Origin of the sequence: Synechococcus sp. CCY9202, assembly GCF_034931685.1 — a bacterium.
Classification (GTDB): domain Bacteria; phylum Cyanobacteriota; class Cyanobacteriia; order PCC-6307; family Cyanobiaceae; genus CBW1002.
Map to the genome: position 1 here is coordinate 1 of NZ_JAYGID010000094.1, position 55535 is coordinate 55535.

Annotated in this window: 55 protein-coding genes (1 of these 55 running past the window's edge); 23 read left to right on the forward strand and 32 right to left on the reverse strand. The window is 66.0% G+C overall.

The annotated features are described in order from the left end of the window. Positions 1-195: 195 nt before the first annotated feature. The 10 genes from VB777_RS17460 to lysA all read right to left on the reverse strand — a co-directional run bounded on the left by VB777_RS17460 (position 196) and on the right by lysA (position 9383). Entirely contained in the window at positions 196-558 is a 363-nt protein-coding gene (locus VB777_RS17460) for a DUF2887 domain-containing protein (protein ID WP_416238350.1), read from the reverse strand. A gap of 134 nt (positions 559-692) precedes the next feature. Next, positions 693-932: a DUF4351 domain-containing protein gene (locus VB777_RS12115; RefSeq protein WP_323249235.1), complete on the reverse strand. Its 240-nt coding sequence runs from the start codon at positions 930-932 to the stop codon at positions 693-695. A gap of 498 nt (positions 933-1430) precedes the next feature. Further along, a complete protein-coding gene (locus tag VB777_RS12120; RefSeq protein WP_323249237.1) occupies positions 1431-1685 on the reverse strand; it encodes a FitA-like ribbon-helix-helix domain-containing protein in 255 nt (84 codons plus the stop codon). A gap of 115 nt (positions 1686-1800) precedes the next feature. Then, positions 1801-2823: a DUF952 domain-containing protein gene (locus VB777_RS12125; RefSeq protein ID WP_323249239.1), complete on the reverse strand. Its 1023-nt coding sequence runs from the start codon at positions 2821-2823 to the stop codon at positions 1801-1803. Positions 2824-2885: 62 nt separating this feature from the next. Next, positions 2886-4259 (reverse strand): DUF6880 family protein, encoded by a 1374-nt coding sequence (locus VB777_RS12130; protein WP_323249241.1) that lies wholly within the window; start codon positions 4257-4259, stop codon positions 2886-2888. A gap of 3 nt (positions 4260-4262) precedes the next feature. Beyond that, a complete protein-coding gene (locus VB777_RS12135) occupies positions 4263-5246 on the reverse strand; it encodes a rhodanese-related sulfurtransferase (RefSeq protein WP_197169877.1) in 984 nt (327 codons plus the stop codon). Next, positions 5239-6252 (reverse strand): biotin synthase BioB, encoded by a 1014-nt coding sequence (bioB, locus tag VB777_RS12140; RefSeq protein WP_323249244.1) that lies wholly within the window; start codon positions 6250-6252, stop codon positions 5239-5241. The genes VB777_RS12135 and bioB overlap by 8 nt, the downstream gene beginning before the upstream one ends. A gap of 62 nt (positions 6253-6314) precedes the next feature. Further along, complete coding sequence (locus VB777_RS12145; RefSeq protein ID WP_322757293.1) at positions 6315-7094, reverse strand: isoprenyl transferase; 780 nt, start codon at positions 7092-7094, stop codon at positions 6315-6317. Beyond that, positions 7091-7903 (reverse strand): diadenylate cyclase, encoded by an 813-nt coding sequence (locus tag VB777_RS12150; protein WP_323249246.1) that lies wholly within the window; start codon positions 7901-7903, stop codon positions 7091-7093. The genes VB777_RS12145 and VB777_RS12150 overlap by 4 nt, the downstream gene beginning before the upstream one ends. A gap of 22 nt (positions 7904-7925) precedes the next feature. Next, complete coding sequence (gene lysA / locus VB777_RS12155) at positions 7926-9383, reverse strand: diaminopimelate decarboxylase (RefSeq protein WP_197154335.1); 1458 nt, start codon at positions 9381-9383, stop codon at positions 7926-7928. On the opposite strand from lysA, the gene rimI reads away from it, so the two are divergent. From rimI to VB777_RS12170, 3 genes are all read left to right on the forward strand, one after another. Further along, entirely contained in the window at positions 9382-9885 is a 504-nt protein-coding gene (rimI, locus tag VB777_RS12160) for a ribosomal protein S18-alanine N-acetyltransferase (protein WP_323249250.1), read from the forward strand. The genes lysA and rimI overlap by 2 nt on opposite strands. A 260-nt stretch (positions 9886-10145) precedes the next feature. Further along, positions 10146-12731, forward strand: coding sequence for an ATP-dependent Clp protease ATP-binding subunit (locus VB777_RS12165; protein WP_323249252.1), 2586 nt, complete (start codon positions 10146-10148; stop codon positions 12729-12731). A gap of 107 nt (positions 12732-12838) precedes the next feature. Further along, positions 12839-14050, forward strand: a complete 1212-nt coding sequence (locus VB777_RS12170; RefSeq protein WP_323249254.1) for a class I SAM-dependent methyltransferase — start codon at positions 12839-12841, stop codon at positions 14048-14050. A gap of 80 nt (positions 14051-14130) precedes the next feature. On the opposite strand, the gene VB777_RS12175 is transcribed toward VB777_RS12170, so the two are convergent. Both VB777_RS12175 and VB777_RS12180 read right to left on the reverse strand, forming a co-directional pair. Then, positions 14131-16647 carry a PE family protein gene (locus VB777_RS12175; RefSeq protein WP_323249256.1) on the reverse strand — a complete coding sequence of 839 codons (2517 nt, stop codon included), beginning with the start codon at positions 16645-16647 and terminating at the stop codon, positions 14131-14133. Positions 16648-17609: 962 nt separating this feature from the next. Then, complete coding sequence (locus VB777_RS12180; RefSeq protein ID WP_323249259.1) at positions 17610-18920, reverse strand: Rieske 2Fe-2S domain-containing protein; 1311 nt, start codon at positions 18918-18920, stop codon at positions 17610-17612. A gap of 396 nt (positions 18921-19316) precedes the next feature. On the opposite strand from VB777_RS12180, the gene VB777_RS12185 reads away from it, so the two are divergent. After that, positions 19317-20828 carry a hypothetical protein gene (locus VB777_RS12185; protein WP_323249261.1) on the forward strand — a complete coding sequence of 504 codons (1512 nt, stop codon included), beginning with the start codon at positions 19317-19319 and terminating at the stop codon, positions 20826-20828. Between the two features lie 62 nt (positions 20829-20890). On the opposite strand, the gene VB777_RS12190 is transcribed toward VB777_RS12185, so the two are convergent. The 3 genes from VB777_RS12190 to VB777_RS12200 are packed head-to-tail and all read right to left on the reverse strand — an operon-like array spanning position 20891 to position 23525. After that, on the reverse strand, positions 20891-21679 hold the full coding sequence (locus VB777_RS12190) for an ABC transporter permease (protein ID WP_323249321.1): 789 nt from the start codon (positions 21677-21679) through the stop codon (positions 20891-20893). A gap of 44 nt (positions 21680-21723) precedes the next feature. Continuing rightward, entirely contained in the window at positions 21724-22551 is an 828-nt protein-coding gene (locus VB777_RS12195) for an ABC transporter permease (protein WP_323249263.1), read from the reverse strand. Then, positions 22548-23525, reverse strand: coding sequence for an ATP-binding cassette domain-containing protein (locus VB777_RS12200; RefSeq protein ID WP_323249324.1), 978 nt, complete (start codon positions 23523-23525; stop codon positions 22548-22550). Before VB777_RS12200 ends, VB777_RS12195 begins: the two co-directional genes overlap by 4 nt. 165 nt (positions 23526-23690) lie before the next feature. Here VB777_RS12200 and VB777_RS12205 point away from each other — a divergent pair, with 165 nt between their 5' ends. The 6 genes from VB777_RS12205 (at position 23691) to VB777_RS12230 (ending at position 27006) form a co-directional block, all read left to right on the forward strand. After that, positions 23691-23897 (forward strand): hypothetical protein, encoded by a 207-nt coding sequence (locus VB777_RS12205; RefSeq protein ID WP_197169882.1) that lies wholly within the window; start codon positions 23691-23693, stop codon positions 23895-23897. A 57-nt stretch (positions 23898-23954) separates the two neighbouring features. Continuing rightward, positions 23955-24665 carry a hypothetical protein gene (locus VB777_RS12210; RefSeq protein WP_322757288.1) on the forward strand — a complete coding sequence of 237 codons (711 nt, stop codon included), beginning with the start codon at positions 23955-23957 and terminating at the stop codon, positions 24663-24665. Positions 24666-24709: 44 nt separating this feature from the next. Beyond that, a complete protein-coding gene (locus VB777_RS12215; RefSeq protein WP_323249266.1) occupies positions 24710-25510 on the forward strand; it encodes a hypothetical protein in 801 nt (266 codons plus the stop codon). A gap of 46 nt (positions 25511-25556) precedes the next feature. Then, positions 25557-25700, forward strand: coding sequence for a chlorophyll a/b-binding protein (locus VB777_RS12220; protein WP_197154363.1), 144 nt, complete (start codon positions 25557-25559; stop codon positions 25698-25700). 101 nt (positions 25701-25801) lie between these two features. Further along, positions 25802-26626, forward strand: coding sequence for a hypothetical protein (locus VB777_RS12225; protein ID WP_323249269.1), 825 nt, complete (start codon positions 25802-25804; stop codon positions 26624-26626). Positions 26627-26709: 83 nt separating this feature from the next. After that, positions 26710-27006, forward strand: coding sequence for an RNA recognition motif domain-containing protein (locus VB777_RS12230; RefSeq protein WP_197154367.1), 297 nt, complete (start codon positions 26710-26712; stop codon positions 27004-27006). A 159-nt stretch (positions 27007-27165) separates the two neighbouring features. Here VB777_RS12230 and VB777_RS12235 read toward each other — a convergent pair whose 3' ends face one another. Further along, positions 27166-28032 (reverse strand): transglutaminase family protein, encoded by an 867-nt coding sequence (locus VB777_RS12235; RefSeq protein WP_322757285.1) that lies wholly within the window; start codon positions 28030-28032, stop codon positions 27166-27168. A gap of 91 nt (positions 28033-28123) precedes the next feature. Between VB777_RS12235 and VB777_RS12240 the strand changes: the two genes are divergently transcribed. After that, positions 28124-28438 carry a hypothetical protein gene (locus VB777_RS12240; RefSeq protein WP_323249272.1) on the forward strand — a complete coding sequence of 105 codons (315 nt, stop codon included), beginning with the start codon at positions 28124-28126 and terminating at the stop codon, positions 28436-28438. Here the strand turns inward: VB777_RS12240 and pdxH are convergent. From pdxH to VB777_RS12265, 5 genes are all read right to left on the reverse strand, one after another. Continuing rightward, complete coding sequence (gene pdxH, locus VB777_RS12245; protein ID WP_416223905.1) at positions 28370-28999, reverse strand: pyridoxamine 5'-phosphate oxidase; 630 nt, start codon at positions 28997-28999, stop codon at positions 28370-28372. The two genes, VB777_RS12240 and pdxH, sit on opposite strands and share 69 nt — an antisense overlap. An 84-nt stretch (positions 29000-29083) precedes the next feature. Continuing rightward, positions 29084-29533, reverse strand: a complete 450-nt coding sequence (locus VB777_RS12250; protein ID WP_197154372.1) for a hypothetical protein — start codon at positions 29531-29533, stop codon at positions 29084-29086. Next, complete coding sequence (locus tag VB777_RS12255; RefSeq protein ID WP_323249274.1) at positions 29530-30390, reverse strand: sulfite exporter TauE/SafE family protein; 861 nt, start codon at positions 30388-30390, stop codon at positions 29530-29532. Before VB777_RS12255 ends, VB777_RS12250 begins: the two co-directional genes overlap by 4 nt. After that, entirely contained in the window at positions 30390-30929 is a 540-nt protein-coding gene (locus tag VB777_RS12260; RefSeq protein WP_416223904.1) for a rhodanese-like domain-containing protein, read from the reverse strand. The genes VB777_RS12255 and VB777_RS12260 overlap by 1 nt, the downstream gene beginning before the upstream one ends. Before the next feature lie 119 nt (positions 30930-31048). Continuing rightward, positions 31049-32167, reverse strand: coding sequence for a rhodanese-like domain-containing protein (locus tag VB777_RS12265; RefSeq protein ID WP_197169887.1), 1119 nt, complete (start codon positions 32165-32167; stop codon positions 31049-31051). Positions 32168-32429: 262 nt separating this feature from the next. Here VB777_RS12265 and VB777_RS12270 point away from each other — a divergent pair, with 262 nt between their 5' ends. Then, on the forward strand, positions 32430-32939 hold the full coding sequence (locus VB777_RS12270) for a DUF3122 domain-containing protein (RefSeq protein WP_323249277.1): 510 nt from the start codon (positions 32430-32432) through the stop codon (positions 32937-32939). A gap of 39 nt (positions 32940-32978) precedes the next feature. On the opposite strand, the gene VB777_RS12275 is transcribed toward VB777_RS12270, so the two are convergent. Further along, the gene (locus tag VB777_RS12275) at positions 32979-33641 is read right to left on the reverse strand and encodes a DUF6629 family protein (RefSeq protein ID WP_323249279.1); all 663 of its coding nucleotides are present in this window, start codon (positions 33639-33641) and stop codon (positions 32979-32981) included. On the opposite strand from VB777_RS12275, the gene VB777_RS12280 reads away from it, so the two are divergent. The 4 genes from VB777_RS12280 (at position 33631) to VB777_RS12295 (ending at position 36071) form a co-directional block, all read left to right on the forward strand. Beyond that, the gene (locus VB777_RS12280) at positions 33631-33897 is read left to right on the forward strand and encodes a hypothetical protein (protein WP_323249281.1); all 267 of its coding nucleotides are present in this window, start codon (positions 33631-33633) and stop codon (positions 33895-33897) included. The two genes, VB777_RS12275 and VB777_RS12280, sit on opposite strands and share 11 nt — an antisense overlap. Before the next feature lie 135 nt (positions 33898-34032). Continuing rightward, complete coding sequence (locus tag VB777_RS12285; RefSeq protein ID WP_197169890.1) at positions 34033-34194, forward strand: DUF45 domain-containing protein; 162 nt, start codon at positions 34033-34035, stop codon at positions 34192-34194. Positions 34195-34264: 70 nt separating this feature from the next. After that, a complete protein-coding gene (gene ppk2, locus VB777_RS12290) occupies positions 34265-35086 on the forward strand; it encodes a polyphosphate kinase 2 (RefSeq protein WP_197154389.1) in 822 nt (273 codons plus the stop codon). Between the two features lie 94 nt (positions 35087-35180). Beyond that, positions 35181-36071: a bile acid:sodium symporter family protein gene (locus VB777_RS12295; RefSeq protein WP_323249284.1), complete on the forward strand. Its 891-nt coding sequence runs from the start codon at positions 35181-35183 to the stop codon at positions 36069-36071. Here the strand turns inward: VB777_RS12295 and VB777_RS12300 are convergent. Continuing rightward, positions 35998-36396: a hypothetical protein gene (locus VB777_RS12300; RefSeq protein ID WP_323249286.1), complete on the reverse strand. Its 399-nt coding sequence runs from the start codon at positions 36394-36396 to the stop codon at positions 35998-36000. The genes VB777_RS12295 and VB777_RS12300 overlap by 74 nt on opposite strands. A 215-nt stretch (positions 36397-36611) precedes the next feature. On the opposite strand from VB777_RS12300, the gene VB777_RS17465 reads away from it, so the two are divergent. Continuing rightward, a complete protein-coding gene (locus tag VB777_RS17465; RefSeq protein WP_416238351.1) occupies positions 36612-37151 on the forward strand; it encodes a YjbQ family protein in 540 nt (179 codons plus the stop codon). On the opposite strand, the gene VB777_RS12310 is transcribed toward VB777_RS17465, so the two are convergent. Beyond that, positions 37046-37504: a substrate-binding domain-containing protein gene (locus tag VB777_RS12310; protein ID WP_323249290.1), complete on the reverse strand. Its 459-nt coding sequence runs from the start codon at positions 37502-37504 to the stop codon at positions 37046-37048. The two genes, VB777_RS17465 and VB777_RS12310, sit on opposite strands and share 106 nt — an antisense overlap. On the opposite strand from VB777_RS12310, the gene VB777_RS12315 reads away from it, so the two are divergent. The 3 genes from VB777_RS12315 to VB777_RS12325 are packed head-to-tail and all read left to right on the forward strand — an operon-like array spanning position 37479 to position 40024. Then, entirely contained in the window at positions 37479-38447 is a 969-nt protein-coding gene (locus VB777_RS12315; RefSeq protein ID WP_323249292.1) for a DUF368 domain-containing protein, read from the forward strand. The two genes, VB777_RS12310 and VB777_RS12315, sit on opposite strands and share 26 nt — an antisense overlap. 3 nt (positions 38448-38450) lie before the next feature. After that, the gene (locus VB777_RS12320) at positions 38451-39785 is read left to right on the forward strand and encodes a sodium-dependent transporter (protein ID WP_197154605.1); all 1335 of its coding nucleotides are present in this window, start codon (positions 38451-38453) and stop codon (positions 39783-39785) included. 11 nt (positions 39786-39796) lie between these two features. Continuing rightward, positions 39797-40024, forward strand: a complete 228-nt coding sequence (locus VB777_RS12325; RefSeq protein ID WP_197159201.1) for a hypothetical protein — start codon at positions 39797-39799, stop codon at positions 40022-40024. Between the two features lie 25 nt (positions 40025-40049). Here VB777_RS12325 and VB777_RS12330 read toward each other — a convergent pair whose 3' ends face one another. Beyond that, on the reverse strand, positions 40050-41054 hold the full coding sequence (locus VB777_RS12330; RefSeq protein ID WP_323249294.1) for a hypothetical protein: 1005 nt from the start codon (positions 41052-41054) through the stop codon (positions 40050-40052). Positions 41055-41185: 131 nt separating this feature from the next. Beyond that, positions 41186-41896, reverse strand: a complete 711-nt coding sequence (locus tag VB777_RS12335) for a hypothetical protein (RefSeq protein WP_323249296.1) — start codon at positions 41894-41896, stop codon at positions 41186-41188. Between the two features lie 151 nt (positions 41897-42047). Between VB777_RS12335 and VB777_RS12340 the strand changes: the two genes are divergently transcribed. Then, positions 42048-43397, forward strand: a complete 1350-nt coding sequence (locus VB777_RS12340) for a tetratricopeptide repeat-containing glycosyltransferase family protein (protein ID WP_323249298.1) — start codon at positions 42048-42050, stop codon at positions 43395-43397. Here VB777_RS12340 and VB777_RS12345 read toward each other — a convergent pair. Next, positions 43383-44612, reverse strand: coding sequence for a glycosyltransferase (locus VB777_RS12345; RefSeq protein ID WP_323249300.1), 1230 nt, complete (start codon positions 44610-44612; stop codon positions 43383-43385). The genes VB777_RS12340 and VB777_RS12345 overlap by 15 nt on opposite strands. Positions 44613-44659: 47 nt before the next feature. Here VB777_RS12345 and VB777_RS12350 point away from each other — a divergent pair, with 47 nt between their 5' ends. Next, complete coding sequence (locus VB777_RS12350; protein ID WP_323249302.1) at positions 44660-45775, forward strand: hypothetical protein; 1116 nt, start codon at positions 44660-44662, stop codon at positions 45773-45775. A 9-nt stretch (positions 45776-45784) separates the two neighbouring features. Here VB777_RS12350 and VB777_RS12355 read toward each other — a convergent pair whose 3' ends face one another. The 5 genes from VB777_RS12355 to VB777_RS12375 are packed head-to-tail and all read right to left on the reverse strand — an operon-like array spanning position 45785 to position 54362. After that, a complete protein-coding gene (locus VB777_RS12355; RefSeq protein WP_323249304.1) occupies positions 45785-46060 on the reverse strand; it encodes a hypothetical protein in 276 nt (91 codons plus the stop codon). Beyond that, the gene (locus tag VB777_RS12360; RefSeq protein ID WP_323249305.1) at positions 46060-47658 is read right to left on the reverse strand and encodes an HlyD family efflux transporter periplasmic adaptor subunit; all 1599 of its coding nucleotides are present in this window, start codon (positions 47656-47658) and stop codon (positions 46060-46062) included. The genes VB777_RS12355 and VB777_RS12360 overlap by 1 nt, the downstream gene beginning before the upstream one ends. A 2-nt stretch (positions 47659-47660) precedes the next feature. Then, on the reverse strand, positions 47661-50618 hold the full coding sequence (locus tag VB777_RS12365; RefSeq protein ID WP_323249307.1) for a peptidase domain-containing ABC transporter: 2958 nt from the start codon (positions 50616-50618) through the stop codon (positions 47661-47663). Next, on the reverse strand, positions 50611-51474 hold the full coding sequence (locus VB777_RS12370) for a peptidylprolyl isomerase (protein WP_323249309.1): 864 nt from the start codon (positions 51472-51474) through the stop codon (positions 50611-50613). Before VB777_RS12370 ends, VB777_RS12365 begins: the two co-directional genes overlap by 8 nt. After that, on the reverse strand, positions 51471-54362 hold the full coding sequence (locus VB777_RS12375) for a glycosyltransferase (RefSeq protein ID WP_323249311.1): 2892 nt from the start codon (positions 54360-54362) through the stop codon (positions 51471-51473). The genes VB777_RS12370 and VB777_RS12375 overlap by 4 nt, the downstream gene beginning before the upstream one ends. A 100-nt stretch (positions 54363-54462) precedes the next feature. On the opposite strand from VB777_RS12375, the gene VB777_RS12380 reads away from it, so the two are divergent. Next, positions 54463-55535 carry the 5' portion of a hypothetical protein gene (locus VB777_RS12380; protein ID WP_323249313.1) on the forward strand. The gene runs 805 nt beyond the window's last position, so 1073 of the gene's 1878 nt are visible here — the first part of the coding sequence; its start codon is at positions 54463-54465; its stop codon lies off the right edge, out of view.

Genomic DNA, 55535 nt, shown 5'->3' on the forward strand with positions numbered 1-55535 from the left:
CTCGATTCATCGTGGCTGCAAGAGGCGCATCTGCACCTCCGGAATGACAGCCCGTCATTCCACCCTGTTCACCCTCTGATCAGGGCATTCGGGCCCCGGGTTTTACACCACGCAAAGGGACGCGGCCCTGTACGGCGCGGGTGTGGCGGATCTCCTCGCGGGGGATGCCGGCGATCACCATGATCTGCTCCTCGCTCAGCTGTGGAAACCGTTACACCAGCATAGGCAGCACAACCGTGACCAGGTCCGGACGGCTGGCCAGGATCTGACGGCTGCTGGCGCCCAGTTCGCCCTCAGGCCGCACCGGCAGGGTGAGCAGGTTGTCTGCATCTGCACCTCCAGCAGCACCACCGGAAACTCCTCGCTGCCGGTTTCGGCGCAGCCAGTGGCCTCGCGGGGCCAGAGCACGCCATCGAGCCGGTGGCTGAGCTCCTTGATTTCGAGCGCTGAGAAGCGATAGAGGCGGTCGCCGGGCGCCGAGGGGGCGAGGCCGAGATCGCTGGTGCTGCTGCCGCTGGCGGTATCAGCCCCACGGCGGGGCAGGAGTGAGCGGATCAGGTCGGGGGCGCTCTGGAAGACGCGGTAAGTCCACGCGGTCGGTGTTCAAGCGGAGCTGACGCTGGCTGGAAGGTAGCTGGGGTAGGGGCTGCAGATGCAGACCGTGCGGGATCTGGTGGAAGTGGCCCCTTGTCTCAGTCGTGCTGCTGCAGCCAGCTGTGCAGGTCCTGCGGGCTGTTGAAGTCGAGCAGGGCTTCTGCGAGGGCATCCAGGCGCTCCAGCGGCAGGGCCTGGATGCGGGCACTGGTCTCGGGATCAGCTGGAGCAGCTCGGCTTCTTCCGGTCTGCCGCTCACCCACTCCCGCAGACCCTCGATCGCCTGGCGGAGCTGGAGCTCGGGAGCCACCAGCAGGGCGAGCAGCCGCTGCAGCCACGGCCAGTGCTGGGGGTCGCCCCTGGCCTGGAGAGGTGGATCACCGAGGAGCTCCAGAATGCGCCATCGAGCACCTACCTAATCATCACCGTGCAAAAGGATTGATCAGGCCGATGGTGGTGTCGCTGAAATGGCGTGTGTGACGGGTAGCGAGGCGAGCACCCCGTGCAGGGCAATGCCTGCGATCAAGGTGTCGCGGAGGTCTACAGGGCGCCCCCTTGCCTTCCGCTCGGCGGCCAGTGCCGCAGCCCTGCTTGCAGCCAGGCCATCCAGGGGTGCAATGCGCTCCTGGATGAGCTGTTCCAATAACTGCTCAAGGCCTTTGTGGAGGCCGCGACGCCGCTGCCCATCCGGTAGAGCGGCCACGCCTAGCGCAATTCGAACACCACCACACTGGGCAGCCAGACATCCTGGGCTCTCAGCTCATCCAACCAACTCACCACCGTTGGATCGGGTCTGCTTTGCATCAGAGCCGAGATCACACTGGTATCGAGCAGGATCACGCCTCGAAGGCCACGGGTGCGGCCTCGTGGCCCTGCCACTCTGCAAAAGGCTCCTCCAGGCCGCTGGCCGCAAACAAGGCGGCGATCTGCGATCCCAGGCCAACGCCCTCGGGCGGGTGCTGCTCCGCTTCCGCCGCCTGCCGCAGAATCAACCTCACCTCCTCCTCCATGCTGCGGCCATGGCGCTGAGCCCGGCGCTGCAGGGCCTCCATCACCGATAACTCCAGATTGCGGACCAGCAACTGCGCCATCCCACGAACTCCAGAGCCTCTGCTATCACGCTAGTAAGGCTGACCGCTACGAGCGTTTAACGGGTTGTTGTTCTGTTTGTTGGTGACCTGCTGTACTCAGCATCCCCCTTTTTTCTCAGGTCACAACGGCCTCCAGTCCGATCACGCCCATCACATGGGGAAACACCTCCCCCACCTCTGGCACCAGCTCCCAGCGCACCTCGGCTTTGAGGCGCTGTGGGTCGATCACCAGCAGCCGCAGGGCCCCAGGCTGATCGGCCAGATCGGCATAGAACCGTTGCCGCACCCCCTCGAGCTGCTCGGCCGTGCAGCAGTGGATGAAGCCCACCTCCGCCAGGCTTGCCGCGCGGGTGGAGCGGTCGTAAAAGCACTGCCGTTTTGCCTGCTGCCAGTCGCTTTCCAGAGCGAGGTGATAGATCCAGCCTCCTGATCGCCACGGCTGGGGCTGGGTCCAGGGTTGCGCCATCACCGTTGCCAGTTCCTTGCTCTCAAGGAAACGCGACAGCCAGGCCTGCAGCGGCTCCAGGCCCGGTTCGGCATCGAAGCCCGCTGGATCCGCCAGCCGGAACTGGCGCACGAAGGGCAACAGGGCCCAGTCCGCCAGGGAAGGGCGCGAACCCAGCAGCCAGCCCTCCGGTGTTCTCGCCAGCCGTTCGTTCCAGCGCCCCAGAATCGCCAGGGCGGCGGCCCGGTGCATCGGCCGCTCCTGCTCCCCCGCGGCACCATGGCGGGCGGCGTACTTGAAGCGATCCAGGTGGTGTTTGAAGGGTCCGTCGTTTTCGGCGATCCTCGCCGTGATCTCCGCCAGTGCCGCTGGGCTCCTGCCGACCCACCAGCCCTGCGGGTCGCGGTGCTCCAGGGCCCACCGCATGATCTCCAGGCTTTCCTCCAGCACCTGCGCAGGCTTCGTCTCTTCGGAGGAGGAACCGTTTTCCTTGCCGGACCCGGTTCGTTTTCCGGGCACCACCAGCACCGGCACCGTGCCCTTGGCTGAGGCCTCCAGCAGCTCGGGCGGCTTGGCCCGCAGGCTCACCTCCCGCAGCTCCAGGTTTGGTCCCGGCGCAAAGCCGGCGGCGGCCAGGGCCAGCCGGGCGCGGATGGCGTAGGGGCAGCGGCGGAAGCTGTAGAGCACCGGCATCGGACATGCGATCGGCGCTGTCGTCAATGGCCCGTTTCTTCCAACGCTGGCGCCCATGCCCATCAGCCTGGCCCATGGGGCGGCATCTGAAGACCATCCACCTCCTGCCAGAAGCCGATCCGCCGCCAGAAGCGCACCCGCAGGTCGTCTTCGAACTCCTGGTGGGTGGGTAGGTCGTGCCAGTGCTCGATGCGCTGCGCGAGTTGGGCGCAGCGCAGCAGGTGCTGGGCCGCGTAGGGGTAGCGCTTCGGGCGGGAGTGTTCCAGGGCGAAGCTCACCATCGCGCGCAGCAGCACGGTGGCGGCCAGCGGATGGCCGGCCTCCAGCTGCTCAGCCGCCGGACCGTAAAGCCCGTAGGCCTCCCCATTCCAGCGGTGGGGCTGGCGCAGCACCAGCTCCGCCGCCCGGCGCAGATCCGGCCAGGCCAGCAGGAAATCCAGGGCTTCGGCGGGGTCTTCGTGGGCCAGCGCCCGATCGAGAGCCTCCTCCTCGGCCTGCACATCCTCGAAATCATCGAGCCGGCGGAGGTACTCGCGCAGCAGGCCGGCATCGAGATCCTCCAGAAACCCTTGCCAGCGCTCCCCCTGGGCCTCCTGGCGGCGGCCCAGGGCCTCAAGCGCCTCGATCCGCGGCCGTCGCACCACCGCCCCCAGCCACTGCAGCCCCTCCTCGTCCACCCCCTCCAGCGTCGCCAGGGCCTCCTCGGCCCGGCCCGCCGCCAGCAGCCGCTCCGCCACCGCCGCCGCCACCGACGGGCGCCGCAGATCCTCCGCGCTGAAGCTGCCGGCGAAGGCGTCCACATCGCCCATCGCATCGGCGATCGCCAGCATCACCGCAGAACGCTCCGGCGTGCCGCGGGCACGGAATTCCCCCCGCAGGGCCTCCAGCCCCTCCCGCCCCAGCGGCTCCGCCAGCAGCCCCACCAGCCGATCCAGCTGGCGGTAGCCGTTGCATTCCATCAGCGCCTCGGCGATCCGTTCCGCCGCCGCCTCCGGCGCCGGCCGGGCCGCCACCATCGTGGCCGGCAGGGCCTCGAGCACCCGCTGGAAGAAGCCGCTGAGGCTGCCGCTGCCGTCGTGGCTGCGATCGAAGAGGCCCTCCGAGAGCTCCAGCAACTGCCAGTGCAGCTCGTGGGCAATGGCCGGTGCCTCCGTGCGGATCGATCCGGTGACCGTGGCCAGGTGCCCCTCCAGCTCGGTGAGCAGGGTTCGACGTTTGGCCGCATCGAGAAACGTGCTGGCCTGGTCGATCGTGCGCAGGCGCTTGCGCACCTCCTGCGCCGCCTCCTCGGCGCTGCGCCCTTCCGCCAGCGCCAGCCGCAGCCGGCGCTTGGCCGCCGCATTGCCCTGGCTCAGCTCCAGCAGCAGCTCCGCCAGGCGGGCCGCCCCGAGGGCCTCGAGGTTGCGGGCGTTGAGGGTGGTGCGGGCAGCGGGCACGGATCAGGTTGGTGGGTCGGCGCCGGGGCCCAGGTGGCTGGCACCGCACGCGGCGGCCCGCTCGATCTGCCGTTGGCGCTCGGCGAAGCGGGCGCGGTCGGCGTCGCTGTAGCGGCTCAGGCAGTGGCGGCAGCTCACCCCGTCCACGTAGCTGGGCAGGGCTCGATCGGCCGGCGAGAGCGGCAGGCCGCAGGCGTGGCAGAGGCTGTGTTCGCCGGGCTCCAGGCGGTGGTTCACCGCCACCCGCTGGTCGAACACGAAGCATTCGCCCTGCCAGCGGCTCGCCTGCTCGGGAATCTCCTCGAGATACCGCAGAATGCCGCCCTGCAGGTGATGCACCCCCTCGAAACCCTGCTGGAGCAGGTAGGCGGTGGCCTTCTCGCAGCGGATGCCTCCGGTGCAGAACAACGCCAGCTGCTTCGGCTGCCGCTCGGCCACCAGGGGCCTCAGCTCCTGCTCCACCCACCGGGGAAACTCCCGGAAGCTGCCGGTGCCGGGATCGATCGCTCCCTCGAAGCTGCCGATCGCCACCTCGTAGTCATTGCGGGTATCGATCACCAGGGTGTCGGGATCGCGGATCAGGGCGTTCCATTCCTGCGGATCCACATAGGTGCCCACGGGTGTGGCGTCCAGCTGCACCGTGGGGCAACCCAGGCTCACGATCTCCCGCTTGATCCGCACCTTCCAGCGCCGGAAGGCCTGTCGCGGCGCCGTGCTGCGCTTCACCGTCAGCTCGGCCAGCCGTGGATCGCTCTGCAGGGCCGCCAGCAAGGCCTCCACGCCTGAGCTGGGGCCGCTCACCGTGCCGTTCACCCCTTCCGTGGCCAGCAGCAGGCTCCCTTTCACGCCGCCGGCCTCGCCCACGGCCCGCCAGCGTTGCTGCAGATCCGGCAGGTCGTCCGCAGCCAGGACAGCGAAGCGATAGAACGCCGCCACCAGCACCTCGGTGGCGGCAGAGGTTTCGGCTGGGGCTGGCGCGTCAGGCATGGGCGACAGCCGGGGCCGGTGATGCGGCACAGGCCTTGCCAGTGCCAGGCGGCGCCCCTGCGGTTTCCACCCGCACCCCCGCTGCCGCCAGCAGGGCCTGGTCTGCGGCCACATCCGGGTTGCCGGTGGTGAGCAGGGTGTCGCCGTAGAAGATCGAATCGGCGCCCGCCAGCAGGCAGAGGATCTGGGCTTCGCGGTTCATCTGCTCGCGGCCGGCACTCAGCCGCACCCGGCTGTGGGGCATCAGGATCCGTGCCACCGCCACCATCCGCACCAGTTCCAGCGGATCCACCGCCGGCTGCTCCTGCAGCGGCGTGCCCTCCACCGCCACCAGGGCATTGATCGGCACGCTCTCGGGATGGGGATCGAGGCTGGCCAGCACCTGCAGCAGGCCGGCGCGATCCGCTGGTGTTTCGCCCATGCCGATGATGCCGCCACAGCACAGGGTCACGCCGGCTCGGCGCACCCGCTGCAGGGTCTCCAGCCGCTCCTGATAGGTGCGGGTGGTGATGATCCGGCCGTAGTGCTCCGGGCTGGTGTCGAGGTTGTGGTTGTAGGCGGTGAGGCCCGCCTCTGCCAGGCGAGCGGCCTGCTGATCGGTGAGCATGCCGGCGGTCACGCAGGCCTCCAGGCCCAGCTCCCGCACCCCTTTCACCATCGCCAGCATCGCCTCGAACGGCGCTCCGTCGCGGATCTCCCGCCAGGCCCAGCCCATGCAGAAGCGGTTGGTGCCGGCCGCCTTCGCCGCCCGGGCCCGCTCCAGCACCGGCGCCACCTCCAGCTCTGGCCGGCCGGCCACATCGGCGCTGTGGTGCATCGACTGGGGGCAATAGGCGCAGTCTTCCTCGCAGCCGCCGGTCTTGACGCTCAACAGCGAGGCCAGTTGCACCGTGTAGCCCGGATTGGCGGCCCGGTGCACCTGCTGGGCCTGCCAGAGCAGATCCATCAACGGCAGGCACAGCAGCGTCTGGATCTCGGCGTGGCTCCAGTCGTGGCGGGTGATCACAGGGGCTTCAGGTGGGGCGTTGGGATCGGCGTACAGGCTGTTGGGCTTGTGGCCTCTGGGCTTCAGGCCGCGGGGGCCACGCCGCCGAAACGGCGCTGCCGGCCCTGGTAGTCCAGCAGAGCGCGCAGCAGCGCCTCCTGATCGAAATCGGGCCAGAGCACATCGGTGATGTGGAGCTCGGCGTAGGCCAGCTGCCAGAGCAGGAAGTTGCTCAGCCGCTGCTCGCCGCTGGTGCGGATCAGCAGATCCGGATCCGGTTCGCCGGCGGTGTGCAGCTCAGCGGCGAAGCGGGCTTCATCGATCGCCTCGGGATCGAGCGTGCCCTCCGCCACCCGCTGGGCCAGCTGGCGCGCCGCCCGCACCAGCTCGTTGCGGCCGCCGTAGTTGGTGCAGACGTTGAAATGAATGCCGCTGTTGCCCGCCGTGCGCTCGGTGGCTTCGGCGATCCGTTGCCGCAGCCCCTCCGGCAGGGGCTCCAGGTCGCCCAGGAAGCGAATCCGCACCTGCTCCCGCTCCAGCCCCTCCAGTTCCCGCACCAGCACCTTCTCGAACAGGGCCATCAGGAAGCTGACCTCCTCCCCCGGCCGGTTCCAGTTCTCGGTGGAGAAGGCATAGGCCGTCAATGCGCCGATGCCCCAGTCGCTGCAGAGGCGCAGGGTGCGCTTGAGGGATTCCACTCCGGCCCGGTGCCCCATCACCCGCGGCAGGCCGCGCTGCCGCGCCCAGCGGCCGTTGCCATCCATGATCACCGCCACATGGGTGGGCAGGCGATCGGGATCGAGAGCCGCCGGCAATGGCGACACGTGGGAGTGGGGGGTGGTGGTCGCCAGGGCGCGACTCATCCGCGGGAATCCGACGTGTCCTTCGCCACGCTACGTCCCGTCGATGAAGCCAGGGCATCGCTGAGCAGGTCGTGCAGGCGGCTGCTGGTGATCGGCCGCTCCAGCCGCCCCTGGCAGGCCAGCGACAAGGTGCCTGTTTCCTCGGACACCACGATGCAGAGGCAGCGATCGAAGCGCTCGGTGATGCCCAGGGCTGCCAGGTGACGGGTGCCGTAGCGGTTGCTGCCCTGGCGCGACAGCGGCAGGATCACCCCCGCCGCCATGATCCGGTTGGCCCGCACCAGCACGGCCCCGTCGTGCAGAGGGGTATCGGCCGCGAACAGGTTGAGCAGCAGATCCACCGACAGCTGCGCATCCAGCGGGATGCCGGGATTGAGAAAATCCTCGGGGCGCAGGTCGCTGCCCAGATCCACCAGCACCAGCGCCCCCCTGCGGCTCTGGGAGAGGCGCCCGGCCGCCTCGCTCAGCACCGCCACCGAGCCGGAGGCCAGGCCATCGCGGCCGCTGTTGCCGAACAGCACGTCCAGCCGTCCGGTGCCGAGCAGTTCCATCAGGCGGCGCAGCTCCCCTTGCCACAGGATCGCCAGGGCCAGGCTGCAGGCCAGCACCAGGGCATCCACCAGCTTGGTGGTGAGCGGCAGGTTGGCGTAGCGCTGCACCACCCAGGCCAGCGCCACCAGAAACAGGTAGCCCCGCAGCAGCCACAGCGTGCGGGATTCGGTGACCCGGCCGAGCACCACAACTCCCAGACCGGTGGCGAACAGCAGGTCGAGCAGCAGGCGGGGATCGACGAGCCTCAGCCAGGCCACATGCAGGGGCGATTCCTGAGACTCAGGGTACCGGCAGGAGCCTGGCTGGCAGCACGTCGTAGCGCAGAAGGTCTTCCGGCTGTTCGCGCCGTTGCACCAGCTCCGCCATCCCCTCGTGGACCAGCACCGCCGCCGGTCGGGGAATGCGGTTGTAATTGGAACCCATCGAGGCGTTGTAGGCGCCGGTGGAGAACACCGCCAGCACGTCGCCCCGGCCGGCCGGCGGCAGGGCGATGTCCTTGAGCAGCACATCGCCCGATTCGCAGTGCTTGCCCGCCACGGTGACCGTTTCGAGCGGCTGATCTTCAGGAGACTCCCCGCCGGGCAGACCTGCGTGGGGGCGATCGGCCAGCACGGCGGTGTACTGCGATTGATAGGTGATCGGCCGCGGGTTGTCGCTCATGCCGCCATCCACCGAGAGATAGGTGCGGATGCCGGGGATGTCCTTGCGGCTGCCCACCGTGTAGAGGGTCACGCCGGCGGTGGCCACCAGGGAGCGGCCCGGTTCGCACAGCAGCCGCGGCAGCTCCAGGTTCCGTTCGCGGCAGGCCTCGGCCACCGCCACCGCCACGCCGCGCACCCATTCCTCGATGCTCGGCGGATCATCCGAGGCCACATAGCGGATGCCGAGGCCGCCGCCCACGTTCAGGTCCTGCACCGGGTGGCCCAGGGAGCGGGCCAGGGCCAGGGCATCGGCCATCACGCCCGCCAGGTCCCGGTGGGGTTGCAGTTCGAAGATCTGGGAGCCGATGTGGGCATGCAGGCCGGTGAGCTCGGCCCAGGGACAACCTTTGAGATGGCGCAGCACCGTTTCAAGCTGGTCGGGATCGAAGCCGAACTTGCTGTCGAGGTGGCCGGTGCGGATGTACTCGTGGGTGTGGCACTCGATGCCCGGGGTGAAGCGCAGCATCAGCCGCACCGGTTGCCCCTGGGCCGGTGCCAGCTCGGCCAGCAGCTCCAGGTCGAGCCAGTTGTCCACCACCACGGTGATGCCGCGGCTCACGGCCAGTTCCAGCTCCTCCTTCGACTTGTTGTTGCCGTGCAGCACGATCCGATCGCTGGGCATGCCGCCCTGCAGCGCCGTGAGCAGTTCGCCGGCCGACACCGCATCCAGCCCCAGCCCCTCGGTCGCCACCAGGGCCGTGATCGCCAGGGAGCTGTTCGCCTTGGAGGCATAGAGCGCCAGAGCCGAACCGGGGTAATGCACCGCCAGGGCGTCGCGGTAGGCGCGGCAGGTGGCCCGCAGTGTCGCCTCATCCAGCACATACAGCGGCGTGCCGTAGGTGCGGGCCAGGTCGCTCAGGCCGCAGCCTCCCACCTGCAGCCGCCCTTCGCCGTCCCGTTCGGTGGTGAGGGGCGTGAGGTTGCGGTTGGGGCTGGTCAGATCGCGTCCGGCCTCGTAGGGCTGGGGCGTTGCGGCCGCCGAGCCCGCCGCGGCCGCCTCCGGGCCGGCGCTCTGCTGGGAAGCTGTCAACACCATGGCGCGGGTCCCGGGCGGCGAGGAAACGATGTGCAGTGAATGTACGGAAGCCGTCGGGATGGTGACGGGTCCGGCTCCGCTGAGCCTCTCTGATCTGGCCGCCTGCCTGCAGCTCGATCAGCAGGCCCTGGGGGGCCTCTGGACGGAGAGCCAGTGGCGCCCCGAGTTGCAGGAAGCCTCCCGGCCGGGTGTGGGGCTCTGGCAGGGGGAGGCGCTGGTGGCGATGGCCTGCGGCTGGCTGATCCTCGATGAGCTGCACATCACGGTGGTGGCGGTGGATCCGCAGTGGCGCCGCCTCGGCCTGGGGCAGCAGGTGCTGGCCGCGCTGCTGGCGGAGGCCCGGGGACGAGCCGCGAGCCGGGCCACCCTTGAGGTGGCGACGGGCAACGGCGCTGCGCGGGGGCTCTACGCCCGCTTCGGCTTCCGCGATGCCGGCATCCGTCGTGGTTATTACCGCAGCGGCGAGGACGCCCTGATCCAATGGCTCGACCTTCGGAGCTGAACGCGTCCTCGCGGCCCGCGGGCAGCACGCCCTTCGCCTGCGCATCGACCACCCCTGGTGGCGCCCGAACCGATCACCGATCCAGCGGTTCGGTTTACCGGCGTTTCTTGTTGCGAAGCCCGTCAGATCGTGCTGGTTGTCTTATGTCTTGAACAGGCCTGAAGCCTTGAGGCAACAGCGATCTGCCGCGCTGGCACAGCAACACCGCACTCTCCGCTCACCCCTGATAGGTTAGTGAGACGTGCAGCAGGCCCCGCCCCATGTTCGAGCGGTTTACCGAGAAGGCCATCAAGGTGATCATGCTGGCCCAGGAAGAGGCCAGACGCCTGGGTCACAACTTCGTGGGCACCGAACAGATCCTGCTGGGCCTGATCGGTGAGGGCACCGGTGTGGCCGCCAAGGTGCTCAAGTCCATGGGGGTCAACCTCAAGGATGCCCGGGTGGAAGTGGAGAAGATCATCGGCCGCGGCTCCGGCTTCGTGGCGGTGGAGATCCCCTTCACCCCCCGGGCCAAGCGGGTGCTGGAGCTCTCCCTGGAGGAGGCCCGCCAGTTGGGTCACAACTACATCGGCACCGAGCATCTGTTGCTCGGACTGATCCGCGAAGGCGAAGGTGTCGCCGCGCGGGTGCTGGAGAACCTCGGCGTCGACCTGGCCAAGGTGCGCACCCAGGTGATCCGCATGCTCGGCGAAACCGCCGAAGTGGCGGCCGGCAGTGGTGGCAAGGGCTCCACCAAGACCCCCACCCTCGATGAATTCGGTTCCAACCTCACCCAGCAGGCCGCTGAAGGCAAGCTCGATCCGGTGGTGGGTCGCCAGCACGAGATCGAGCGGGTGATCCAGATCCTCGGCCGTCGCACCAAGAACAACCCGGTGCTGATCGGCGAGCCCGGTGTCGGTAAAACCGCCATTGCCGAAGGTCTGGCCCAGCGCATCGTCACCGGCGATGTGCCGGACATCCTGGAAGACAAGCGCGTTCTCACCCTCGATATCGGCCTGTTGGTGGCCGGCACCAAGTACCGGGGCGAATTCGAGGAGCGCCTCAAGAAGATCATGGAGGAGATCCGGGGTGCCGGCAACGTGATCCTGGTGATCGACGAAGTCCACACCCTGATCGGTGCCGGTGCGGCCGAGGGCGCCATCGATGCCGCCAACATTCTCAAGCCGGCCCTGGCTCGCGGTGAGCTGCAGTGCATCGGTGCCACCACCCTGGATGAATACCGCAAGCACATCGAGCGGGATGCGGCCCTGGAGCGCCGCTTCCAGCCGGTCATGGTGGGCGAGCCCTCCGTGGTCGACACGATCGAGATCCTGCGCGGCCTGCGGGAGCGCTATGAGCAGCATCACCGCCTCAAGATCTCCGATGAGGCCCTCGTGGCCGCCGCCACCCTCGGCGATCGCTACATCTCCGATCGCTTCCTGCCCGATAAGGCGATCGACCTGATCGATGAAGCCGGCAGCCGCGTGCGCCTGCTCAACTCCAAGCTGCCCCCCGCCGCCAAGGAGGTGGATAAGCAGCTCCGGGCTGTGCAGAAAGACAAGGAAGACGCGGTGCGCGAGCAGGATTACACCAAGGCCGGTGAACTGCGCGATAAGGAAGTGGAGCTGCGCGAGCAGATCCGCACGATCCTGCAGGCCCGCAAGGACGAGGAACCCACCGCTGAGGCTGGTGCCGCAGAGGCCGCTGAAGCTGGTGGTGTCGCCGTTGCGGTCGCCTCCAGCGAAGCCGGCAGATCCGAAGTGGCCGGCACTGACGGGGAACGCCATCCCCTGGTCACTGAGGAAGATATCGCCCAGATCGTGGCCTCCTGGACCGGTGTGCCGGTGCAGAAGCTCACCGAGAGCGAATCGGTGAAGCTGCTCAACATGGAAGAGACCCTCCATCAGCGCCTGATCGGTCAGGACGAAGCGGTGAAGGCCGTCTCGAAGGCGATCCGCCGGGCTCGGGTTGGCCTCAAGAATCCCAACCGTCCGATCGCCAGCTTCATCTTCTCCGGCCCCACCGGTGTCGGCAAGACCGAGCTCACCAAGTCATTGGCGGCTTATTTCTTCGGCAGCGAAGACGCCATGATCCGCCTCGACATGTCGGAGTTCATGGAGCGCCACACGGTCAGCAAGCTGATCGGCTCACCTCCGGGCTACGTGGGCTTCAACGAAGGCGGGCAGCTCACCGAAGCGGTGCGCCGGCGGCCCTACACCGTGGTGCTGTTCGACGAGATCGAGAAGGCCCACCCAGATGTGTTCAATCTGCTGCTGCAGCTGCTGGAAGACGGTCGTCTGACCGATTCCAAGGGCCGCACGGTCGATTTCAAGAACACCCTGATCATCATGACCTCGAACATCGGTTCGAAGGTGATCGAGAAGGGCGGCGGCGGACTCGGTTTCGAGTTCGGTGGCGGTGATGTGGAGGAAACCCAGTACAACCGCATCCGCATGCTGGTCAACGAGGAACTCAAGCAGTACTTCCGGCCTGAGTTCCTCAACCGTCTCGACGAGATCATCGTCTTCCGTCAGCTCAGCCGCGATGAGGTGAAGGAAATCGCCGAAATCCTGCTCAAGGAGGTGTTCGGCCGCATGCGCGAGAAAGGGATCGAACTTTCGGTCACCGACGCCTTTAAGGAGCGTCTCGTGGAAGAGGGCTACAACCCCAGCTACGGCGCCCGGCCCCTGCGCCGTGCCGTGATGCGCCTGCTCGAGGATTCCCTGGCCGAGGAATTCCTCTCCGGCCGCATCGGCGAAGGCGATACCGCCGTGGTCGATGTGAACGACGACAAGCAGGTGGTGATCCGCAAGCAGGGCATCGACAGCGAGGCCGCCATGCCTGCGCTGGCTGGTGTAGCTGGCTGAATCCAACTAGCAAGAAGATCTTCAAACCATCCAATCATCAAGCCCGGTCTCAACGCCGGGCTTTTTTCATGGAGCGCGAGAGACTGATCGCAAGCCAGTGAACACCGATGACGGGCCATCCGCTTTCTGATCAGGTTGCCGGTCAATATGAGGCATGGATCTACCCGGAACCGATCCATGACCTGCCGGCATGGCTGGCCTCGAACTGGCAGTGGTTCGATCCCAGCCATGCCCATCGGCTGTTCTGGCCGGATCGCGACTACAGACCAGGACTGGACATCCTGATTGCGGGTTGCGGAACGAATCAGGCGGCGGTGTTTGCCTACACCAATCCGTCGGCCTGTGTGGTGGCCATTGATGTGAGCCAGGCATCGCTGGATCACCACGCCGTGCTGAAGCGGAAATACGGCCTCAACAATCTCACGCTGCAGCATCTGCCAATTGAAGAGGTGCAGACTCTCCAGCAGGACTTTGATCTGGTGGTGTCAACCGGCGTGTTGCATCACCTGGCCGATCCTCTGGCGGGTTTGCAGGCCCTGGCGCAACTCCTGCGCCCCGATGGCGTGGTGGCGATCATGCTGTATGGCCGCTACGGCCGGATCGGAGTGGAGATGCTGCAGGGGGTCTTTCGTGACCTGGGGTTGCGTCAGGATCAGGACTCGCTGGCGTTGGTTCGGGCCGCGATCACATGTTTGCCCCAAGACCATCCCCTGCGCAGCTACCTGACGGTGGCCCCGGATCTCGCCTTTGATGCCGGCCTCGTGGATACCTTCCTGCACGGCCGCGACCGAAGTTACAGCGTGGCCGACTGCCTTGAGCTGGTGGCCTCGGCGGGGCTGGTGTTTCAGGACTGGTTCATGAAGTCGTCTTACGAGCCCCTCACTACAACCGATAACCCGTTTCTCAATGCCGTGGCGGCTTTGCCGCCGCAGCAGCGTTGGGGGGTGATGGAGCGAATCAACCACCGCAATGCCTGTCACTTCTTCACCGCCTGCCGGCCGGAGCGGCTGCCGGAGACCTACCGGGTCGATGCCGCGAGTGAACGGTGGCTTGATGCGGTGCCCTGCTTTCGCTATCGCTGCGGGCTCGACGGCGAGACGATTGTGCGTCCGGGCTGGCGAATTCCGCTGACGGGCGAGCAGCTCGCTCTTGTGCGGCTCGTGGACGGCCGCCGCAGGATCGCCGAGATCATCGCGGTCGCGGCAGGTGTGGCTGACGCCGGCCGGAGCGCGACAGATCTCGAACAGGCCGCGCACTCGCTGTTCGCATCGCTCGTGAATCGCGACTTTCTGACGCTCGAGCTGGCGTTTCGCCGGTAGGTTCGGCCCACCGCGACGCGGTTGGTCCCGTCGTTGTGGGTGCAGCCTTCCCGACAGTAGGGGTGCCTTTCCAACGGTGCTCAGGAGGGTTGGCCAGCTGTGCCAGCAGTGCCGTCAGTGGCAGGGCCCTCGCCGAGGGCGGTTGCGTTTCCGCCGTTTCCGCCGTTGCCGCCGGCGCCGCCGTTTCCGCCGCTGCCGCCAATGGCAGGGCCATTGAAGAAGCCGGTTGCGGTTCCGCCGGTTCCGCCGTTTCCGCCGTTGCCGCCGGCGCCGCCGTTGCCGCCGCTGCCGCCAATGGCAGGGCCATTGAAGAAGCCGGTTGCGGTTCCGCCATTGCCGCCATTGCCGCCGTTGCCGCCATCAGAGATCAGACCGCCGAGGCCGGTGTTACCGCCATTGCCGCCGTTACCACCGGCAACGCCAGCCGACGTTGGGCTGAAGCCGTTGCCGCCATTGCCGCCGTTACCGCCGAAGGTCGCGGCAAGGCCTGCGGTACCGGCTGATCCTGCGCTGGCACCCGATCCACCGGCAGCACCGCCCGCGCCAGCCCCGCCGCCATCACCGACGATGCCGCCATTCCCTCCGTTGCCGCCATTCGGTGTGGTGGCATCGCCAGCGGCGCCGGCACCACCATCACCGGCAGCACCGCCATCGCCGCCGTTGCCGCCGGCACCACCGTTGCCACTGCTACCGGACACGCCGCCAATCACGCGCGCCGACCCGGCCAGACCACCACGACCACCGGCACCACCGGTGCCGCCATTGCCGCCCGCACCGCCATCTGCCCCATTGTCTCCGGCCGTGACGCCATCAGCTCCCGCAAGGCCTGCGCCGCCACTACCACCATTGCCGCCGCTGCCGCCGGCGCCGCCGTTGCCGCCATCACCGGAGATCAGACCGCCGAGGCCGCCGGCACCGCCACTGCCGCCAGCTCCGCCTGCAGCACCATCGCTGCCCTCCGCTGCAGCGTCTGCAGAGGCGCCAACCCCGCCATTGCCGCCATTGCCGCCATCAGAGATCAGACCGCCGAGGCCGGTGTTACCGCCATTGCCGCCGTTACCACCGGCAACGCCAGCCGACGTTGGGCTGAAGCCGTTGCCGCCATTGCCGCCGTTACCGCCGAAGGTCGCGGCAAGGCCTGCGGTACCGGCTGATCCTGCGCTGGCACCCGATCCACCGGCAGCACCGCCCGCGCCAGCCCCGCCGCCATCACCGACGATGCCGCCATTCCCTCCGTTGCCGCCATTCGGTGTGGTGGCATCGCCAGCGGCGCCGGCACCACCATCACCGGCAGCACCGCCATCGCCGCCGTTGCCGCCGGCACCACCGTTGCCACTGCTACCGGACACGCCGCCAATCACGCGCGCCGACCCGGCCAGACCACCACGACCACCGGCACCACCGGTGCCGCCATTGCCGCCCGCACCGCCATCTGCCCCATTGTCTCCGGCCGTGACGCCATCAGCTCCCGCAAGGCCTGCGCCGCCACTACCACCATTGCCGCCGCTGCCGCCGGCGCCGCCGTTGCCGCCATCACCGGAGATCAGACCGCCGAGGCCGCCGGCACCGCCACTGCCGCCAGCTCCGCCTGCAGCACCATCGCTGCCCTCCGCTGCAGCGTCTGCAGAGGCGCCAACCCCGCCATTGCCGCCGTTGCCACCGTTCCCGTAGGAGCCGGCGTTACCGCCATTGCCGCCGTTACCACCGGCAACGCCAGCCGACGTTGGGCTGAAGCCGTTGCCGCCATTGCCGCCGTTGCCACCGGAGCTGGCCGCCAGGCCCTCAGCGCCTGCCACTCCTCCAGCGGCGGCCGCTCCTCCAGCACCGCCTGCTCCTGCATTACCACCATCGCCGCCGCGGCCACCCTGGAGGGTGGAGGCATCACCATCGGCGCCAGCGGCACCATCGCCAGCCACGCCGCCTGTGCCGCCCGCGCCACCGTTGCCACCGGCTCCGGTCTCGCCCACCAGCGAGGCAAACACATAGCGCGCTGTGCCGCCGTCTCCGCCCAGGCCGCCCCCACCACCGGTACCGCCGCGGCCACCGTCACCGCCATTGCCGCCCTGGCCACCGGCGATGAAGGATGCCGCTCCATCGGCGCCGCGTCCTCCCTCACCACCTGTGCCGCCAACGCCACCAAGACCTCCTTGGCCCGCCAGACCAAAGATCAGGCTGCCTTGGCCGCCTCGACCACCGTTGGCGCCCGTTCCGCCTTCCCCGCCGGTACCGCCCAGCTCACCTGCCAAGGCCGCCTGGTCACCGCTGAAACCCGTGAGGCCATCACCACCCTGGCCGCCGTTACCGCCGTTCCCCAGCAGCAACCCTCCATTGCCGCCGTTGCCTCCGATGCCGCCCAGAACGCCGGTACCGCCATTGCCGCCGTTGCCGATCCATCCGGCATTCCCACCAAAAGCTCCGGTAATGGCGTCACCACCATCGCCATAGATGATGCCGGCAGCTTCGCCAATGGGTGATGCTTCTGTGCCGTCAACGCCATCAGCGAACAAGTAGCGCCCAGTCGACGAATTGATGCTGCCCGTTTGTTTCTTGCGAGGTGTGTTCAGGTCGAAACCACTGTCGAATTTGCTGACGGACAAGGAAATGGATCCGACATCCTCTGCTTCTGTCGAAACCTGCTTCAGTCTTCCATCCTTAGCGAAGGAGACCATGACGGCAATGGGGGCCGCTGTATCATTATTGAGGATGGAATCGGTCTGACTCGTTGTGAGATCCGACAGTGGAAGCATCGAAGCCCAGGTGGCTTGATCCACGTAGGCAATGTAGTTTTTAGTCGGACCGTCGGAACTGATGCGACGCCAGTCGAAGGCTTGCTTCAGGGCTGTGAGGGTGTTGCGAGCTGTCAGCCCGCCGGTAAGACTGCTGAGGGCAACAGCGACGTCGCTGGGATTCTGCTTGCCTGCCTCAACCTCGACCCATTTCTTCCCTGGGGCACCAAGGGGGCGAGCCTTGGTGTACGTCATGCGTTGATCTACGATGAAACGGGTTGCGTCGCCATCAACGTTTGCCTTGATATCATAACGTCTTGAGCCGTCCACATCTCCGTCGGAGCGAATTGTGATGCCGTTGACATCAATTGAAAGCTCAAAAGAATACTGCTGAAGCGTTTTCTTGAGTTGTTTCCTGAGCTCTTTGCTCAGGCCGTTGGGCGACTGAAATGCCCAATCAGGATCGACAAGCCCTGTGATCGGATCGCCTGTTTCTGCATCCTCGTTCGTGGCCGGACTGAAGCCTGCAGCGCTTGGATCGTTGACTGTGAACAGGTCGGGCCCTGGAACATCAGGTGCCATGGCACCGCCGGGCAGGGAGGACGGCTGCGGCGAGTGAGTCTCGTACCAGGTCGCATCAAATCCAGGGACAGTGGAGCCTTCTGCTTGTCCACCTAGATTGAGCTCGTTGACCTCGTCCATCGTCTATGTAGGCCAGAACGTACTCTATTCCTCAGCATCGGTATATTAAGAAGGGGTGGAGCTTTCTCGTAGGAATCCGTAATTATCCCAATCGCCGGAACCCCAGGAAAATCCTGAAAACTCAGCCCAGCTCACAGATTACGCGGCGGTTCTCCCTTGCCGCGCAACAGCCCCTGCTCCCAGCGGCCCAGCTGACGATCAGCCAGAGCGCTGGCCAGGGCCACCAGGCCCCCGGCCACCAGGGCAGGCAGATTGTGGAACCAGGCGATCGCGGCCAGGCTTCCCCAGAGCGGCAGCGGCAGCCACGGCCGCCAGCGACGGATTGCAGCCAGGGCGCCTCCACAGGATTGGCAGTGCTCGGTATGGGTGTGATAACGCTCCATCAGCGCATCCCGCTCCAGTCGCGGCGGTAAGGACTGTTCCGGGAACGGATCGGCTGAAAAGCGGCTCACCCAGTCGTGCAGGGCTTTGACGTAGAGATCGGCGCCCGTGGCCAGGTTGTAGGCGCGGCCGGCGGCGCCACTTCTCCCCTGGCTCTCCAGCACCCGCTCCTGCCAGTGGAGAAACAGCTGGTCGTCTTCCAGCACGCGATGGTTGCTGATGTGCTGCAGCCAGCGGGGCCGCAGCCCCAGCAGGCGCGCCGGCCAGGGGGAGCGGAAGCGGAACGGGAAGCGGGCCAGCAACCGGCACTCGCCGCGGCGGATCGGCACCGCATAGACCACGGTGAGAATGCGGGCGAACGCCTTGGCGTCGAGCTCGTGCCACATCAGGCCCGGCGCCGCAAAGGTGGTGTGCTGGCTGCCGAGGCTTCCCTTGCGCGGACCCTCCGGCCACAGCCCCGTGAATCCCTCCTCGCCGAAGCTGGTGAGTTCGGCCCGCACCGGTGCTGCGGTGGCGCGGTTGCCCACGGTCTTGTGGTGGGTGAAGGGCACGTGGCTCACATCGAGCACGTTCTCCAGCAGGGTGAGGGCATCCATCGGCAGATCCCGGAAGGTGTCCTGCACCAGCCAGGGTTCCCCGGGTTCCTCCAGGGCCGGCACCAGCGGCAACGGCACCGTGGCGGCCTCGTTCGGATCGCCGGCGAACACGAACAGCAGGCCCTGGGCTTCAGCCGTGGCGTAGGTGCGGCAGGTCGTTCGCGGTGAGGCGAGGGCGGCGTCGGATTCGGCCTGGGGGATGAGGGTGCAGCGGCCACTGCCCTCGAAGCTCCAGCCGTGATACGGGCATTCCAACTCGCCCTTGGCATTGATGCGGCCGTCGCTGAGGGGCACCAACCGGTGGGGGCAAACGTCCGCGAAGGCGCGCCACTGCTGGGCTGCCTCCTCCCACCAGAGCACCAGGTCGTGCTCCAGCAGGGTGAAGGGCTGGGGGCGGCGGCGGTCGAGATCCGCCAGAGGAGCCACCGGATACCAGTGTCGATGCCAGTCCACAGCTGGGGGCATGGCAGAAGACGACGCAGGGATCATGCATCCTGGCAACCCCGCGCCGCCAACGGCAGGAGGTGGGTGCAGCCGGGCGAGATGGTCGGGGGGACGCGTGTTCTGACGGTGTGCTGGGGATGCCCATCAGGGCACTGCTCTGATCCAGGCGAGTGGTGTGATCACGGCGAGGAATGGTGTGAGTCTGGGTTGATTCAGCAGGAAAACAATCAGTTTGAAGGCGACGGTGTTGCGAGGTCGGACTAGGACCAGTGACTGGTGATCGTGGCTGCTTGAATCACCAGGACCGGCGAGATTGCATAGGGATGATGAAGTGTGTTGCTCCCTCCGGGGCCAGGCATGGCAGGGCTCCTTTACAATTGCGATCAATCAAGACCGCGCGCGCCTTCAACAGCCAGTATGCAAAACGCCTTCTTCGATGACTCGCTGGACAAAGACGCGATCAAGCGCAGAATCCAGCAGATCGATTCTGGCAAGGTGGGTCTCTACAGCATCGGTCTTTATCCAGGCTCGATCGCCTACAACTGCGCCATGCATACCGATGGCAGCAGCCTGATGCTGGCCCCCAGGCCGGGCCGCGATCTGATGGGTGCCTTCTCGGACGACGCCATTGCCGGCATGGATCCGGAGCATCTCGAAACCGTGAAGCGCATGGCGCACCATCCGCAGCAGGGAGCTGCGGCCACCAACGGACTGGCAGATCTGATCCAGCACTGCGATCTGGTGGTGCTGAGCGCCAACAGCAATCACATTGACCAAGACGTGCAGGACGCCTGTGCTCTGCGAACCGAGCTTAAACGTGAACAGGTGGTGCTGGCTTGCCTGGCAGGCTCCTTCAGCCACGATCACATTCGCAACGAATCCTATGTGTTGTGCGAGAGATTTCCAAATCTGGCTTTCTTTTCCGGCTTCCATCGGCACGGCGCTCTTCGCAATCCGGTCGATAGCTTCACGGCCAACTTCTGCCACCCCAATGCACTGACGGCCCTGCTGGGGGCTCGGATGCTGGACAAGATCTCGCCCAATATTCAGGTGTCGCCAGGGATTCACAACATTGAAGCGCAATATATCAAGGCGGCCAAGAATATCTCCTCCATCTTTGCCGGCTTTGGACACGCCTATCACCGTGAGAACACCGGCATCCTCCCCACCCTGCTTACCCTGCTGCTCGATCAATGCATCGATCAGGCCGCAACGGTGTCGATGGCGCGCCGCGATCGTCAGCGGCTCTACGGCCGCCAGCCGATCGCCCTCACCGAGCTGGGCTATGGCGTGCAGCGCATTGAGGCGGCTCTCAACCGCGGCGGCGACATGGAGAAGGTGCGCGACCACACCTTCGCCCAGCTCACCGCCATGGTGGCTGACGTGCGCGGCAGCATGATGCAGCCGGTCTCGGGCAGCCCGACCCGGAACTTCCAGGTGGGCCAGATTCTGGCGGAGCGCATGCGGGTGCATCAACGCTGCCCGCACACCATGGAGGAACTGCAGGATTGGTGTGAAGCGGCTGGCTTGCCCCGCGGCGGCCTGGAGGGGCTCAAGGCCTTGAGTTGCTGGCCGCAGATCGTGCGCAACTACAGCATCCTGGTGCACGATGCCTCGATGGTGAACCTGCTCTATATGGCGGTCTATGGCAAGCCGAGCACCAAGGACATTGCCTTTTCGGTGATGACCGAAAGTCGGGAGATGTCGAATTACTGCCAGGAATCGGTGCGGCCGACCCACAGCCGCAAATACGCTGAGGCCCTGCAGAGCCTCGATAACCCAGAAGCGCTCGATCTGCTCGCCACTGCCGTGATCGCGGACAACGCCCGTAAGGCCGCTCTGGACGACACCTTCTCGGACGATCAGCTAGGCCAGGATCATGTGCCGGCTTATCTGCAGGCAATGAACGTGATTGAGAATGTCTGGTGATGGCTTCAGGATGGTGTTGCAATCTTTCTCGTAGCGGCTCGACTGTTGCGAGCCCATCCTGATCAGCTCGAGGCAGAGGTATAGAAACGGAGTGCAAATCTCCAGAACCAGCGGCTGGCGAGCAGGGCCAGACTGGCGACCAGTCCTGAAGCCGCGAGCCAGCTGAATCCGGCGCGGCCCAGCAAGGCTTCGGCGGGCACCGTGGTGAGGAAAGCGACTGGCAACACCATGGTGAAGAACAGCCGCAGGCCGATCGGATAGGCGCTGATGGGATAGCGGCCGGCCGCCAGAAAGCTGCGCAGCACCTCGGTGGCATTCCACACTTTCACAAACCAGATGCTGGTGGCCGCCAGAATGAACCAGAGGCTGTACAGGATCAGACTGCCGCAGATCAGCATCAGCCCCGTGAGCAGCACATCCTGTGGGCTCGGCGTGGCGCCGGCACGGATTGCGCCCACCACCACCAGGCCCAATCCCAGCACGATCCCGGGGAGCCCCCAGGGAGAAATGGTGCGCAACGACAGCCAGAACTGGCTGTCGATCGGTTTGAGCAGCACATAATCCAGGCTGCCATTCTGGACATGACCCACGATCGTGCTGAGGTTGGGTTGCAGCAGGGTGCTGGCGATGCCATCCAGCACCGTGTACATGCCCAGCACCACCAAGGCCGCCTCCCAGCTCCAGCCCCCCAGCCCATGGCCGGAGCGGTAGAACAGCGACAACACGAACAGACTGCCGGCCAGATTGCCGCCGGTGGCCAACAGTTCGATCAGCAGGTTGATCTGGTATTCCATCTCGGCCGCCAGGGCCGCTCCCCAGAAGCTGCGCAGGCTGCGCCAGTAGCGCACCACTGTTTTCCTGAACCTCTTGCTGCCGAACATCGTGTCGTCGAGCATCACGCGCCCATGGCTCCGTACTTCCGCAATCCCCGTCTCCAAAGGAACAGCGTCAGCGGCAGCAGAATGGCAATCCAGCCGCCCACCACCGCGAAGCTGGCGACGACATCCACCGCATCGCCGGCCAGCAGCTGGGCCGGGATCGCAATCATGTAGGGAAACGGGGTCCACAGCGCCAGGCGCCGCACCGGTTCGGGATACAGCTGCAACGGGGCGATCAGGCCGGAGAGATAGAGATAGGGAATGAACAGCAGCCGCTCCAGGGCGCTGGCCCGTTCGCTCCAGAAGCAGACCGTGGTGAGGGCGAACTGGATCAGGAAGCGCAGGGCGAAGGCGAGCTGCATGGCCATGACCGCCAGCAGAAGCGCCGCTGGAGACGGCAGCCAGAAGGCGGCGGGATAGAGCAGGAAGAACAGGGCTGCCAGGGCGATCACGAAGGGCAGACGTGTGGCCTGTTCGGCGATGTGGGCGCTCACATACCGCCAGACCGGCGCCAGTGGCTGCAGCAGATAGCCCGAAAGCCGGCCCTGGAGATGGTCTTCCTCAAAGGTGTAGATCACCCACACCAGCGTGAACTGGCGCACGATGAACACAGCCAGAAAATACCGCGCCAGGGCGATGGGATCCAATCCCAGCGATGGGAGTTCAGCGGTGGGGGCGTTGCCGTTGATGCCGCTGGCCCCACTCCAGAGGCCGAGCATGATGAAAGGCAGCACGCCCGAGAGCGCCCATAGCGCAATCTCGGCGCGGTACTCCAGCATGTACGCGTATTGGCTGCTCAGCAGCACCCGCACAAGGCGCAATCCCCGCTGCAGCTTCTTGCTCATCGGTCGTCCCTCTGACGGAACAGTTGGCCGATGATCTCCTCCACCGGTGGATCGTTCACTTCCAGGTCACAGACATCGAAATCGGCCAGAAGACGACCCACCTGCTCCGTCAGTCGATCCCGTTCGATCAGCAGCCGCACCTCGTTGCCGTTCTGGCTTTCCAGGGTTCCGTAGCTCTCGAACATGCGGGCCGGCAAGACATGGCGTAACTCCAGTCGCACCTGGCGGCAGGGCGCCAACTGGTCGGTGAGCCCTTCAAGGCTGCCGTCGTAAAAGAGTCGCCCCTGGTGAATCAGCAGCACCCGCTCACACAGGGCCGTGATATCGCCCATGTAGTGGCTGGTGAGCAGCACCGTGGCACCGGTGCGGCGGTTGTAGTCGGCCAGAAAGGAACGCACCCGCACCTGGGCGTTCACGTCCAGTCCCAGGGTGGGTTCATCGAGAAACAGCACCGCCGGCTGATGCAGCAACGCCGCCATCAGTTCGGCCTTCATGCGCTGCCCCAGGGAGAGTTTGCGAACCGGACGGGTCAGTTCCTCATCCAGTTCCAGCATGTCGGCCAGCTCGGCGATCCGGCGCTTGCTCTCGGCCGCGCCGATGCCGTAGACGGCGGCATGGACCCGCAACGAATCGAGTGGCGGCAGATCCCAGATCAGCTGCTGCTTCTGACCCATCACCAGCGTGATCTGACGCAGGAAGTCCGCCTGCCTACGGAAGGGTTCATGGCCGGCCACCCGCACCGTGCCGGCGCTGGGGTGAATCAGGCCCGTCAGCATCTTCAAGGTGGTGGTCTTGCCGGCACCATTCGGCCCGAGGAACCCCACCATTTCACCGGGTTCGATCGCGATGTTGATGTCCTGCACAGCCGTCACGAGGCGATGGCGTCGCTGGAGGAAGTGGCGCAGGGTGCCGCCAAGACCGGGCTGCTTGTCGGCCACCCGGAAGGTCTTGCTGAGCCCGCTGACGTTGACGATGGCCATCGAGGGAGTCTGGACGGCTTCCGATCGTGCAGATCTTGTCAGTTAGAAACTTGTCCAGCACAGATTTACCCATCACCGCTTCGCCAGATCTACCCTGGGTCGCACCCACCAGCCCCTGCAATGCACTTCTGGGCGCCTGAGATCGATCCAGCCCATCCGATGGACTGCACCCAGGCTGAGCACTACGTGATCAAGCACCTCGGCCGCGGCATGTTCCTTGCGGTGCAGGGAGAGGATCAACACCTCAGCGATGTCGCCACGGCCGGCGAAGCCCACCGCTTCCATACCCATGAGGCGGCGATCCGTGCCGCAGAGGAACTCAACCGCCTCGGTGCAGGGCCGGTCGATGTGGTGAAGGTGGAGTGAGGCCGGGCAGGCGGCGACCGGCCTGGCCATGCTGCGGTGACTGCGCAGCCCCCACCGATGAGCGCCCTATCCCCGGAGCAGGCCCTGGTGCTCACCGCGATCGATCGCTTTCTGGCCGATCCCGAGCTCGCCTTTGGCGGCGTCGACACTGACGACGACTCAGAAGGCGATGGCACCGACGATCCCGATTCAGCCGTCGGCATCGAGGCGGTCGACGTGCTCGAAGCGATCAGCAAGGCCCTGCTGATGGTGTTGCCGGCCGAGGAGATCGAGCAGGCGATCACCAATCTGCTCGCCTGCCATGGCGATCAGATCGATGACTCCACCCAGGTGGTGCTGGAAGCTCTGCTTCAGACGATTGAACGGGATGACACCGAGGTGTCGCTCGAAGCCCTGCTGACGGCCGAATCTGACCTGTTGCAGACCAATGCCCTCGATAGCGCGGCCCTGCTGGTCTGGGACGAGCAGACCACGCCGATGCTGGAGGAACTGGAGATTCTTGATCTGCTGGAGGCCTATCCCTGCCGCGGCCCCGGCGCTCGCTGGACCCCTGACATCTTCGTGCAGTTGCTGGAGGCGAAGGGCCGCCTGTTTCGCCAGACCTTGCTGGCGGTGGAGATCCTGGAAGAACAGCCGGACACCCGCCCCAATGCCCACACCATGCTGGTGATGGTGCCGCCCGATCCGAAGGCTCCCCTGGAACTGATGGAGCTGGTGGTGCCCCTCACCGTGCTGTCGTCACCCGATGCGCCGGGACAGGCAGGCTGATCCCTGGCTGGTTGAACACATCTGGTCCTGTGCTCTGTGTATCCGTGAGCTCACTGCCTGTGATCCGTATCCGCTTCTCTTCGGCTCCCGGGACCGATCAATCGGGGCGGTGTCGATCCTGGGCTTCCGGTCTGCCGATTCTGCTGGGTGTGGTGGCCTCCAGTCTGATGCTGCAACCCCTGGCGGCAACAGCGGCGGAAGGCATGGGCGCCGCGTCTGGCGATGCACCTCGGGCAAGGACTCCCGCCGAGCCCCAGGTGCTGCGCGCCGTACCTCCCCTGGCCACGCCGGATGCGGCGGTGGAGAAGGCCCTGCTGCATGCCCTGTTTCCCGCCTCGGCGGTGGATGCCGATGGCCATGGTCCCGATCACGGCACCCAGGAGTGGAAGCAGGCGTGCCGCCACATCCGCCAGCAGGCCTGTCTCAACGCCGGCAACCTGCGCTACGCCTACAACCGGGTCGACCTCAACGGCGACGGCAGCGAGGAGGTGGTGGCCACGGTGATCGGCCCGACGGTCTGCGGCACCGGTGGTTGCTCCCTGCTGATCTTCCAGAACCAGCACGGCACACTGGAGCCGATCAGCCGCATGTCTCTGTTCAAGGACCCCCTGATCGTGACCAGTCGGCTCCGGGGCGGCTGGAAGGAGTTGATCAGCCGGGTGCGGATCGATGCCGGCCATGGCTTTTACGCCCTGCTCACCCACGACGGCAGCGCGTATCCCCGCAATCCGAGCACGCCTCCGGCGGAACCGCTGCAGGAGGCCCTGCCGGGCACGGCCTATCTGGGCTGGCAGGAGAACGGCAACGGCTATCACCCGCTTCCCTGCGCCGAGAAGCGCCCATAACTCTTCACACCCTGTTACAGTGGTGGCAACACATCGTTACAACCCGATGACCACCTCTGATTCCCGCTTCGGTTTCGTTGCATTCGCTGAGACCTGGAACGGCCGCCTGGCCATGCTGGGCTTCGTGATCGGCCTTGCCACCGAGCTGCTCACCGGCCAGGGCATCCTGAGCCAGATCGGCCTCGGCTGAGTTCTGGATCAGCGGTCTTCACGGCCGTGATCTCCAGCCCGGTTGGCAGGCGCCAGCCGGGCTTTGCTATCTCCGGAGTTTCTGTCGCCTCGGCGAGGGCCATGGCTCATCTGCTCGTCTTTGTTGTGGCCCCCGAGGCTCTGCTGCCCGGTGATGGCGCTGACTGGCCCTCTCTGGTGGAGGCCCAGCGCCGCGGCGTAGGCAGTGGCGTGGCCCTGCGTCTCTTCCGCCTGCCGGATGACTGGCCCGGGTCCCTGCAGGCTCTCATTGACTCCGGCAAGGCCGATGCGACTGGTTCCGATCCGATCGAGCCGGTCGACGGCCGCCGCTCCAGGCTCTGCGATGCCGTGGTGCCCCATTTCGACCCCCGCAGCCTCTGGATCGGCGTCTATGCGATCAGCGGCAGCGCATTCAGCGACAACGAAGTCAGCGACAACGAAGTCAGCGATCGCCAAGTCAGCACCAGCGTGCCAGTGCCTGGCGATGGCCATCCCGCCAGCCGCATGTCGATCAGCGGCGTCGAGCGTCTCGATGCTTTCCCGTTGCGCGATGCCGAAAACGAAACCTGCTGGTTTTATCCCACCGAGGATGGCGCTTACCTCAGCTGGGAGAACCAGCGCCGGCTCGAGCTCCTGCCGGGTGTGATGGCCGAGCAGCCTTTGCAGACCCAGCCGATCCCCTACCAACGCCCCGACCTGCACGTGCTCTGGTCGTTGATGGCGGACGACCGCTCCCTCACCTGCGTGGGCCTCACCTACGGCCGTCGCCGGATTGATTGGCTCGTGGTGGCGGCGGTTCCAGAAGCCTGCGCCACCTGGACCAGTTTTTCTCTGGATTCGATGGCCGAGGCGCAGTACTGCGAGCTGGCCAGCTGCACCGTCTTCGCGCAGGACGGTCCGGGGGCTGTCCCTGGTGCTGTAAGGTAAAAGCCGATCTCAAGATTTCTCTTAAGCGAGCTCATAACTTTCTTGGGGGCTGTTTTCGGATCGGTTCATAGTTCAACGAGTTCATGTCTATTTACGTCGGGAATCTTTCCTTCGATGCCGAAGTGGAAGATCTCCAGCAGCTGTTCGCCGAATACGGACAGGTGCGCAAGTGCAGCGTTCCTCTCGATCGTGAAACCGGCCGCAAGCGCGGTTTCGCCTTCGTCGAGATGGCCAACGAGGCTGATGAAGCCAAGGCCATCGATGATCTCCAGAACGTGGAGTGGATGGGTCGTGCCATCCGTGTCAACAAGGCCGAGCCCCGTCCCAGCGGCGGTGGTGGTGGCTACGGCGGTGGTGGTGGCGGCGGCAACCGCTGGTGATCACAGCCGAGCCGATCATCTCTGACCGGCCTGATTGCTGATTGATCTGTTGCTGACCTGCTTGCCCGATCTCCGGGCCTGCAGAACGGCAATACCTGCTTCCAATCACAGCTGACCGCCCTGGTAACGGGGCGGTTTTTTCATGGGCGTTTCCTTGTCTCAGCCGAGGGCTTCCCGGGTCTCGGCGGCGCGCAGGTCGACCCGATACTCCATCGTGGAGGTCACGCCGGTGCCCCGGTAGGTGCCGGACACCGCCGCCGCCAGCTCCGGATCCGCGGCGGCGGCCAGCACCACGTGGCCATCGGCCACGGCCAGCCCGAGGCTGGGGTCGTAGGCGCGCCAGCCACCGCCGGGCACATACACCTCCGCCCAGGCGTGCAGCTCGTGCTCGCTCACCTCGGGTGGATGGTGCATCGAGTAGCCGCTCACGAAGCGGGCCGCCAGGCCGAGGCTGCGGCAGGCGGCCACGTAGAGCACCGCCGTGTCGCGGCAGGCCCCGGTGCGCTCCTGCAGGGTCTGCTCCGGTTGCAGCGCTGCCCCATCGGGCCGGCCCACATGGTGGAAGCCGTGGTGGATCTGATCGGCCAGGGCCATCAGAAAGTCGGTGGTGGATCCCTGCACGGATTCGGCCAGCTCGGCAGCCCAGGCGCTGACCTGCGGATGCTGCGGCCCACCCAGGCAGGGCGCCAGGGCTGCGCGCAGAGCCGGTGTGTAGGTGAGCGGCAGATGCCGGGCTGCCGGCTCGGTCACGATCCAGTCGAACGGATTGTCGCGGTGGGTTTCCACCTGCATCTCCACCTGGAGATGCAGGGTCTGGCGTTCCTTGTGGAACCAGAGCACCAGCCCGTCGCCGCCGCCGGGTTCGAGCACCGCCGCTGCGCCGTCGGCTGGATCACGCACCTGCAGGCGGTGGCTGAGCACGGTCTGGGTGCAGTCCTGGCGCGGGGTGAGCCGCAGGGTCATCGGTTCCAGGAACACGGGCCTGGCGTAGGCGTAGTGGAGTTCGTGGCGGATCTGGAAGAACACGGAGCCACTGGGGCACAATCGCTGCCCAGCCTGGACGAAAGCCGGTGCGAATCGCGCTCCACAATGGGCTTTCCAGCCAATCAGGCCGTCCGTGAGCCAGCCGCATCGACCGGCGCGTCCCCAGCACTTTCCGCGCCCACCGGCCCGACCCGGCAGCCCGGGCCTCCCTGACGACGACGATCTGCCGCCCTCGCCCGGCATGCCGCTGGGGCTGCGGATCCTGGCGGGGGTAGGAGCGCTCTCGTTTCTGATGATCGGTCTGAGTGTGATCTGGATGGGGATCGAGAGCCTGCGCAAGCCCGCCGCCCCTGTCGTGGGGCCCAACACGGCGAGAGGATCAGGGAGCCAGGCGTTCGATCGCCCAGCCGCCCTCTGGCCGGAGCCTGTAGCGGAAGCGATCGTGTAGACGGTTCTGGCGACCCTGCCAGAACTCGAACTCGTTCGGCACCACCCGAATGCCGCCCCAGGCGGAGGGCAGGGGCACCTCTCCATCGGCGAAGCGCCGCTTCATCTCCTCCCAGGTCATCTCCAGGATCTGGCGGGAGCTGATCACCGTGCTCTGCTGCGACACCCAGGCCCCGAGGCGGCTGCCGAAGGGCCTGGAGGTGAAGTAAGCCAGGGATTCCGCCGCCGAAATCCGCTCCGCCTGCCCCAGGATCGCCACCTGACGCTCCAGCCCGTACCAGGGGAACAGCAGGCTCACCTGGGGATCGCTGGCGATCTCGCTGGCCTTGCGGCTCTGGTAGTTGGTGAAGAACACGAAGCCGCGATCATCGAACGCCTTGAGCAGCACGGTGCGTGAGCTGGGGCGGTGGCCATCGGTGGTGGAGAGCACCATGGCGTTGGGCTCCAGCAGTTCCGCCGCAGTGGCCTGCTGGAACCACAGCCGGAACTGGGCAACGGGATCGGCATCGAGATCAGCGCGGCGCAGACCCTCGCGGCGGTAGTCGCGGCGCAGTTGGGCCACATCGACGCTGCTTGCTGCGGCTTTGCCGCTGGGGGTGTCGGGCGGCTCCACGGGCTCTCAGGTGCTGGATCAATCGTCCCGAGTTCAGCTCAGGGCGGTGAGGTCGATGCGCTTGCGCACACTCTCCGGCAGGTTGCGGGAGATCGGGCAGAGCTTCATGCGCTCCTGCATGTAGGCGATCGCGTCGGCATCGGCGAGATTGCGCTCCTGCGCGCTGGCGTTGGCATCGAGCCGGATGCGGAAGTCACCGTCGACGCTGTCGATGATCCAGTCGCTGCTGGTGGTCACAACGAAATCGGCCTCCACCTGTTGCAACGGGATCGCCTTTTCCCGGGCGTTGGCCACCAGATAGACGTGCTGACAGAGCAGCAGTGCGATCAGATAGATCCGGAAGCCCGGCATCGTCAGGCTGAGCTGCTGCGGTTCCCATTGGCCGGAGTCGGTGAGGAACTCCACCACCAGCCCCTCGGTGGCGCGATCGGGGGCGGCATGGCTGCTGCGCAGCCGGAACTGGAAGGTGCGTTGTGGGCTCATCGCTGGGCAGGCAGGGCAGGCGTGGGTGGATCTGGGATGGTCGGGGTGGCCTGCGGCTGGCGGCGCCAGGCCTCGAAACCGGTGAGCAGGGCCGAGCCGATCAGCAGGGCGGAAAAGCCCTGGCGCAGGATCCGGTCCGGCAGGTGGGGGGCGAGGCGTTGCCCAGCCACGGCCCCGATGGCGCCACCGCCGAGCAGGGGCAGCATCAAGGGCAGCTCGGGGCCTGGCCAGTGACCCAGGGCCGCCAGGGCGACCAGTGAGTTGGTGGCGATCAGGAGCAGGCTGGTGCCGCTGGCCAGCGCCATCGGCAGTCCAGCCAGCAGCACCAGGGCGGGAACGATGGCGAAGCCGCCGCCCACGCCTGCGATGCCGGTGAGCAGGCCCACCAGCACTCCCTGCGCCGCCAGGGCCAGCGGAAAACCGGTTGTGTTGCCGCCGTTGGCCGCTTCCTGGAGGGCACTGCGGCGGGTGAGCAGCCAGGAGGCCACCAGAGCCGCTGCCGCGAAGATCCCCAGCTGCACCATCTCGGCGATCCAGCCGGCCTTGACCATGGAGCCGCCGATCCAGCTGCCGGCCAGGGCCGGAACCCCCAGCACCAGGCCGGGCCTGATCGCCACCTGACCGCGGCGGATGTAGGGCCCCACATTGCCGAGGGCCAGCAGGGTGACCACCAGCAGGGAGAGCGGCACGGCAGCCTTGGTAGACAGCGCCGCACCACTCACCAGCAGGGGCAGCAGCAGGATCGAGCCGCCGGCCCCGAGCACCGCCAGCAGGAAGCCGATCAGGGCCCCGCCTGCCAGCAGCATCAGCACCATGGTGAAAGAGAGCTCGGTTGCCGCATGGATCGAGGCGGCCATCACATCGAGACCCGGTTCCAGGGCATCACCGCCAGCAGGCGGGCCATGCCGCAGAAGCCGCTGATGCCCGCGAAGGTGAGGCCGGCACCCACGAAGCCACTCAGCCAGATCCAGCCCGGCGCCACCGCCTGGCTCAGAATCACACCCAGCAGTACCAGCGAGCCTGCGGCGATCTGCACCTGGCGCATCAGGGGCAGGGGCGCTCCCTTGAGCTTGCGTACCGGGAAGCCGGCTTGCTGCCAGGCGGGCACACCGCCCTGCAGATCGGTGAGGGGGTGCTGCCGGCCCAGCTGCTGCAGCAGGGCCAGAGCTTTGGCACTGCGGTTGCCGCTCTGACAGACCAGCACCAGCGGCCCCTGGGGCAGGTCGGCCTCCGTGATGCGGGACAGGGGAATGTTGAGGCTGCCGGCGATATGGCCGCCGACGTATTCCATCGGTTCACGCACGTCGATCACCGTGACATCCCGGGCGGCCAGTTGGTCGGCCAGCTCATGGGCTGTGATCGGGCTGTGGCTGGACATGGCCTTGGTGGTGGTCATCGCGGTGGTGGCTTTGCGGGTACTAGGTGTCTTGGGAGTCGTGATGGTCTTGGTCGACGCCATGCTTCTGGGAGAGGACAGGCGTGTTGAGCGGATGACCGTTGCCGCTGGATCCGTCTTCAGGCTTTGACGCCTTCCAGGGGGTAGCCCTCAGCCGCCCAGCGACTGAGGCCGCCGCGCAGGTTGGCCACCTGCCAGCGGCCGGCCTTGAGCAGTTGCTGGGTGGCCAGGGCGGAGCGGCTGCCCGAATGGCAGACCACCACCACGGGGCGATCGGTGGGGATGCTGGAGGCCTGGGCTTCGAGATCCGGCAGGGGGATCAGCAGGCTGCCGGCCACCCGACCATCGGGACCGTTGAATTCCTCGGCGGAGCGCACGTCGAGCAGGGTGAGATCGCTCTGGTGGGCGACCACCCAGGTGGGGGTGAGTTCGGGCAGCCCGGCATAGCTGCGGGCCAGGGGCGCCCAGGTGGCCTTGGGGCTGGTCTCGCGGGGTTTGCCGGAGCGCATGTTGCCCGGCAGCGCCTCGGCGATCTTGTGGGGATGGGGGAGTTTCATGTTCTCCATGTGGCCCACGAAATCCCGCTCGGTGGCGTCGCCGCCCAGCCGTGCGTTGAAGGCCTTCTCCTCCACGACCGAGCTGACGCTGCGGCCGTTGTAATCGTGGCCGGGATAGAGCAGGCAGCTCTCCGGCAGAGTGAAAATCTGCTCTTTGATCGAGTTCCAGAGGGTATGGGCGTTGCCCTGCTGGAAATCGCATCGGCCGCAGCCGCGCACCAACAGCGCATCGCCGGTGAACGCCATGGAGTGGTCGTCGAGCACCACGGTGATGCAACCATTGGTATGACCGGGGGTGCTGCGGATCTCGACGGAACGCCCCCCGAAGGTCACACGGTCGCCATGGTTGAGCGGCAGGGTGACGTTGTCGGCACGGGCCGCGGCGGACAGGGCGATGGCGCAGCCGGTGGCGTCATGCATCAGCCAGCTGCCAGTGACGTGGTCGGCGTGGGCGTGGGTATCGATCGAGGCGACGAGTTCGATGCCCAGTTCGCGGATCAAGGAGAGATCACGGGCGTGCTGCTCGTAGACCGAATCGATCAGAACCCCCTGGCGGCTGGGGACATCCGCCAGCAGATAGGTGAAGGTGCCGGTGTCGGCATCGAACAGCTGGCGGAACAGCAGGGATCCACCTCCGGCCGCGGCGACCAGGGAGATGGAGGGGGCAGTGGCGACGGCCATGGCGGTGTGGTGCTCACTTTTATGACAGTAGCCGCATAAAGGGGAAGAGGCAAGTCTTTCTTTGGGCCTGGGCTGTGGACATGGCCGCCGCTTGCGGTCCCCGGGTGAGCCGGCCTGGCTGGCGCTGCTGTCTCGATGCGAGCTCGGCGGTGCCCTGGATGGGGTCTCCGGCTTTGCGCGGCGCCCCATGGCGCTCTGCAGAAGGGGGCGACTCAGCGCCATGACTGCATTAGTGTTAGCAAGCCTCTATGCCTCTAAAGCCATGTCTTCCAGGATCCGTGTTCGAGCCCGCCTGGCCCGTTGGGCGCTGAGTGTTCTGCCGCTGCTGCTGGCGTTCATGGTGGGAGCTGCCCCAGCGCTGGCGACGGACAGCAGCTGGTCGCTCAGCGATCGGGCGGGCCATCGCCTCACGGCCCAGGTCTTTGAGCAGCCCTTCCCGGAGTACCCCTCCGGCATGCGCATCCGCTTCAGCGCCCTGGATGCCAAAACCACCCTGGATCACAAGGCTGAACTCGTGCTGAGCGATTCGATGGGCCAGGAGTGGAGCCTGCCCAATCGCAGCGAAGAGATGGTTCCCAAGGACGGCTCGACGGTTCCAAGCGGATCGGCCCAGTTCGATCTGGATGCCTTGGTGCCACGGCCCAGTGAGGCGCTGCCTCTCCATCTGGCGGTCCCCACCAGCAACGGTGCCCTGGATTTCAACCTCAGACCTGAGCAGGTGATGGAGCTCCACGCCATGGGTTCGGCAGAGCCTCGCCGCGACCAGGCCTGATCCCACCGACCGCCACCCAGCCGCGCAGAAACTTGCAAGCTAGGCGTGGCTGGGAAGCGCCACGGGCTTCGGATCCCTGAGGATCCAGGGCAGCGACCCTGACAGCACCGCGCTGAAGATGCACCACACCGAGGTGAAGGCGTAGTTGTAGGCCAGGTGGGTGATCAGAAAGGCGCCGAGAATGCCGCCAGCGAACCAGCGCAGTCGGCCCGAGCCGCTGAGCAGCAACGGTGCGGTGATCAGCAGGCCATACACGCTGCTGCCGAAGCCCAGGTTGATCCAGCCATTGGCCAACAGAGTGGTGGTGTAGTTGAGCGATCCGTGCACCACGGCGGGTTGGAACACGGAACCATTCAGCAGCAGGGGCAACCAGAGGCCTGCACCCAGCAGCAGGCCCAGCATCAGAAGGATCTGCAGCAGGCGTCGCCGCAGGCCAGGTGGCTCCTGCCGGTTCAGACGCAACACGCACCAGGGAAACCAGGCCAGCCAGAAGGCATAGGCGAAGAACAGATAAGCGAGCGCGGCGGAGTGCACGAGACCGTCGGGGCCACCGGGCGCCAGGCCAAGCCAGACCACACCCTCGAGGGCCTGTTGTGTCGAGAAGAACAGGGGCGAGAGGGCCAGGGGCAGCAGATCGCCGCGCTGGTGGCGCCGGCAGTAGCGCACGGAGGCCACCCCCAGGGGCAAGAGGGTGGCCGCCACCACAAAGCTGGCGCTGCTGGAGAAACACATCGGCGTGGAGCTGTCCCCGGCAGCAGGCGATTCCCCCAGCCTGGCGCGTCGGGCAGTGCAACAGCCGCTCGCGATGATGGCATCGACCACACTGCCTGGGCAGCCGCACGCATCCAGCCCCTATTTCGCCGCCCTCGGCGGAGTGGCACTTGAGCTGCCGGCGCGCGTGTCGATGGCGCAAGCCGCTCGCGGCTCGATGCAAAGGTCACCAATCCAGATGCCGTGAGCACCAGGATCAAGAACGATCTTGTCGCTTGCCTGAACGGAAACGAAGCGATAACGCCCTGCACGAGCTGCGCCAGCAGGTCGCCTTCACCATGGATGTCGAGTGCGATGAGCTGGAGAAGGTGGACCGGATTGGATGACCACCAACGCTAAGGCGGCCTTCAAGGCCCGTGTGCGCGAATGGGCTCAGAAGCCGGATGTGCAGGTGGTGTGGCTCGGCATGCATCCGATGCGCCGCAAGTGGGCCTCCTGTTCAACGATGCGGGCCCATCTGGGTGCGTGGGAACAGGCGAAGTGATGTGATGTTTGCTTGTCGGAGCTACCGTTGGTGGTGGGCATAGACCGCTCCGCCCGGTTCAGGCAGGCCCATGAGCAAGAAGCACCGCCCATCCCCCGTCGCAACGATCGAGGAGATGCAGAACGATCGCCCCTACGGCGAATCGATTGACAAGACGTACTACAGACGAGACCTTGAAGCACTCCAGATCGAACTGCTCAAGGCGCAGCGTCACATCAAGGCTGTCGGACTGCGCGTGGTGCTCCTGTTCGAAGGTCGCGATGCGGCGGGCAAGGGTGGATCGATCAAGCGCTTCCGCGAACATCAGAATCCTCGCGGCAGTGAACATGTGGCGCTGCCGAAGCCCAACGATGCCGAACTGACCCAGTGGTACTTCCAGCGCTACGTGCCGCACCTGCCGTCAGCCGGCGACATCACGATGTTCGACCGGTCGTGGTACAACCGGGCCGGCGTCGAGAAGGTGATGGGCTTCTGCACACCGCAGGAGCACGCCCTGTTTCTGCGCCAGGTTCCTCCCTTTGAACAGTCACTCGTCAGTAGTGGGATTCTGCTCTTCAAGATGTGGTTCACCGTGTCGCAGGCCAGGCAGAAGCTGCGTTTCGACGACCGGCGCGAAGATCCGCTCAAGCAGTGGAAGATCTCGCCCATCGATGAGGTCAGTGTGGAGAAGTACGACGCGTACACCGAAGCGCGCAACGAGATGCTGCTCGCCACCGACACCCTCGTGGCGCCATGGACGATCGTCAACTCGAACGAGAAGCGCCGGGCCCGTCTCGGCGCCATCCGCAGCGTCCTCCACGCCCTGGACTACGAGCACAAAGACCACGACGTCGTCGGTGAGCCCGATCCACGGGTCGTGAGGACGGCCCATTCGGTGTTCATCGACAACTGAGCCGGTCGCCACACCTCAGCGGCTCGCTGCCGGAATGAACAGGTGTGGTCTGAGAGAGGGGCCACATCAGAATGCCCCCACTTCTGTTGCCGGCATGTTCACAGTTGCCCTTCCCCTGGCGCTTGCCTTCATCATGTTCACGCTGGGGATGTCCCTGACTCCAGCCGACTTCGGTTTTTCTCTGCGTCGGCCCCATCCGCTGCTGGCGGGGGTGCTTTGTCAGGTTGTCCTGCTGCCGTTGGTGGCCTTTCTGCTGATCCGTTTGTTCAGCCTGCCAGGCGAACTGGGCGTGGGGGTGCTCGTGCTGGCCTGTTGTCCGGGGGGAATCACGTCCAACGTCATGACCCGCCTGGCGCGAGGTGATGTGGCCCTGTCGATCTCCTTCACAGCCCTGGCCAGCCTGATCACCACCATCACCCTGCCCCTCATCCTCACGGTGGGAGGGCGTGCCCTGATGGGCACGGCCCTCCCGGCCGTGAGCATCACCGGACTGGGCCTGAAGATGTTTGTGATGACCACCCTGCCTGTGCTGCTGGGGGTGCTCCTGCGTCAGCGGAGGCAGGCGCTGACGCAGCGCTGGGAGCGCCCCTGCGAACAGATGGCCAACGGCCTGTTTGTGCTGATCCTGGCGATCACGATCCTCAGCGAATGGCAGACGCTGATCGCCAACCTCACTTCACTTGGTCCGGTGTTGCTGTTGCTCAACCTGGGGATGCTGGCCATCGGTACGGCAGTGGCCCAGATCCTTCGCCTTCCCGCCAGTCAGGTGAGCGCTGTTGCCATCGAAAGCGGCTTCCAGAACGGCACGGTGGGGATCGCGGTGGGAGCCCTGTTGGTGGGGGGCTCCGGTCCGGAGATGGGGCTATCGGCCTACAGCCTTCCCTCGGGGGTCTACGGAGTGCTGATGATGATCACCATCCTTCCCTATCTGGTTTGGCGACGTTCGATTCAGGCCATGGCTGATCCGTCTGTGATCGAGGGGTGAGGGCTGCCAAAAAGAAGAACTTCAGGTCAACTTCAAGGCCGTTTTCGTTGATATTGTAGGAATTCTCCGGAATGCCATCGTTGCTGCCGGCCAGGTGCAGATAGCGCCAGGAGAGATTCAGCTCGGTCGAGTTGCCGATGGCGTAACCGAAGCCGGCTTGGGCATTCCAGGAGTCATCAACGGCGTTGTTGACTCCGAAACCGCCGATGTCGGCACGCGCGAACAGCCTCAGGCGGGGCGAGAGAAACACCAACGCTTGAGTTCCCAGCAGGGGCTGGGCCACGGTTCCACCCAGGGCCAGCCCGCGCTGGATGGGGAACCCCATCCCCAGGCTCGATGGAGCATAAGGAGCATCCGATCGCTCATCTGGGAGGAACAATCAGCTTCCTTCTGTATTGCTTTGATCAATGAGCCGCTACAGGAAGCCATGGAGGCTCCGGAGGATGGAAGTCACGCCAGCTGAGAGCTGGCAGGACGTTGGAGCTGGCGGTCTGCACGTCGGTCGTTTTGATGGTCATCGATGTCCGCCCCACCTCGCCGATGGCCCAGCACTTGCATCACCGCCTCCATCTGCAGACGGCCGGCTCCTTCTGCTGCCATGACATCACGACGGACCTGCAGGCTCTGATCGATCGCAGTGGGATCAGCGACGGCCTGCTGGTCGCCACGGGACAGCACACCACCACTGCTCTGGCCCTCAACGAGAACGAGGAGCGCTTGCTGGCTGACATCGAGCGTTTCTTTCTTGAGCTGGCAGCACCAGAGCGCCCCTGGCTCCACAACCATCTCCACCTGCGCCCGGGTATGCCGTCGGATGAACCGCGCAATTCCCACGTCCACCTGATTGCCCTGACGCTGGGCAATCAGCTTCCTGCCGGTGGTGGAGGGCAGGATCGGCCTTGGCCGCTGGCAATCGCTGCTGCTCACCCTCCTGGCAGGGGAAGGCAACGACCCCTGCAAGGAGATCATCGTTCCTATGGATGGTTCGTCGCCGAGCCCTGCACGGCGATTCCGGTGTCGATCCGCTGGATCGGTGGAGCACCCAGACCCTGCTGCCAGAGGCTAAGCACCGACCAGTAACCCTGCGAACGGGGTTTGGTGGCAGCGGTGGAATCCACCACCCCGCTCCTGATCAGCTGGACAAGTTCAGGCAGGTCATCCAGACCGACCACCCGGACCTCGCCCGTTTTGCCCAGTGCCTGGATGGCACGACCGATGCCGATGCCGCCGCCGGCATCGGACACGACCCAGCCCTTCAGGCGGGGGTGACGGCGCATCGTTGCTGTAGCCATCTGTTCGGCGGTGGCGATGTTGTCGCCATCGATGGGTGATGCCACAACCGTGATGCCGGGATGGCGCGCAAACACCTTCCGGTGGCATTCGACGCGGATGGCGCTTCTCTTGTCGATGACACCCGACCCGCCGGTCTCCACCGCACCGGCGGCGCCTGCCGCGTCACGGGAGCCCTCGTTGCCCTACATGGTGCTCTGCGGCCTGGCCATGGGCGCCGCCGATGTGGTGCCGGGCGTGTCCGGCGGCAGCATGGCCTTCATCCTCGGCATCTACGGCCAGCTGCTCGAGGCCATCGCCGGCTTCGATCTGGGCCTGCTGGCCCTGCTGCGCCGGGGCGACTGGAGCGCCGCCGCGGCGCGGGTGCATCTGGGCTTTCTGGTGCCGCTTCTGGCGGGCCTGGCGGCCTCGGTGCTGCTGCTGGTGCGGCCGATCACCTGGCTGTACGAGTTCCAGCCGGTGCTGCTGTTCGCCTTCTTCTTTGGGCTGATCATCGGCGCGATCCTGCTGATCGCCCGTCACGCCCACTGGGGCTGGCAGGGGCTGGTGGCGATGGCGGCCGGGGTGGCGCTGGCCCTGCTGCTGGTCACCCGCGTGCCCGTCACCATGCCCCACGATCCCTTCACCCTGTTCTGGAGCGGGGCGGTGGCGATCATGGCCATGATTCTGCCGGGCATTTCCGGTTCGTTCCTGCTGCTGGTGCTGGGCCAGTACCAGCACGTGATGGAGGGTGTGAAAGGCCTGGATCCGGCGGTGCTGATCCCCTTCGCCCTCGGCTGCGCCGTGGGGCTGATCAGCTTCGTGCGGCTGCTGCGCTGGCTGCTGCACCACTTCCATGGCCAGGTGGTGGCCCTGCTGGTGGGGTTCATGGCCGGGTCCCTCTGGAAGATCTGGCCCTTCCGCACGGTGCTCGAATCCACCCACAACGCCAAGGGCAAGCTGATCGTGCTGCGGGATGCCCTGGCGGCCCCACCCAGCACCGCCGCCTTGCTGGTGGCCGCCCTGCTGGCGGCTCTGGGCGTGGCCCTGGTGGTGGGGATCGAGCAGCTGCAACGGCGGGCGGGTGTTGAGGAGATGGGGGGCTGAACGATGGCAAGGGCCTCGGAGTCGTGGAGTTCGCCGCTTGGCTTTGTGCTGGCGGCCGCCGGCAGCGCGGTGGGCCTGGGCAACCTCTGGGGCTTCGCGTACCGCGCCTCTCAGGGGGGCGGTGGTGCCTTTGTGGTGCTTTATCTGGTGATCGTGCTGGTGGTGTGCCTGCCGGTGCTGGTGGCGGAGATGGTGCTGGGCCGCAGCACCGGCCATGCGCCCCTGATTGCGCCGGTCACCGCCGGAGGCCGCCGCTGGGCCCCCCTGGGCTTGCTGTTTCTGGCCGCGGCGATCGGGATCCTGGCCTTCTACGCGGTGCTGATGGGCTGGACCGGCCGCACCCTGCTGCATGCCCTGCTGGTGGGCCTGCCGGCCGACATGGCGGCCTCGGAATCCTTCTTCGCGCTGATCAGCAGCGGCGGCGGCGCTGTGCTGGGCCTTCTGGTGAGCCTGGCCCTCACCGGCGCCGTGGTGGCGGCCGGGGTGCGGGGCGGCATTGAGCGGCTCAGCCGCTGGGGCATGCCGGCCCTGTTCCTGCTGCTGCTGGGCCTGCTGATCTGGGCCGCCTTCCTGCCGGGTGCCGGCGCCGGCTACCACCAGTTCCTGCTGCGCTGGGATCCGGCCAAGCTGCTCGACCCCACCACGATCCGCAATGCCTTCACCCAGGCCTTCTTCTCGATCGGCACCGGCATCGGCGCGATCCTGGCCTATGCCGCCTATCTGAACCGCCACAGCGCCCTGGCGAGCGAGGCGGTGAGCGTGGTGGGGATGGACACGGCGGTGGGCCTGATGGCCGGGTGCGTCACCTTTCCGCTGGTGGCGAGCTTCGGGCTGGGCGAGGTGGTGAGCGGCAGCACGGTGGGCACCCTGTTCATCGCCCTGCCCACGGGTCTGGCTTCGCTTGGGATGGCTGGGCGGTTGGTGGCGGTGCTGTTCTTCGGCCTGGCCTACATCGCCGCGATCACCTCGAGCGTGTCGCTGCTGGAGGTGCCGGTGAGCTCCCTGATCGATGGGCTGGGCTGGAGGCGCCGCGAGGCGGTGTGGAGCTGCGTGGGCCTGGTGGGGGTGCTGGGGCTGCCGCCGGCCCTGAACACCGCTGCCCTGGAGGTGATGGATGCCCTGTTCGGTGGCGTGCTGCTGATCCTCGGCGGCCTGCTGGTGGCCCTGCTGCTCAGCTGGCAGGCGCCGGCACGCTTCCTGGCCGATCTCCAGGGCTGCGCCACGCCGCCGGGCCTGCGCCGCGCGCTCCTGCTCAGCCTGCGCTGGATCTCGGTGCCGGCGATTGCGGTGGGGTTGAGCGTGTCGGTGCTGGATCTGGCGAAGATGTGGTTTGGTTGATGCTCGATCCGATGGCCTCCTGGTTGCAGCGCTGGAATTTCATCGAACGGGCGCGGCTGGAACGCCAGCTCTGGGAAGCGTTCGAGCGCCGCGAAAACCTGGAACAGCTGGTTGAAGCGTGCAGCCAGGCCGTGGCCGGTGGTGAGAGCAGCCGTGCCTTTCAACTGGAGGTGTGGCAGACCACCCTGCAGCGCATCCGCAAGATCGAGGTGATGATGGCGGGGCGGGAACGGCCCTGATCTGCTGGCCCATGCAGAGGTTCGCTCAGTCGGATGACCACTGCGCCAGCCAGCGGCGTCTCCAGATACCACGACGCTCGCCACGACGGCGGCGATCGCCGAAAAACCAGAGGCAGTTGAGGGGGTAGGAGGAGCGGTTGTAGGTTTCGAGCACGGCATCGCTGCGGATCGTGGCGCTTTGCTCCTGGTTGAGGGCCTGCATCCGCTGCTGAAGATCGGGTTGGATCAGCCACTCCACCTCCGGGCAGGCCTTGAGGCGCTCGGCGTAGTCGAGATCTTCGCAGTAGGCGGGATAGAAATTTTCATCAAACAGCCCTACCCGATCCCAGGTCAGGGCCGTGAGAGCAAAGGCTGAGAATTCCTGTGGTGCAGGCAGTAGCGGCATGAATTGAGGCCTGCGCGGGTCGATCGCCGCAAGGGCCTCAGCCAGCACGCCCGGAGCAAAAGTCACATCATTATTGACCAACAAAACCACAGGAGAGTGCACGAAAGACGTGAGGATGTGATTCCAACTCGCGGCAACACCCAGATTGGCAAAGGGGCGCGCTACACAGATGTTCTCAACACCAGGCCAGCCACTACTCTCCAGCTCCATTAAATACGAGCTCAACTGACCCGAATCGGACAGACCAGCCTTGGAACCATTGTCAACAATGGCCAGATGATCGACCGGAATATCAAAGCTTTGCAGCAATCGTTTCAGCAGATCAGGCCGATTCAAAATCGGAATGCCAATCACGGGCCAGGCCGTCAAGGGAGAGGAAACAGGCGGGGGGATCGGCACAGATTCCAACCAATCGAGGAAGGCATTCACCGGAGCCGAATCCCCCGAAAGGGAAGCGTAGCGAGACAGGCACCACCAAAGAGAAGGATTCCGGAGAGCCTCAGGAGGAGGAGGAAGCGCCGTTACCGAGTCGCAAGAGGCAAAGAAGTCCTGCATCCAAACAAAAAGAAGGGACTTCGCAGAAGCAAAGTCCCTTGCATGCATATATTTATTGCAAAGCCTGAGGTAATGATCTTCGAGATACATTAGCAGCGGCTAACAATATTAATAGATTAAACGATTCAAAGCATACTTATTCTAACTAATGCTAAATAGACAGGCCAAGCAAAAATTAAGTCAAGAAAAGGTTAAAATCAACTCAAAAGCAAGTACCATCATCAATTGAACACCAGGGTATCGTTAGGAGATGTCCAACTATCGGTGTTCGGATCATAGCTGTATTTTTCATCTCCGATAATCAACACATCACCTTCTTCGGCACCCGTAATCACAACTCCATCCTTGATGTCGTCAAAACTTGAAATTTTGATGGTATCAACACTCCCGTCGTTACCTCCAAGGTCGACCGTGGTGTTTTTGATTTTTCCGAAAAATTCAAAGGTATCGGCGCCTTCGCCGCCAGCAATATTAGCGTCTCTAACAGTTCCACCAAAAACAAGTAAATCATTACCAGCACCCATATCAATATTGGTATTTTTTACCTTGGAACCAGTCTCTGCAATATCATCACCTTCACCGGCATCTAAGTCGACACCAACACTTTTCTCAAATTGAATGATATCATTTCCAGCCCCTGTATTAACGGAAGTATCTTTAACTTTATCGGTAAAAAATACCGTATTGATTTCTTTGTTACCATTAAAAACGGAATTTACTGTCTTACCTTCAAAGATAGTGGTTGAATCAATTCCTTCAACGACTTGAATACCAACTTCATTGAGAACGCCTCCCTCAGTGGAGATCGCAACAGTCTGAGTATTCGTATCGACGTCAAAGGATCCTGAAACATTCGTACCATCAGCCGAAGTGAAGTCGAATGACGACTCACCACCTGCCGGTGGGGCAAATTGGTCAATTGTGGTAGCCATTACGACTATCTCTGCATCCCGATATCCTAGTACCCCCTCCTTTTCATCTGATCATTTCAAAGTGCGAATCCTGACAGAGGGGAAGGGCGGCTTCAGTCTGGAAGGAGATGCCTGCATTCTTCTGGCTCAACCCTGGCACGGGCCCGCCTGAATGCGCCCTTTCCCTCCTAACCATGAACTGGCCGATCTGCTGCTGGAAGTTTCCCAGGCAGAGGCCAGTCAAGACTGGGATCTGGCCGCCTGCCTGTTAGAAGAAGCACAGATCCTGGTCCCAGACGATCATCATCTCCGGATCAGGGCCGCGAATGCCTTCTGGTTCAGCGACCAGCCCCACCAGGCCCTGAGGCTGTACCAGGACGCAGCCCTGCGGCTCTACCAGGACGCAGCACTCACGGCACCGCAACAGGCTGGCCCGTACCTGGGCATCGCCAACGCCCTGCGGGATCTGAATCGCTTCGAGGAAGCGGATCAGGCGTTTCAATTGTGTCGCAGCCTGAGCGACAGCCCCCAGGCCGCCTGCAACCACGCCTCCCTGTTGCTGGGCCTGGAGCGTTACGACGAGGCCTACCGCCTGGCGGAGCGTCGCTTTGAGATTGCCGGCTACGCCCACGGCCGCAGCTCCTCCCCAGGCCTGCCAGGCCGCGGTGCAGCCCTGCATGTCTGGAGTGAGCAGGGGCTGGGCGACACCCTGCAATATCTCCGCTGGCTTCCCCTGCTGCACCAAAGGATCTCCGGCAGTGGAATCCGGCTGGTGCTGGAGGTGGAAGCCTCCCTGGTGACCTTGGTGCAGCAAGCCTTCTCTGGCCTGGATCCCGAACCAGAGGTGTTGCCGCTGGGGGAATCGCCGGGCCCACTGCCCCAGGGAGCCACCGGCCTTGGCCTGCTCAGCCTGCCGGATCGCCTGGGTGGAGGTCCCCACCCCGAAGGCCTGCCAGAACAGGGCAGCTATCTGCGCCCCAGCGCCTGGAACCAACGATCGGCCTGGGAAGGAGGTGTGAGGATCGGGATCACCTGGGCCAGCGGCCGGAAAGGGGATTCCGCCTTTCAGTGGCGGGAGTATCACAAGCGCAGCCTTGATCGGGCCAACCTGGATCGCCTCACCCAGGGCCTGCTCAACCTCGGCTGCAGCCTGGTGCTGATCCAGCAGGGAGCGGATCGCGAGGCCCTCGGCCCACTGGCGGCTCGATTCGATGACGCCATCGATCCACAGGGGGATTTCGCCCATACCGCGGCGGTGATCCAGACCACGGATCTGATCCTCTCGGTGGATACGTCTGTCGCCCATCTGAGCGGGGCGCTCGGCCATCCCACCTGGGTGCTTCTGCCCTGGAGCGCCGATCCCCGCTGGCTGCGCGGTCGCTCGGACAGCCCCTGGTATCCGAGTCTGCAGCTGTTTCGCCAGGAGGATCCCGGACTGTGGAGCTCGGTGGTCGAAACCGTGATCCAGGCGGTACGGCAGACCTTCGCCCTGAAGCCGACGGCTGAATCAGGCCTGATCTGAAGGAAGAGCCACCAGGCTGCGCAGCAGGGTGTCGTAAGCGGCAGCGGCGGCGGAGAGGTTGTAGCGGGTTTCCACTGTGCGTCGGGCTTCGCGGGCCATAGGGGCAAAGGCCTCGGGCTGGCGGAGGATGGCGGAAAGCCAGGAGCCCAGCGCTTCGGGGTCGTTGAACGGCACCAGCAGACCGTTGTGGCCGTGGTGCAGCACCTCATTCAGAGGGGCGTTATCGGATCCCACGATCAGGGCACCGCAGGCCATGGCTTCGATCAGGCTCCAGGACAGGGCATAGGGGTAGGTGAGATGCACGTGAGCGGCCGTGATCTGAAACAGGGAATGCAGTTCCTCCAGACTCAGGCGCCCCAGGAAATGGAGGCGATCCAGGGGCAGCTGATCCCCGAGCAGGGCCAGCATTTCCCCCTTGTACCCCTGCGGGTGGGCGGACACCGCTCCATAGCCCGAAGCGGTGGACCCCACCACCAGCACCTGGAGTGTGGGATGGGACGCCATCAGGGCAGGCAGGCAGCGCATGAAGGTGCGAAAGCCGCGCAGGGGCTCCAGGTAGCGGCTGGTGAAGGTGATCACCGGATCCCCCCGCCGCAGGACCAGCCCGGAACGGATCTGAAGGCGGCAGGCAGGGTTGGGTCTGAGCTGATCGAGATCCACCCCCTCATGGATCACATGAAAACGGCTGCGCAGGTGGGGAGGGAACGTGTCGCGCTGAAACAGGGTGGGAACCACGGCCGCATCGGCATCGGCGATCGCGGCGAGGTTCATGAGGTTGCGCCGGCGCCACTGGCCCTGCAGGGCGAAGGGTGGCGTGCCCAGGTCGGCGTCAAAGCCGTAGCCCAGCAGACGGGGCGAGGCATAGAGCTCGGGGTAGATCAGCAGGCGCGCCCGGGGCCAGACATCTCTGAGATAGAGGGCTTCACCCCAGCCGCTGTGCACCAGGATCGCGGCGGGGACATACCCCTGGTCGCGGAGGCGTAAACAATGCTCAGCCACCCGCTCACCGCGCAGGAGGGAGGTTTCCAGGGCCGGATCGACCAGGTCGGCGGGCAGGCTGGGGGTGCTCCAGGGGTACTGGAGATGGCTGGCTCGCTGGGCTGGCTTGGCAGGAGACGCGCCAAGGGCCGACACGTTGTGGCCCAGCCGACCCAGAGCCGGGGCAAGGTAACGAAACTGACCCGGATAGTTCTGGTGGATCAGCAACAACTCCATGGGTGCAGCCTATTACGATCACGCCAACTTGTTGTGATCTCCCCGTCATGTCGCTCTGGAGCCGCCTGTTCGGTCGCCCTGAGAAAATCAGCTGGGGGGAACCGGCTCGCTCCACCCAGGGCCTCAGCCCGGACACCCTGCTGACCGATCCGACCACACCCCGGATCGAGATCAACAGCCGGCCGCAGATCCAGCCCTGGTCTGCGGGACGGCTCAACACGATTTTCCTGGACTACAGCCATAGTCCGAGCCCTGGCCGGCTGGCGGAGGCGCGCCTGGCGCGGCAATGTCTGTCGCAGTTCTGGCTGAGTGCACCGATTGATGAGCTGGAGCTGCTGTATGCCTTCTCGATCGGCCGCTGCTTTCGGCAGATGATCAGCACTGATCTGGCCAGGCAGTCGCTGCTGCGCGAGGAGGAGGAATGGAAGGATTATCTGTGCCAGCGGCTCTACAGCGGCTTTCAGAGGCCTGAAACCGCCAACATCCTGCTGGCGTTGATGCCCTATGTGCGCCCGGGCAAGATGAAGGTCAACCAGGCTGAACAGGTGCTGCCTCGCTGGCTGCTGGAAGATTACGCCAGTCTTTTCGAGCCGGAATTGCTGCCCAGACTGCGGCGGCCCCAGCCAACCAGCCGTGCTGCCCTGGCTCCAGCCGGATACAACCAGCGTGATCTGGAGGCCAAGGCGGCAAGCGATGCTCCGCCCCTGCCACGCCTTTCCCAGCACACCGGCGCCCAGGCCCTGGCCTTCAGCACGGATCTGAACTTTCTGAATCGCCTGAACGGATTGATCAACCTCTACACCATTGACCCCAGTGATGTTGAGCTGCGTGAGGAGCTGGCCGGTTTCCGGCGACAGCTCGGCCAGATCTGGCTGGACACGCCCTCAGCCCAGGTGGAGGGATTGTTCCGCAGTGCGTTTGGTGATGTCTATCGCAAGCTTCTGCAGAGCGGCTACAGCAGCGCCTCGCTATCAGAAGAAGACCAACAGATCCGGCTCCATTTAGGGCGCTATGTACGCAATATGAATCGCCCCAAGGCGGTACAAGCTGTTCTGGCGGTGCTTCCGTATTACAAACCAGGCAAGATTCAATTTGCCGGCGGGGGAAAGTTCATGCCCAGCTGGCTCCTCGGCGCCCTTCCGAGTCTGTATGTGAAAGACTGATCACCGCATCTATTCGTGGAACTCCTTCCAGATCAGCCAGTAGACCAGATATCCCAGCATCGGCAGCAACAGCAATGGCGCCAATGCCAGCAGGGCCAGGCTGGGGGGGAAAAAAGCGAGGAGTGCACTACACCCGATCACATAGATCATCAGCGATCCAATCAGCCAGAAGCGACGGGATCGAAGCCGATTGCTCCAGCGAAGCCGACGCAGCATCCACGACCGCGATCGCCGTTCTGCCGGCGGCACATATTGCCACCAGTGCTGGGAGTGCGGTCTGGCCATCAGCGAGCCCGCAGCCGCTCGAGGTTGCGGCGCTGATCCTCCAGCAGGCCTGTGAGCAGGCTGATCACCCTGCGTTCGCGCAACTGAAGATCAGCCGTGAGCGACATGCCGGCCTTGAGGGGGACCACGCTGGAGGGGAGGGGAAGATTCTGCCGCTTCAGGCGTAGAACAGCGGGAAAGTACAGCCCCTCTGCCTTGGTGCCAAGCACCTCAGCCTGCTGCTCCGGGGTGAGGGCATCGGAGCCGATGCGTTGGACCTCGGCCTGGAGATAGCCATACTCGCTGGCGGGGAAGGTGTCGATCGAAATCTCCGCCTTCTGGCCCACCCGCACAAAGCCGATGCTGCGGTTGGGCAGGTAGACACGAGCCTGGAGGTTGTCCTGAGGAACCACCTTGAGGATCGCCTTGGGATCGGCGGCCACCACCACACTGCCGCGCCCCACATTCAGATCAAACACCGTGCCATTGCTGGGGGCCTTGAGGGTGCCGTACTGAATCTGCAGGCGGGCTTCACGGATCTGGCCCTCGAGTTCGCTGATCTGGCGCAGATTCGCCTCAATGCTGGTGCGCAGCTCCACATCGGTGCCGGAGCCCGTGTTCACCAGCTGGGAGCGAAGGCGGGAGATCTCCTCCTCCTCTTCGGCCACCTTGGAACGGAACTCCTGGGCCTTGTTGCGGGCCTCCAGCAGCTGGAGTTCACTGACCGCACCGGTGCTGACCAGTTGCTCGTATCGCTCGGCGATCGTGGTGTAGGTGGCCAGGGATTCGCGGTAACCGGCCAGGCGGGTCTCACTCTTGCGCAGGTCCTGTCGGGCCGAATCCAGGCGACTCTGAAGCTCAAGGCTCCTGTCGTTGAGCTGGCGGAGCTGGTTTGGGGTGAGGCCGCCGCGGGCGGCTTCCTCGCCGAGGGTGGCCCGGGCGACGCTGTTCTCATTGAGCAGCCTCTGGCGAATGCTTTCGGCGGCCGCCAGCCGGCTGCGGGCCTGGCGCAGGTCGAACCGCACGAGGGGATCCCCCTGGCGCACAGACTGGCCCTCCTTGACCAGAACCAGCTCCACCTGCCCATCCACAGGCGACTTCACCTCCTTGACGGTGCTGGAGGGCTCGAGCTTTCCCTGCACCGCAATGGTTTCCGCGATCGGCGCCACCATGGCCCAGACCGCCACCGCCGTGATGCCGCCCACGGCTGTCCACACCAGCAAGCTGGAGGTGCGGCGCGTCTTGTTGAGCAGAACGGGCTGCGCAAAGCTCCATTCCCGTGGTTGGGCAGTTCCACCGCGGCTTGCCACCAGACCCTGCCCGAAGGGGTGGGACGGTTCCTGCTGCTGGGCCTCCTCTGCAGCAAGGCCCTGCGATGGGGGAGAGGAGGAGCCTGGGGCCGCCAACGCCGGTGGCGTTGGATCGGAAACCCCCACCAGATCGACGCGCACCGGAATCACAGCGTCGCGATCCGGGGGAAAGCCTGAGGAGCGCCCAGCAGACCGACGGGCTGAGCGAGGCGAGCGCAGCCAGGCCAGGCTGCTCTCCAGCCAGCGGAGCAGGCGGTCGGAGGGATCAGGAGCGGAGCCGGATCGGGGGGGGCGGTTGGGGGAGGGCATGGTCAGGCGGCTCCCTCCTGGTTCTGGCTCTGGAAGAGGGCGTAGTACCAGCCGCGGCGTTGCATGAGCTGGCGATGGGAGCCCACCTCCATCACGGCGCCCTGGTCCATCAGCACGATCGTGTCGGCGGGTCGCACGGTGGTGAGCCGGTGGGTGATGAAGAACACGGTGCGCCCGCGGAACGCTTCAAAGAGGTTGATGCAGACCTGGCGCTCGGTGTTGGCATCGAGGGCGCTGGTGGCTTCATCGAGGATGAGCAGGCGGGGGTTCTGGAGCACGGCCCTGGCGAGGGCGAGCCGCTGACGCTGGCCGCCGGAGAGCCCGGCACCCCGCTCACCCACGCTGGAGTTGTAGCCCTGCGGCATGGCCATGATGAAATCGTGGGCGCAGGCAATGCGGGCGGCACGGATCATCTCGGCAGCGGTGGCATCGGGCTTCACCATGAGGAGATTGTCTTTGATCGTGCCGTCAAACAGGAGGGAATCCTGGGGAACCACACCGATCTGGCGGCGGAGGGAATACAGCTCCACTTTGGAGATATCCAGACCATCAATCATCACCTCCCCTTGCAGCGGCTTGTAGAAGCGGGGCAGCAGCTTGAGCAGGGTGGATTTGCCACTGCCGGATCCTCCCACCAGCCCCACGAAGGAGCCAGCCTGGATCTCAAGGTTGATGCCCTCCAGGATCAGAGGGCCATCGTCGCGAAAGCGAAAGGCCACATCGACAAACTGAATGCGGCCCTGCAGGGGGGGCAGAGGAATGGCCTGGCTCTGCTGCTGCGATTGCTCGGTGGGGCGATCCACCACATCGGCCACCATGCGCAGAACCTGGCCGTTGTATTGAAAATTCTGCCAGGTGGAGATCAGCTGGGTGAGGGGGCCGTTGATGTAGCCGGAGATGATTCGAAAAGCAAATAACACACCAAGACTCATGCGGCCCTCGATGATCAGCCAGATCGCCACTGCAGACACCAGGAGCTGATTGAGATTACCAAGAAAAGAGGAGAGATTGTTGATCGACTCCTGGGTGATCTTGAGCTTGAAATCTTCACCGATAAAACTGGCATAGCGATTCTGGAATTCCCAGCGGGTCTTCAACTCCGCATTCTGCGATTTGATCGTTTGTATGCCGGTGATCGCCTCATTCAGAAAGCTCATCGCCCGCACCGAATGGCCGATCGAACGCTGGATCTGGTTGCGCACAATCGGATTGCTCACCAAAGCCAGCCCCAGCACCAGGGGCAGGGTGGAGAGGGCCACCAGGGTGAGCAGGGGGCTGAGGGCCAGCAGAACGGCGATATAGAGAAGACTGAAACCGAAATCGATCAGGGTGGGCAGGGTACGGCCGAGCAGGAACTCCCGCAGCCGATCGAGCATGCCGAAATAGAAGGTGATCTGGCCAACGGGGCGGCTGTCGAAGAAGCTCTGGGGCAGGCGCACCATCTGATCGAGGATGGTGGATTTGGTGTCTTGATCAATGCGATTGGCGGTCTGGGTGAAGATGAAGCTGCGCAGGGTTTTGAGCAGGCTTTCCACCACCGCCGCCAGCAGCATCACGGCACTGATGCTGAGCAGGGCACCGATGTTGCGGCTGGCGAGCACGGAGGTGATCAACACCATCAGGCCCAGGGGGAACACCAGCCTGAGAATGTTGATCACCACCGACACCAGCAGCACCTCGACGAGTTCACGTCGATGGGGCCGCAGAAAGGGCAGGTACCAGCTCCAGCTGAAGTTCTGTTCCTTGGCTTCGGGTTTGCGTTCAAACAGCAGCAGCTCGATCTCCCCCCCCTCGTGGGTGATCAGCTCCGGCACCGGCACCCGCAGGGCACCGAGGGCCGCTTCGAGCACGCGGGCATGGCCATCGGGGTCGACACCATCCAGGAGGCCGAAATGGCCGTTCTGGAACAGGAGGGCCGGGGTGGGCACCCGGGCGAGCCGATCGGCCGGGATGCGGGTGAGCATCACGCGCAGGCCGGCGGTATCAAGGATCTGGCCGATGTTCACCAGGTTGAGCTGGGGCTGTCGCTGCAGCACCGCATCCACCTGGTCGGCGAGGGCATCGCGATTGAGGGGGAGGCCGAAATACTCGGCCAGGGCCAGGCAGAGGGCGATGGGGATCTCGCGCGGACCCGTGGCCCGGGCCAGGGCGAGCACCCCACCCCCCCGACCGGCAGCACGCTGGGCGGCGGGCTCCGGTGAGGCGCTGTAGTCGGGGGTGTCGACCACTTCGGCCAGCACGGCCGGCCGCAGGCGCTCGCCACCCAGGATGATCGGGGCCTGTTCCTCCGCAGGAATGGCGAGCCCCACCAGGCGCAGCCAGGGCGACTCCGGCCGCAGCGGGGGGAGGGGGCGATCACTCCAGGTTTCGGCCAGGGGCAGGCCACTGCTGGCATACCAGCGGAAGCCGGGGGGAAGATTGAGCTCGGTGCCGCCCCCGGGTACGAGGCTGCGGAGCCGCACCTGTTCGGGCGGCAGGGGCCAATCGTCGAGCAGGGCCTCGCCGAAGGGATCGCGGGCCGCCAGGGCGGCGAGCACGCCATGGAGCTCGGCCCCGCAGGTGTGGGTCTCAAACCAGGCCCGGCAGCCCGGCTGGGCCATGAGCAGATCACGGAAGGCGGCGGCGGGAAGCAGCAACGCCTCCACCTCGGTGGCGGCGCGCAGGTGTTCACAGGCCTCGCGGCGCAGCAGGCCCGCCCAGCCGGCCAGGGAACCCGGCCCGAACCGCTCGAGGGTGCGCAGCCCGCGCCCCTCGCGGGAGGGTCCGAGGCTGCGCACCTGGCCGCTGCAGATCAGCAGCACCCCTTCGGGCAGCACATCCGGGCGGAGCAGGGTCTGGCCGAGGCGAAACCGGCGGGGCTCCAGCAGGGGATCAAGGGCATCGGCCTGGGCCGCCGGCAGCTGATCGAAGGGCTCGAACTCCCTGAGGAGGCCGTAGCGGGAGACGGTGGCATCAGACATGGGGATCAGGGCTGCCGGGAACCTCCAGCAAGGCCAGCAGTGGATCAAGCGATGGCAAGGACTCGCCATCCAGCAGCAGACGGACCCGTTCCTGCATCCATTCGTCGAACAGTTCCCCCATGATGCGGGCTCGGAGCTGATCGTTCAAGCGGGCGGGGCGCAGTTCGTCGAGCCGCAGCACCACCCAGATATCACCGGCCTGAAAGGGAGGCCAGAGCTGACCCGGCCGCCCCACCCGCAGGCGGCGCACCAGGCTGGCGTGCCCCGCGGCCAGGGGCAGGGGGCCGAGGCGGCCACCGCTGTGGCGTTCGGAGCCGGTGGAGAACTCGGCGGCCAGGCTGGCGAACTCGGCTTCGCCGGCCAGGAGGCGATGGTGCAGCTCTTCCGCCAGCTCGCGGCTCTGCACCCGCAGCAGGGAATAGACCACCTGATCGAGCTCCAGCTTGCGCTGCAGGAAGCGGGTTTCCACTTCCTCACCCCAGCGCCGCTGGCGGAAGACCTGGAGCCGATGCTCGCGGGTGGCCAGAAAGGAGAGATCGGCCAGGCTGAGCTGGTGCTGCTCCAGCCACTGCTGCAGGGCTTCCTCATTGCTCACCTGCCGCGCTTCCAGATAGGTGCGGATCAGGGCCTTCTCCTGGTCTGGGGCCAGCGGGATCGCCTCCACCAGCTCCTCGAGCAGCCAGGCCCGGGCCAGGGATGGCCCCAGACTCTGGCGGCGCAGCAGGCGATTGGTCTCGCTGAGGGAGAGGAAGGGGCGCCCGGGGGCGAGTTCCACCACGGCCGGGTCGGGCAGGCCGGAGAGGGGTTCGGGCATGGCCCGCTGGGGCTGGGGCTGGGGCTGGGAGGTGGTGGTCATGGCGCCACAGGGTCCCGGCTGGGCAGCTGCAGGCGGCTGAGGGCGTCGGCCATCAGGGCCAGGCCCCGCTCGCGGCTCCAGGTGGAACGGGCGTAGCGGAAGGAGGCAGCGCTCATGGCCTCCCAGGTGGCGGCACAGGTGTGGAGTTGGCGCACCGCCTCGCACCACTCGCCCGGGGTGCGGGCCAGGAACACCTCCTGGCCGTGGCGCAGGCCGGTGGCCTCGGCCGCCAGGGGGCTCAGCACCTGGGGAATGCCGTGGGCCGCGGCGGCCACCACCTTGCCCTTGATGCCGGCGCCGGAGCGCAGCGGCGCGATGAAGATGCGGTGGCGCTCGTACACCTGGGCGGCCTCGGCGATCCAGCCGGCCGCCACCACGCCGGGATGCTCGCCCCAGCAGCCGGCCAGCTCGGGGGAGAGGCCGCTGCCATAGAGGTGCAACGTGAGGGAAGGATCCTGCTGCTGCAGCAGGGGCCAGACCTCCTCGAGGAAGGCCTGCACGGCATCGCGGTTGGGGGGATGGCCGTAGCTGCCGAGGAAGGCAAGGCCCTGGCGCCCCTCCAGGGGGGCCGGCTGGGGCGGCGCCTGCACCACCCAGGGGCAGGCGGCGGTGGCCGCTTCGCCGAGGGTCTCGGCTTCGAGCACGCCGCGCTCCAGCTCGGAGTAGCTGAAGGTGAGGTGCACCTGGCGGATCACCGCGAGTTCCTGCTGCTTCACCTCCTCCACGGCGGCGAGGGCCACTCGGGCGGCCTCGCCGCTGAGCTGCTCGGCCCGGGCGGCCCGCAGCTGGCGCAGGTAATGGAGATCGGCATTGCAGAACAGCAGCTTGGCCTGGGGGGCATGGCGCTGCAGCAGGGGCAGGGCGGTGAGGGCCACGGTGTAGCGGGTGAGATAGACCAGCTCGAACTCCTGGCCGCGCTCCTGCAGGAAGCGCTCCAGCGAGAGCACGAAGGGGGCATGGAGCAGCTCGATGCCGCGGCGCTGCAGGTCTTCGCTGTAGTTGCCCAGCCAGGCGAGGTTGAGGGGCAGGAAGGAGACCTTCCAGCCAAGGGCCTGGACCAGCTCCATCTCCACCAGGGCGGCGTGGCTGCCGGCATCCCGATCGGGGCGGGGGGTTTCGGCATCGAGAAAGAGGGCACGGCCCACGATGCCGCGATCCTTGATCCGATCGGCCTCCTGGCGGCTGGGCTCCTCGGGCCCGTCAAAGGCCGCGGCCCACTTCTGACGAAACAGGGGGCCGTGGAGCTCCTGGTAGCGCTTCAGGCCCGAGGCGGTGCTGGGATCGGTGCCGTTGCTGACGCCCTCGTGGTGGATCACCCGGGAGAGGGGGGCGTAGCGCACGCTGAAGCCGGCCTGGCGCACCTTGAAGGCCAGGTCGGTGTCTTCGTAGTAGGCGGGAGAGAATTCGGGGCTGAAGCCGCCGAGCTGGTTCCAGAGCTCGCGGCGGATGGCGAGGGCGGCGCCGCTCACGTAATCCACCTGGCGGGCGTAGGCGGTGCGGGGGTCGTAGGGGTTGCCGCCACGGCCGTAGTTCCAGGGTTCGCCGTTGCCCCACACGATGCCGCCGGCCTCCTGCAGGGTGCCATCGGCCATGATCAGCTGGGCGCCCACCACACCGGTATCGGGCCAGCGCTGGAAGGGGTCGAGCAGCTCCTCCAGCCAGGCGGCGCAGGGTTCGGTGTCGTTGTTGAGCAGCACCACGATGCTGCCGCGGGCCTCGGCCACGCCGCTGCAGCAGGCCTGGTTGAAGCCGCGGGCGAAGCCATGGCGCACCAGCCGCACCCCCGGCGCCTCGGCGGCCAGGGCTTCGGCCGTGCCATCGGTGGAGCCGTCGTCGACCACGATCAGCTCAAAGGGCACGCGGGTGGGGGCGTAGGCCAGGGCCGCGAGGCAGCGGCGGGTCACGGGGTAGTGGTTGTGCACCGGCACCACCACGGAAACCAGCGGGTCAGCGGCGAGGGGAAGGGAGAGGGGCCTTCGGGGCACGGGGCTGCCATCGGGGCCGGGTTCGGTGGCGCCGGCGGCCTCGCGGCGGAGGGGATGCTCGAGCAGGCGCTGCAGCAGGGGCAGATCGGCGGGCAGGGGGGTGCCATCGGCATCGGCCCAGGCCAGCCAGGTGTGGAGGCTGCGATAGCGCTCGCGGGCCAGGGGGGCGAGCTGATCGGGGAAGGGGGGGCGGCTGTGGGCCTGCAGGGCATCCCAGGGGGTGAGCTGAAAAGGCAGCAGCTCGAAGCGCTGATCCAGCACCTCGCCGGCGGCGGTTTCCAGCTGCAGGTGATGAACCCGGCCATCGCAGGCCTGGGCAGGCAGCTCCAGCTGGAAGGGCCAGGCTGCGGCGGTGGGGGTTTCCGGTGGGGGAAGCGGTAGGCAGGTGGCGCCATCAAGGCGGAGCTGCAGGGATTCGGAGCCCTGCCCCCAGCCGGCCAGCAGCCCCCCCTGACGACCGCTGAGGCCACCACCGCGGGCCGCCCCCTGGTGGCGCTGCTGGGCGATGAGGCGGTAAAGCTCGGCATCGAGCCGCAACGGACTGCCCGACAGCTCCCAGCGCCGCTCGGCGTCGAAGAACAGGCGCACCACCAGACCCTGGGAATAGGGCGGCAGGGGATGGGCCGAGGACCACCAGAAGCGGAAGCCGCAGGGGGCGGCCAGGCCCTGCTCCTGCAGATCGGGCCGCGGCTGCTGCGCCACCAGTTCAGCCAGGGCAGGGGAGGCCGCGGGCTGGAGCAGGTCTTCCAGCACCAGCTGCAACACGAGGGGGGCCGCCTCCGGCGCCGGCGGCCAGCGGCTGGCCCAGCCGTGCAGCCCGTGGGTTGCATCCCACCCTTCGAGGCGGCCAAGGAAGGCGCCCCGGCGCCACTCGGCCAGGGCCATGGGCAACGCGGGGGGCATGGAACCCGTGCTGGAATCGGCTGGCAAGACCCTATGCCCTGCAGACACCGTGTCGAGTGCGCCCCGGAACCCACCTGCTTCCCGCAGGGTTGGGTCTGGCGTGTGGCTGCCCCTGGCGCAGCTGCGGGCGCTGCCGCTGGCCCATGGGGCCCTGCTGGCGCTGCTGAGCGAGCTGCATCGGAATCCGCAGCCGAGCGGCCCGATCGCCACAGCGGCGGAGCTGCTGCTGGAGATCGCCAACCTCACCACCCAACAGCTGCGCCGGGCCCTGGAGGAGCGGGAGCTGGAGCAGGCCCTGGAGGCTCTGAATGCCCTGCAGCAGCAGGTGCAGGCTCTGGTTGCCGCCCAGCCGCAGAAGGCGGACCAGTACTGGAGCCGCTATGGCGAGCTGCTGGCTCAGGTGGCGGTTCGCGTGCATGGGGCCGTGTTCGGAACGGATGGCGAGGCGGCCCTCGAGGGCGAGCCAAGGGCCGTGATCTGCTGGAGGGTGAGCCAGGCCCTGGAGGCGGCAGCCTCCCTGCCGCTGGTGCCACCGGAGTGGTTGCACGTGTATGAGCAGCAACTGGTGCAGGAAGGGGCCCTGGCCTGGCGAGATCGAACCGAAGCGGAGGCCGGGGAGCGCAGCCTTGATCAGTTCCTGCGGCTGGCTGAGCTGCTGGATCCAGCACCGGAGTGGGTGACCCTGGCCTGCCGCGAGCTGCTGCAGGCCCGGATCGAGCCCCTGCTGCAGGAGGCGGAGCTGGATGGTGAGGCGCTGGAGCTGCTGCTGAAGCAGCTGGCTCGGCTGCAGGTGCTGCCCGAACGGCAGGAGGCCTTTGCCGCCGCGGTGCTGCGCGCCAGGCTGGCGCTGGAGCTGATCCAGATCAACCGGGGAGCGGGCCGGCCGGAGGAGCTGGAGCTGGTGGAAGCCGAGTGGCTGGATGGGGAAGCGAATCCTCCAGACCCCAGCACAGGGGCCAGTGCACTGGTGCTGGGGTGCGGCCTGGCCGCAACGGAGGCCCACAGCTTTGATCTGGCCCCCTTTCTGGATGGCGACCTGGAGGGCGCCGCGGCGGCGCTTGAGAGCTTCCTGGAGCGCCACCACGGCAGCAGCCGGCCGGCAGCACCCGCGGCAGTGAGCCTGCACAGCGGCCTGGAGCGGGGGGGGGCAACGCTGCCGCTGGCGGGCGTGGC

What these genes read in the sequence shown, in the direction of transcription:
- VB777_RS12120 (WP_323249237.1), bottom strand. Translation starts at nt 1,685, where the DNA reads ATGGCGCAGTTGCTGGTCCGCAATCTGGAGTTATCGGTGATGGAGGCC.
- VB777_RS12125 (WP_323249239.1), bottom strand. Translation starts at nt 2,823, where the DNA reads ATGCCGGTGCTCTACAGCTTCCGCCGCTGCCCCTACGCCATCCGCGCC.
- VB777_RS12135 (WP_197169877.1), bottom strand. Translation starts at nt 5,246, where the DNA reads ATGCCTGACGCGCCAGCCCCAGCCGAAACCTCTGCCGCCACCGAGGTG.
- VB777_RS12145 (WP_322757293.1), bottom strand. Translation starts at nt 7,094, where the DNA reads ATGAGTCGCGCCCTGGCGACCACCACCCCCCACTCCCACGTGTCGCCA.
- rimI (WP_323249250.1), top strand. Translation starts at nt 9,382, where the DNA reads ATGGCGCGGGTCCCGGGCGGCGAGGAAACGATGTGCAGTGAATGTACG.
- lysA (WP_197154335.1), bottom strand. Translation starts at nt 9,383, where the DNA reads ATGGTGTTGACAGCTTCCCAGCAGAGCGCCGGCCCGGAGGCGGCCGCG.
- VB777_RS12165 (WP_323249252.1), top strand. Translation starts at nt 10,146, where the DNA reads ATGTTCGAGCGGTTTACCGAGAAGGCCATCAAGGTGATCATGCTGGCC.
- VB777_RS12170 (WP_323249254.1), top strand. Translation starts at nt 12,839, where the DNA reads ATGACGGGCCATCCGCTTTCTGATCAGGTTGCCGGTCAATATGAGGCA.
- VB777_RS12180 (WP_323249259.1), bottom strand. Translation starts at nt 18,920, where the DNA reads ATGCCCCCAGCTGTGGACTGGCATCGACACTGGTATCCGGTGGCTCCT.
- VB777_RS12185 (WP_323249261.1), top strand. Translation starts at nt 19,317, where the DNA reads ATGCAAAACGCCTTCTTCGATGACTCGCTGGACAAAGACGCGATCAAG.
- VB777_RS12195 (WP_323249263.1), bottom strand. Translation starts at nt 22,551, where the DNA reads ATGAGCAAGAAGCTGCAGCGGGGATTGCGCCTTGTGCGGGTGCTGCTG.
- VB777_RS12205 (WP_197169882.1), top strand. Translation starts at nt 23,691, where the DNA reads ATGGACTGCACCCAGGCTGAGCACTACGTGATCAAGCACCTCGGCCGC.
- VB777_RS12210 (WP_322757288.1), top strand. Translation starts at nt 23,955, where the DNA reads ATGAGCGCCCTATCCCCGGAGCAGGCCCTGGTGCTCACCGCGATCGAT.
- VB777_RS12220 (WP_197154363.1), top strand. Translation starts at nt 25,557, where the DNA reads ATGACCACCTCTGATTCCCGCTTCGGTTTCGTTGCATTCGCTGAGACC.
- VB777_RS12225 (WP_323249269.1), top strand. Translation starts at nt 25,802, where the DNA reads ATGGCTCATCTGCTCGTCTTTGTTGTGGCCCCCGAGGCTCTGCTGCCC.
- VB777_RS12230 (WP_197154367.1), top strand. Translation starts at nt 26,710, where the DNA reads ATGTCTATTTACGTCGGGAATCTTTCCTTCGATGCCGAAGTGGAAGAT.
- VB777_RS12250 (WP_197154372.1), bottom strand. Translation starts at nt 29,533, where the DNA reads ATGAGCCCACAACGCACCTTCCAGTTCCGGCTGCGCAGCAGCCATGCC.
- VB777_RS12255 (WP_323249274.1), bottom strand. Translation starts at nt 30,390, where the DNA reads ATGGCCGCCTCGATCCATGCGGCAACCGAGCTCTCTTTCACCATGGTG.
- VB777_RS12260 (WP_416223904.1), bottom strand. Translation starts at nt 30,929, where the DNA reads ATGACCACCACCAAGGCCATGTCCAGCCACAGCCCGATCACAGCCCAT.
- VB777_RS12265 (WP_197169887.1), bottom strand. Translation starts at nt 32,167, where the DNA reads ATGGCCGTCGCCACTGCCCCCTCCATCTCCCTGGTCGCCGCGGCCGGA.
- VB777_RS12270 (WP_323249277.1), top strand. Translation starts at nt 32,430, where the DNA reads ATGTCTTCCAGGATCCGTGTTCGAGCCCGCCTGGCCCGTTGGGCGCTG.
- VB777_RS12285 (WP_197169890.1), top strand. Translation starts at nt 34,033, where the DNA reads ATGACCACCAACGCTAAGGCGGCCTTCAAGGCCCGTGTGCGCGAATGG.
- ppk2 (WP_197154389.1), top strand. Translation starts at nt 34,265, where the DNA reads ATGAGCAAGAAGCACCGCCCATCCCCCGTCGCAACGATCGAGGAGATG.
- VB777_RS12295 (WP_323249284.1), top strand. Translation starts at nt 35,181, where the DNA reads ATGTTCACAGTTGCCCTTCCCCTGGCGCTTGCCTTCATCATGTTCACG.
- VB777_RS12300 (WP_323249286.1), bottom strand. Translation starts at nt 36,396, where the DNA reads ATGGGGTTCCCCATCCAGCGCGGGCTGGCCCTGGGTGGAACCGTGGCC.
- VB777_RS17465 (WP_416238351.1), top strand. Translation starts at nt 36,612, where the DNA reads ATGGCCCAGCACTTGCATCACCGCCTCCATCTGCAGACGGCCGGCTCC.
- VB777_RS12315 (WP_323249292.1), top strand. Translation starts at nt 37,479, where the DNA reads ATGACACCCGACCCGCCGGTCTCCACCGCACCGGCGGCGCCTGCCGCG.
- VB777_RS12320 (WP_197154605.1), top strand. Translation starts at nt 38,451, where the DNA reads ATGGCAAGGGCCTCGGAGTCGTGGAGTTCGCCGCTTGGCTTTGTGCTG.
- VB777_RS12325 (WP_197159201.1), top strand. Translation starts at nt 39,797, where the DNA reads ATGGCCTCCTGGTTGCAGCGCTGGAATTTCATCGAACGGGCGCGGCTG.
- VB777_RS12330 (WP_323249294.1), bottom strand. Translation starts at nt 41,054, where the DNA reads ATGTATCTCGAAGATCATTACCTCAGGCTTTGCAATAAATATATGCAT.
- VB777_RS12335 (WP_323249296.1), bottom strand. Translation starts at nt 41,896, where the DNA reads ATGGCTACCACAATTGACCAATTTGCCCCACCGGCAGGTGGTGAGTCG.
- VB777_RS12340 (WP_323249298.1), top strand. Translation starts at nt 42,048, where the DNA reads ATGCGCCCTTTCCCTCCTAACCATGAACTGGCCGATCTGCTGCTGGAA.
- VB777_RS12345 (WP_323249300.1), bottom strand. Translation starts at nt 44,612, where the DNA reads ATGGAGTTGTTGCTGATCCACCAGAACTATCCGGGTCAGTTTCGTTAC.
- VB777_RS12350 (WP_323249302.1), top strand. Translation starts at nt 44,660, where the DNA reads ATGTCGCTCTGGAGCCGCCTGTTCGGTCGCCCTGAGAAAATCAGCTGG.
- VB777_RS12355 (WP_323249304.1), bottom strand. Translation starts at nt 46,060, where the DNA reads ATGGCCAGACCGCACTCCCAGCACTGGTGGCAATATGTGCCGCCGGCA.
- VB777_RS12360 (WP_323249305.1), bottom strand. Translation starts at nt 47,658, where the DNA reads ATGCCCTCCCCCAACCGCCCCCCCCGATCCGGCTCCGCTCCTGATCCC.
- VB777_RS12365 (WP_323249307.1), bottom strand. Translation starts at nt 50,618, where the DNA reads ATGTCTGATGCCACCGTCTCCCGCTACGGCCTCCTCAGGGAGTTCGAG.
- VB777_RS12370 (WP_323249309.1), bottom strand. Translation starts at nt 51,474, where the DNA reads ATGACCACCACCTCCCAGCCCCAGCCCCAGCCCCAGCGGGCCATGCCC.
- VB777_RS12375 (WP_323249311.1), bottom strand. Translation starts at nt 54,362, where the DNA reads ATGCCCCCCGCGTTGCCCATGGCCCTGGCCGAGTGGCGCCGGGGCGCC.